The sequence below is a fragment of the Streptomyces sp. NPDC050263 genome (assembly GCF_040655955.1).
Classification (GTDB): Bacteria; Actinomycetota; Actinomycetes; order Streptomycetales; family Streptomycetaceae; genus Streptomyces.
In genome coordinates, this window is the sequence record NZ_JBFAKW010000032.1 from 1 (window position 1) to 56,095 (window position 56,095).

Genomic DNA, 56,095 nt, shown 5'->3' on the forward strand with positions numbered 1-56,095 from the left:
CCGGCCTCGTTTCCGACCGCACCGCCGAGCGGTGATCGCCCACCAGCCAACCCGCCAGGCCGGCACACCCCGACCTCAGTCGCGCACCACGTCGTAACATCGGTGGCATGACCTGGCGACATTGATCCACCACCGGCTCCGACGTCCGTCGACTGACCGCGACGCTGTACGCGTACGCGTTCCTCGACGAGTTCGTGCTGCTCTACCCGGTGTACGCGCTGCTGTTCGCGGACACCGGGCTGTCCGTCGGACAGATCTCCTCCCTCTTCGTCCTGTGGTCGCTGACCGGCGTCCTCCTCGAGGTCCCCTCCGGGGCCTGGGCCGACGCGGTCTCCCGGCGGCTGCTGCTGTGGCTGGGCCCGCTGCTGGGCGGGGCCGGCTTCGCGCTGTGGGTGCTCTTCCCGTCGTACTGGGCCTTCGCGGCCGGCTTCGTCCTGTGGGGCGTCCGCGGGGCGCTCGGTTCCGGCGCGTTGGAGGCCCTCGTCTACGAGGAGCTGGAGCTGCTCGGCGCCGCCGACCGGTACGCCCGCGTCATGGGCCGCTCGCACGCGGTCGGCCAGCTGGCCGCGATGACGGCGATGGGGCTGGCCGGACCGGTCTTCGCGGCCGGCGGCTACCCAGCGGTCGGCGCGGCCAGCGTGCTGGCCTGCGTGCTCTGCGCCGCGACCGCGACCCGCTTCCCGGAACACCGGCCGCCCACGGGCGACGGCGACGGCTGGGCCACGACCCTGCGGACCGGACTGGCCGACGCCCACCGGGACCGCTCGGTGCGCGGCGCCCTGCTGCTCGTCCCGGCCGTGACGGCGGTGTGGGGCGCCCTCGACGAGTACACGCCCCTGCTGGTGCGGGACACGGGCGTGCCCGAGCGGGCCGTCCCGTACTGGCTGATGCTGATCTGGGCCGGCGTCACGGCCGGCAGTCTGCTCTCCGGGCCCGCCGAACGGCTGGGCCGCACCGGATTCGCCGCCGTGCTCACCGGCTCCGCGCTCGCTCTGGCCCTCGGCGCGCTGACCGGCGCCCCCGTCGGCATCGCCCTGGTCGCCCTCGCGTTCGGCGGCTTCCAGCTGGCGACCGTGCTGGCCGACGTCCGGCTCCAGCACCGCATCGAGGGCACCGGCCGGGCCACCCTCACCTCGGTCGCGAGCCTGGGCACCGAGGTGCTGACCATCGCCGTGTACGGCGCGTACGGCGTCCTCGGCTCGGCCTTCCCGCACGGCGCGGTCTTCGCGCTGTGCGCCCTGCCGTACCTGGTGACGGCGCTGTCGACGACCCGGGGGAGCGTCCGGGGCAGGAGCACGCAATGAATCGCCGCGAGAGGGTCGACGCACGCAACGAATCGTTCACCACTGCGCAACGGGTGCCGCTTGTCGGGCCGTCGGGAGCGCCCGTACCGTTAGGTGGCCCCCACAACCACTCTGTCACCCGACTTCCGCCCGGTGAGGATCACGCATGCGCACCGCCCTGCTCCAGAGCTCCGGCCGCCCCGGATCGGTCGTCGAGAACCTCAAGGTCCTCGACGAGGCCGCGGGCCGCGCCGCCGCCGCGGGCGCCGGGCTGCTCGTCGCGCCCGAGCTGTTCCTCACCGGTTACGCGATCGGCGACGACACCGCCCGCCTCGCCGAGCCCGCCGACGGGGACTCGGCGGACGCGGTCGCGGAACTCGCCGGACGGCACGGGCTCGCGGTCGCGTACGGCTACCCGGAGCGTTCCGGCGACACCGTCTTCAACTCCGCCCAGCTGATCTCCGCCGACGGCGCCCGCCTCGCGAACTACCGCAAGACCCACCTCTTCGGCTGCTTCGAGCGCGACCACTTCACGCCGGGCGAGCAGCCGGTCGTCCAGGCCGAACTGAACGGCCTCACCGTGGGCCTCATGATCTGCTACGACGTCGAGTTCCCGGAGAACGTCCGCGCCCACGCGCTCGCCGGCACGGACCTGCTCGTCGTGCCGACCGCGCAGATGCACCCGTTCCAGTTCGTCGCCGAGTCGATGATCCCGGTGCGCGCCTTCGAGAACCAGCTGTACGTCGCGTACGTCAACCGGGTCGGCCGGGAAGGGGAGTTCGAGTTCGTCGGGCTCTCCACGCTGGCCGGTCCCGACGGGGTCGCCCGGGCCCGCGCGGGGCGGGGTGAGGAGCTGGTGTTCGCCGACGCCGACCCGGTCGCCCTCGCCGCCTCCCGCGAGGCGAACCCGTATCTGACGGACCGCCGTCCCGGCCTCTACGGGTCCCTGGCCTGAATCCCCCTGCTCCCCTGTCTTCACCCGCAGCTTTCGCAAGGAGTCCCCACCCCATGACGTCCACCGTGCCCAACGCCGTCGAGCACGCAGACGCGCAGCAGCCGCCGATCACCATGTTCGGCCCGGACTTCCCGTACGCGTACGACGACTTCCTCGCCCACCCGGCGGGGCTCGGTCAGATCCCCGCGACCGAGCACGGCGCCGAGGTCGCCGTCATCGGCGGCGGACTGTCCGGCATCGTGGCCGCGTACGAGCTGATGAAGATGGGCCTGAAGCCGGTCGTGTACGAGGCCGACCGGATCGGCGGCCGGCTGCGGACGGTGGGTTTCGAGGGCTGCGACCCGTCGTTGACCGCCGAGATGGGCGCGATGCGCTTCCCGCCGTCCTCGACGGCGCTCCAGCACTACATCGACCTGGTCGGTCTGCGGACCGAGCCGTTCCCCAACCCCCTTGCCGAGGCGACCCCTTCGACGGTCGTCGACCTCAAGGGCGAGTCGCACTACGCCGAGACGGCCGAGGACCTTCCGCAGGTCTACCGCGACGTCGCCGACGCCTGGAACCGGTGCCTCGAAGAGGGCGCCGACTTCGCCGACATGAACCGCGCCCTGCGCGAGCGGGACGTGCCGCGCATCCGCGAGATCTGGGCCCGGCTCGTCGAGAAGCTCGACAACCAGACCTTCTACGGCTTCCTCTGCGACTCCGAGGCCTTCAGGTCCTTTCGGCACCGCGAGATCTTCGGCCAGGTCGGCTTCGGCACCGGCGGCTGGGACACGGACTTCCCGAACTCGATCCTGGAGATCCTCCGCGTCGTCTACACCGAGGCCGACGACCATCACCGCGGCATCGTCGGCGGCAGCCAGCAACTGCCGCTGCGGCTCTGGGAACGCGAGCCGGAGAAGATCGTCCACTGGGCGCAGGGGACCTCGCTCGCGAGCCTGCACGACGACCGGCAGCCCCGCCCGGCCGTGACCCGGCTGCACCGCACCGCGGGCGACCGGATCACCGTGACGGACGCGAACGGCGACATCCGCACGTACCGTGCGGCCGTTTTCACCGCCCAGTCCTGGATGCTGCTGTCGAAGATCGACTGCGACGACTCGCTCTTCCCGATCGACCACTGGACGGCGATCGAGCGCACCCACTACATGGAGTCCAGCAAGCTCTTCGTGCCCGTGGACCGGCCGTTCTGGCTGGACAAGGCCGTCGACGACCAAGGGAACCCGACGGGTCGGGACGTCATGTCGATGACGCTCACCGACCGCATGACCCGCGGCACTTACCTGCTCGACGACGGCCCTGACAGGCCCGCTGTCATCTGCCTCTCCTACACCTGGTGCGACGACAGCCTGAAGTGGCTGCCGCTGTCGGCGAACGAGCGGATGGAGGTCATGCTGAAGTCGCTCGGCGAGATCTATCCCAAGGTCGACATCAGGAAGCACGTCATCGGCAACCCGGTGACCGTCTCCTGGGAGAACGAGCCCTACTTCATGGGCGCGTTCAAGGCCAACCTGCCCGGCCACTACCGCTACCAGCGGCGCCTGTTCACGCACTTCATGCAGGACCGGCTGCCCGAGGACAAGCGGGGCGTCTTCCTCGCAGGCGACGACATCTCCTGGACGGCGGGCTGGGCCGAGGGCGCGGTGCAGACCGCGCTGAACGCGGTCTGGGGCGTCATGCACCACTTCGGCGGGACCACCGACGCGACCAACCCGGGCCCGGGCGACCTGTACGACGAGATCGCGCCGGTCGAACTCCCGGAGGACTGACCGACGGGCGTCACAGCGGCGTGAGCATCATGCGGCCCGCGAAGCCGACGGCCGTGTCGAGCCGGTCGGTGAACTCCTCGGCGACGTCGGGGAGTCGGCGCAGCGCCCACAGCGCGCGGGCCGCCGTCCACGTGGCGTCCCGGGCCCGCTCCAGGCTCCAGGAGCCCAGCAGATGGGTCAGGGGATCGGCGATCTGCAACAGATCGGGGCCCGGCATCAGCTCTTCGCGGATGCGCTCCTCCAGCGAGACGAGGAGATCGCCCACGCGGTCGAACTCGTCCTCCAGCTCGGCCGGTTCGCAGCCGAGGCTACGACAGGCGTCCACGACGGCGAGCGCGAGATCGTGCCCGATGTGCGCGTTGATGCCCGCGAGCGCGAACTGCAGCGGACGTACGCCGGGATGGCGGCGGAACTGGAGCAACGGGCGCCAGCAGGCCGGTGCGCGTCGGTCGGCCGGTGCCGGGTCGACCGCGTCCAGGTAGCGCTCCGCGAACCGTACGTCCAGCGTGATCGCGGCCTGCGGGTCCTTGAACCGGCCTCTGTCGATGCGCCGGTCGACCTCCTGGGTGACCGCGAGGTAGACGCGGTTGAAGACCGCGATCCCGTCGAGCGGAGGCAGGGCCGCGTCGAGGGCGCGCATCCGGGCGAGCACGTCGTCGACGCTCGTGGCGACGGCGCAGAACGCGTCGACGTCCGGCTCGACGGGAGTGGTGAACTGTTCCAATTGCGGCATGGGGGCAGATTCGCAGCCCTAGGCTGGCCCGCGTGCCGGCGGGCCCGACGCTTCCCCGGAACGGGGGAACGAGCCCGTCGCGCGGGAGGGGGAACAGCACGGTGCAAGGCTTACGTGTGCGGCGGGCCGGCCGACGGAGCGTCATGGTCGCCGTCGCCTCGGCGGTGGTCGCCCTGGGCGCCGCGACCGGGACGATGACCGCGCTCGGCGACGACGGTGACGTCGGCGGCGGACGCGACGCCGGGCGGGCCCGCCCGAAGGCGGGCGCGACGCTGCTGTCCCCCTCCTCACCGCCCTCCCCGCCCCAGTCCGCCTCCCCCTCGGCCGCCGCCTCCACGGCGAAGCCGACGCCCTCGGCCACCCGCACCACGAGCCGGCCCCGAGCGGCCGCCGTGCCCGCGAGCCTCTACCGCCACCCCGAGTCCCAGATCCTCGACTGGGTGCGCGCCCACCCGGCCGACCCGCGCGCCGACGTCATCGAGTCCCGGATCGCGAGCCGCCCGGCGGCCGTGTGGTTCGCCGACTACGCCCCCGACACGGTGACCGCACGGGTCCGCGCGGTCACCGCGGGAGCCGCCGCCCAGGGCCGGGTGCCCGTCCTCGTGGCGTACGCGATACCCGAGCGCGACTGCGGCGGGGCCTCCGAGGGCGGGGCGCCCGACGTCGGCGCCTACGCCGACTGGATCGACCGGTTCGCCGCCGGGCTCGGCTCCGGCGAGGCCGTCGTCGTCCTGGAACCGGACTCGATCGCCCAGGCCGGCTGCCTCGACGAGAGCGGACGGGCCGACCGCTTCGCCGCCCTGGCCCGCGCCGGGCGCGTGCTGAAGAGCGCGAACCCGATGGCGCGCGTCTACTACGACGCGGGCCACTCCGGCTGGAACGCCCCGGCCGAGCAGGCCGCGCTGCTGAAACAGGCCGGCGCCGCCTCGGCCGCGTCCTCCGACGGCGTCTTCAGCAACGTCTCCAACTTCCACGACACCGCCGCCGAGGCCGCCTACGACCGGCGCGTCCTGGACGCCCTCGGCGGCCCGCCCGGCCTGGGCGCGGTCATCGACACCAGCCGCAACGGCAACGGCGCGCCCGCCGACGGCGAGTGGTGCGACCCGGACGGCCGGAAGATCGGCCGAGCGCCCACGTTCGCCACCGGCGAGGACCGGATCGACGCCTACCTGTGGGTGAAGCTGCCGGGGGAGTCGGACGGCTGCAAGGGGGCGGCGGGCGAGTTCAGCCCGTCGTACGCCTACGAGCTGGCCTCGTCGTAGCTGCTCGTGCCCTCGTCCAACAGGGGCCGCGACGACTTGAGATGGGCGGGCGCGAAGGCGCGCAGCGCGTGGTAACCGGTGATGACGACGACCGTGCCGAGCGCGATGCCGCTCAGCGAGAAGGTGTCGGTGAACTTCATCGTCACGTTCCCGACGCCGATGATGACGCCCGCCGCGGCCGGCACCAGGTTCAACGGGTTGCGCAGGTCGACCCCGGCGTTGAGCCAGATCTGCGCACCGAGCAGACCGATCATGCCGTACAGGATGACGGTGATGCCGCCGAGGACGCCCCCGGGGATCGCGGCGACGACCGCGCCGAACTTCGGGCACAGGCCGAACAGGAGCGCGAACCCGGCGGCGGCCCAGTAGGCGGCTGTCGAGTAGACCCGGGTCGCGGCCATCACGCCGATGTTCTCGGAGTAGGTGGTGTTGGGCGGGCCGCCCAACGCCGTGGACAGCATCGAGCCGACGCCGTCGGCGGAGATCGCCGTGCCGAGCCGGTCGTCCAGGTCGTCGCCGGTCATCTCGCCGACCGCCTTGACATGCCCGGCGTTCTCCGCGACCAGCACGATCACGACCGGCAGCGCCACCAGGATCGCCGACCACTCGAAGGACGGCCCGTGGAACGTGGGCAGCCCGATCCAGTCGGCCTGCCCGACCCCGGACAGGTCGAGGCGCCAGTGATCGGTGACCTTGCCGCTCGCGTCGGCGGAGTGGATCCGGCCGAAGACCCGGTCGAACGCCCAGGAGACGACGTACCCGAACACCAGGCCGAGGAAGATCGCGATCCGGGACCAGAAGCCGCGCAGACACACCACCGCCAGACCGGTGAACAGCATGACCAGCAGGGCCGTCCACTGATCCTGCGGCCAGTAGGTGGCGGCGGTGACCGGGGCGAGGTTGAAGCCGATCAGCATCACGACCGCACCCGTCACGATCGGCGGCATCGCGGCGTGGATGATCCGCGCCCCGAACCGCTGCACCGCCAGTCCGACGACGAACAGCGCGGCCCCGACGACGAACACCGCCCCGGTGACGGTGGCGCTGGTGCCGCCCTGCGCCCGGATGATCGCGGCCACGCCCACGAAGGACAGGGAGCACCCGAGGTAGCTGGGCACCCGGCCGCGGGTCGCGAGCAGGAAGATCACGGTCGAGACGCCGGACATCATGATGGCGAGGTTCGGGTCCAGGCCCATCAGGACGGGCGCCACGAAGCTCGCCCCGAACATCGCCACCACGTGCTGGGCGCCGAGCCCGGCCGTGCGGGGCCAGGAGAGCCGCTCGTCGGGGCGGACCACCGCCCCGGGCGCCGGGGTGCGTCCGTCGCCGTGCAGTTTCCAGCGGACGCCAAGATCCATGGTGCGGGGTCGCTTTCGTGAGGATGCCGATGTCCGGATCATTCTCACGTGCAACCGGAGTCCGAACGACCGCTCAGGACCGGTCCGGCACCCTCTCGGCCTGCGGAGCGACCTTCGTGCCGACCGTCCGCTCGGCGCCCCGCAGCACACCCGCGAACGCCACCAGCCCGAACGCCAGCACCGTCACCACACCGAACGACACCACCAGGCTGGTCGCCTGCGCCACCCCGCCGATCAGGCTGGGGGCGATCAGACCGGAGGTGTAGGTGATCGTCGCGACGCCCGCGATGGCCTGGCTGGGGTTCGGCCCGCTGCGCCCCGCCGCGGCGAAGCAGAGCGGCACGACGACCGCGATGCCGAGTCCCATCAGCCCGAACCCGCCGATCGCCACCGCCGGGTCGTCCGCGACGACGATCAGCAGCCCGCCCAGCACGGCGAGGACCCCGTCCGCCCGGACCGTACGCACCGCGCCGAACCGGTTCACCGCCGCGTCGCCCGCGATCCGGGCCACCGCCATCGTCAACATGAAGCCGGTCGTACAGGCCGCCGCGAGCCCGGCCGACGAGTCGAGCCGGTCGCGCAGATACACGGCCGACCAGTCCAGACTCGCGCCCTCCGCGAACACCGCGCAGAACCCGACCGTGCCGATCAGCAGCGCGGAGCGCGGCGGCAGCGCGAACCGCTGCGGCGGCTCCTCGTCCTCGGCCGGATGCAGATCCAGCACCCAGCGGCAGGCCAGCAGACCGAGGGCGGTGAGGACGGCCGCCGCCAGCACATGGTGCAGCCGCGCGTCGGAGCCCAGGTGCGCGGCGAGCGTCCCGCCGGCCGAGCCGATCAGGGCGCCCGCGCTCCACATGCCGTGCAGCCCCGACATGATCGACCGGTCGAGCAGTCGTTCCACCTCGACGCCGAGGGCGTTCATCGCGACGTCGGCCATGCCCGCGCTGGCCCCGTACGTGAACATGGCCAGGCACAGCGTGAGCAGGTTCGGCGCGAGGGCGGGCAGGGTCAGCGCCAGCGTCCACAGCGCGAGCAGTCCGCGCAGGGCCGCCCGGCTGCCGAAACGGTGGGTGATCGAGCCCGCCAACGGCATCGCGCAGGCCGCCCCGAACGCCGTGAAGGCGAGGGCGAACCCGAGTTGGCCGGTGGAGACGCCGGCGTGGTCCTGGATCCACGGCACCCGGGTGGCGAACGAACCGGTGACCGCGCCGTGCACGGTGAACACGGCCGCCACGGCGTACCGGGCGCGCCGTACCTCCGACGGTGCGTGGACCACTTCACTCATTCTGCTGCCCCTCCTGACTCCGTGCCGCGTACCGCTGCCGTACCGCCCCGCCACCGTGCCGTCGTAAACTATCAGGAACCCTGCCTGATAAATAGAGTCCGTCCCGGACCCCGGTCGGCGGCCATGGGAGGATTCCGCGCATGCCCGCATCCCCGAGCACCGCCCGGGCCATCAACGACCGGCTCGCCCTACGGCTGCTGCAACACGAAGGCCCGTTGACGGCAGGGCAGTTGAAGCAGCTCACCGGCCTGTCCCGGCCCACCGTCGCCGACCTCGTCGAACGCCTCACCGCCTCCGGCCTCATCGAGGTCGCGGGGGAGACGGGCGAGCAGCGCCGCGGGCCGAACGCGAAGCTCTACGGCATCGTCGCCGACCGCGCCCACCTGGCCGCGCTGGACGTGCGCACCGAGGGCGTCGCGGTGCTCGTCTGCGACCTCGTCGGCCGGGTGCTCGCCGAGGCGTCCGTGCCGATCGGCGGCGACACGGGCACCGGGACGGCCGTGGAGCAGGCGGTCGCGCTCGTCGAGAGGGCGGTGAAGGAGGCAGGCGCCGACCGGCTGCACACCCTCGGCATCGGCGCGCCCGGCCTGATCGACCCCGCGACCGGCGAACTGCGCGACTCCAGCGGCCTGCCCGAGTGGCACCGCCGTCTGGTGGCCGCCCTCCAGGAGCGGTTGCCCCACGCGCACGCGCACGTCGAGAACGAGACCAACCTCGCCGCCCTGGCCGAACAGCGCGAGGGCGTCGCCCAAGACCGCGACACCTTCGTCCTGCTGTGGCTGGGGCACGGCACCGGCGCGGCGGTCGTCCTGGACGGCGCGCTGCGTCGCGGGGCCTCCGGCGGCACCGGCGAGATCGGCTTCCTGCCGGTCCCCGGCACGAGCGGCCTGCCCTCGGCGACGGACTGCGAGGGCGGCTTCCACTCCCTGGCCGGCTCGGCGGCGATCGCCGCACTGGCGGCGGAGCACGGACTCAGGGCGAGCGCACACGCCGACGAGCCGGTGGCGGCGGCGCTGGTCCGCCACGCGCTGGACGCGGTGCGCACCGGTCCGCCCCTTCTCTCCACTCCCTCCGCCCGCTTCCTCGACGCTCTCGCCGACCGTCTCGCCCTCGGGGCCGCCTCCGTCGTAGCAGTCCTCGACCCGGGCTGTGTGGTCCTCGGCGGGGAGGTCGGGCAGGCCGGCGGCGAGGTGCTCGCGGACCGGGTGGCGCAGCGGCTCCGGCAGATGGCGCCGCTGCCCACGGAGGTACGCCCCAGCGCGCTGGGCGGCGGCGCGGTGCTGCGCGGCGCACTGCTCACCGCCCGCGAGTCCGCCCAGGACGAGCTGTTCGGGGCGCCGCCCGAGAGGCTTCCCTAGGGGGCTTCTGATGGATCTCCGTGGGAGATCCATCAGAAGCCCCCTAGCGCCGGATGCGCGTCGCCAGGTACTCCTCGAACGTCCCCTTGCCCACCGCCCGCTCCGGCGCCAGGTGGCCGCCCTCGCGAAAGGCCCGGTAGGCCGCGCCCCACAGGGGTACGTTCGCCACCGCGCACCGCCTGCCGCTCGCCTTCAGGTACGCGCGGGCCAGCGACTCGAACGTGCGGACCTCGGGCCCGGCCATGTCGTCGACCCGGCCGGCCGGTGAGCCGGCCGCCAGTTCCGCGAGCCGGTCCGCGACCTCCGCGACCTCCACCGGCTGGTCGCTCACCCCGGCCGGCAGGACCAGCACCGGCACCTTGGCCAGCAGCTGGAAGAGCTGGACCAGCAGGTCGTGGAACTGGGTCGTGCGCAGCACGGTCCAGCCCAGCCCCGATTCCTCCACCAGCTGTTCCACCGCGAGCTTCGTCCTGTAGTAGGGGAGCGGCACCCGGTCCACGCCGATGATCGAGATGTAGAGCAGATGCCCCACCCCGGCCTTCTGCGCCGCGGCGATCAGGTGTGCGGCGGCCTGTTCGTCACCCCCGCGCGGGGTGGTCGCGCAGTGCACGATCGTGTCCACGCCCGCGACGGCCGCGTCCAGCCCGGCCCCGCCCTCGCGCAGGTCCACGGCGTACGGCCGGCTGTGCCGGCTCAGCGCCCGCGCCTCGTGCCCGTCCGCCGACAGCCGCGGGGCGACGAGCCGGCCGAGGGTTCCGGTTGCTCCGGTCACCAGGATCGTGGTCATGCCGTTCAGCCCCTTCGGACACCAGACATCGCACGGACGCGCTACGAGGTCCAGCCTGCCCGGGTTCGCCGCGGCCCGCACCCGAAGGAGCCCGGCGGCGGGCAAGGGCCGTCGTCACCGCCACCGGGCCGCACCCGTCGACCCTAGAAAGGACTAGACCAGCGCGTCAAGAGGTGGGGAACGGGCCCGGGTTGACACTCTGTGAGCCAACCCACACGGTTCACCTGTATGGACCACCACCGGGCGTGGCACACTGGCCCTGTACCTAAAGCAGCGCACTCCGGGGTCGGTGAAAGTCCGAACCGGCGGTTATAGTCCGCGACCCGGTCGCTTCCAGCGACCGGTTGACCAGGTGAAATTCCTGGACCGACGGTTAAAGTCCGGATGGGAGGCAGTGCGCGGCGGGCGGGCATTCGTGCGCGCCGCCGTATGTGCTCGTCCGAAGGGGCGGGTCTGTCCGGCGTCGCTCCCGGTGTCGTCGCTCGTACATTCTGTCGTCCTCGACAGGCCCCGGAGTCCGTGCCCCTATGTGGCAGGAGGACCCGGGAAGTGTTCACCGGAATCGTCGAAGAGCTGGGTGAGGTCACCGCCGTCGAGAATCTCGGCGACGCCTCCCGCTTCCGGCTGCGCGGCCCCGTCGTGACCGACGGTGCGAAGCACGGCGACTCCATCGCCGTGAACGGCGTGTGTCTCACCGTCGTCGAGCACGAGGGCGATGAATTCACCGCCGACGTCATGGCGGAGACCCTGAACCGCTCCAGCCTCGGCGCCCTCGGCGTCGGCTCCCGCGTCAACCTCGAACGCCCCACCGCCGTGGGCGCCCGCCTCGGCGGGCACATCGTGCAGGGCCATGTCGACGGCACCGGCGCGGTGTTGGAGCGCAAGCCCTCCGAGAACTGGGAGATCATCAAGATCTCGCTCCCCGCCGACCTCACCCGGTACGTCGTGGAGAAGGGCTCCATCACGGTCGACGGCATCAGCCTCACCGTCGTCGACGCGGGCCTCGACCACTTCACCGTCAGCCTCATCCCCACCACCCTCGCCCTGACCACGCTCGGCCTCAAGCAGCCCGGCGACCCGGTCAACCTCGAGGTGGACATCGTCGCCAAGTACGTCGAGCGGCTGCTGACCACGGGCCAGGGGGCAGGGCGGTGAACTCGCTGAACTCCGAGGCTTTCACCCTCCTCGATCAGCACATCCTCTGGTCGGACATGATCGGCAACATCCTCGGCCTGATCACCCTCGCGCTCGGCTGGCGCCGGTCCCTGTGGACCTGGCCGGTGCAGTTCCTCTCCGGGTTCGTCCTGTTCGGCGCCTTCTACGGCCATCTGACCGGCAGCGCCGGCAAGCAGGTCGTCGTCATGGTCGTCGCCCTGTACGGCTGGTGGCAGTGGAACCGGAGCAGGGGGCGGTCCGCGGACGGCCAGATCACGCCCCGGTTCGCCAGCTGGGTCGAGCGCGGCGCCATGGTGGGCGCCGCCGCCGTCGGCACGGTCGCCGTCGCCCTGCTCTTCAAGGCCTATCCGTCCCTGTCCTGGGACCCCTGGCCGGACGCCTACATCTTCGTCGGCACCATCGTCGCCATGTACGCCCAGGCTCGCGGGATGGTCGAGTTCTGGATCGCCTGGCTCCTCGTCGACGTCGTCGGCGTCCCCCTCAACTTCGCCAACGGCTACGCCTTCTCCGGCTTCGTCTACGTCATCTACGGCGCGCTCGTCCTGTGGGGCATGCGCGACTGGTGGCTGCGCTCCCGCAAGGCTTCGCACCCCGCTCTGGAAGGAGCGCCGGCATGAGTACCGCACCGATCCTCTACAGCACGGACGGCATCGAGGACTTCGCGCTGGACCCCGTCGAGCAGGCCATCGCCGACATCGCGGCCGGCCGCCCCATCGTGGTCGTCGACGACGAGGACCGCGAGAACGAGGGTGACCTCGTCGTCGCCGCCGAGAAGGCCACGCCCGAGATCATCGCCTTCATGATGAGCGAGTGCCGCGGCCTGATCTGCGCCCCGATGGAGGCCGAAGAGCTGGAGCGCCTGGAGCTCCCGCAGATGGTCGCGGACAACACCGAGTCGATGCAGACGGCGTTCACGGTCTCCGTCGACGCCTCCGCCGCCCACGGCGTCACCACCGGCATCTCGGCCGCCGACCGCGCCACCACGCTGCGACTGCTGGCCGGCGGCCGGGCGCAGGCCACGGACTTCGTCCGGCCCGGGCACATCTTCCCGCTGCGCGCCAAGCCCGGCGGTGTCCTGACCCGCAACGGCCACACCGAGGCCGCCGTCGACCTCGCCCGGCTCGCGGGGCTGCGCCCGGCCGGCGCGATCGTCGAGATCGCCGGCGAGGACGGCCGGATGCTCCGGCTGCCCGAACTGATCCCCTTCGCCCGCAAGCACGGCCTGACGATCATCTCCATCGAGGACCTGATCGCCTACCGCCGCGGCTCCGAGCCCACCGTCCGGCGCGAGGCCGAGACCCGACTGCCCACCGTCCACGGCACGTTCACCGCGTACGGCTACCGCTCCACCGTCGACGGCGTCGAGCACGTCGCCCTCGTCCACGGCGAGATCGGCGACGGCAAGGACGTCCTCGTCCGGGTCCACTCCGAGTGCCTCACCGGCGATGTCTTCGCCTCCCTGCGCTGCGACTGCGGCCCCCAGCTCGACGCGTCCCTGGAGCGCATCCAGAGCGAGGGCCGGGGCGTGGTGGTCTACCTGCGCGGACACGAGGGCCGCGGCATCGGACTGCTGTCGAAGCTGCGGGCGTACGAGCTCCAGGAACAGGGCCACGACACCCTGGACGCCAACCTGGAGCTGGGCCTGCCCGCCGACGCCCGTGACTACGGGGCGGGCGCGCAGATCCTCGAGGACCTCGGTGTGCACAGCGTCCGGCTGATGACGAACAACCCCGAGAAGACCGACGCGCTCGTCCGGCACGGTCTGGAGATCACCGCCCGCGAGCCGATGCCCGTACAGGCCGGCGAGCACAACATCCGCTACCTGCGCACCAAGCGGGACCGGATGGGACACGACCTGCCCTGGCTGGACACGGCTCCCGTGTCCCCCTGCGGCAACCAGTAAGAACACCAGCGAGGAGAGACGTGAGCGGCAAGGGTGCACCGGAACTGTCCGTACGCAATGTGGGTGACCTGCGGGTCGCCGTCATCGCGGCACAGTGGCACGAGAAGGTGATGGACGGTCTGGTCGACGGCGCGCTGCGCGCCCTGCACGACCTCGGCATCGACGAGCCGACCCTCCTGCGGGTCCCCGGCAGCTGGGAGCTCCCGGTCGTCGCCAAGGTGCTGGCCGGGCGGGGCTACGACGCGATCGTCGCCCTCGGAGTCGTCATCCGCGGGGGCACCCCGCACTTCGAGTACGTGTGCCAGGGCGTCACCCAGGGCCTCACCCAGGTCTCTGTGGAGACCGGCGTCCCCGTCGGCATGGGCGTCCTCACCTGCGACACCGAGGAGCAGGCCCTGGACCGGGCCGGCATCGAGGGCTCGAACGAGGACAAGGGACACGAGGCGGTGACGGCGGCCGTGGCGACCGCGGCCACCCTCCGCTCAGTATCCGAACCCTGGCGCTAGGCCGGCCGACACAACGGCTAGGGTGGGATCACCATGTCCAAGAAGACGTTCGAGGAGCTCTTCGTCGAGCTCCAGCAGAAGGCCGCCAGCGGCGACCCCGCCACTTCCCGCACCGCAGAGCTCGTCGGGAAGGGCGTCCATGCCATCGGCAAGAAGGTCGTCGAAGAGGCCGCCGAGGTGTGGATGGCGGCCGAGTACGAGGGCAAGGAGGCAGCCGCCGAGGAGATCTCGCAGCTGCTCTACCACGTCCAGGTGATGATGGTCGCCCGCGGAATCTCGCTGGACGACGTGTACGCCCACCTGTAGAACCCTTTCCAGACAAACCCATCCCCAGTTCACGTTCCATGCGAAGGAAGCCGACCTCATGCTGCGCATCGCCGTCCCCAACAAGGGTTCCCTGTCAGGCCCTGCGGCGGAGATGCTGCATGAGGCCGGCTACCAGCAGCGCCGGGAGTCCAAGGAACTGCGGATCGTCGACCCGGTCAACGAGGTCGAGTTCTTCTACCTCCGCCCCCGCGACATCGCGATCTACGTCTCCTCCGGCCGCCTCGACATCGGCGTCACCGGCCGCGATCTGCTGATCGACTCCGGCGCCAACGCCGAGGAGATCCTGCCGCTCGGCTTCGCCCGCTCCACCTTCCGCTTCGCCTCCAAGCCGGGCGCTGCGGCCGGCGTCGAGGACCTCAAGGGCAAGACGGTCGCCACCTCCTACGAGGGCATCGTTGCCAAGCACCTCGCCGACAACGGGATCGACGCCGCCGTCGTCCACCTGGACGGCGCCGTCGAGACCGCCATCGAACTCGGTGTCGCCGAGGTCATCGCGGACGTCGTCGAGACCGGCACCTCGCTGCGCAACGCGGGCCTGGAGGTGTTCGGCGATCCGATCATGAAGTCCGAGGCCGTCGTGATCCGCCGCACCGGCGCGGACGCCGAGGAGCCGAAGGTCCAGCAGTTCCTGCGCCGCCTCCAGGGCGTCCTGGTCGCCCGGACGTACGTGATGATGGACTACGACTGCCGCGTCGAGCAGCTCGAGAAGGCCGTCGCGCTGACCCCGGGCCTGGAGTCGCCGACCGTCTCCCCGCTGCACAACGAGGGCTGGGTCGCCGTCCGCGCCATGGTCCCCGCCAAGGAGGCCCAGCGGATCATGGACGACCTCTACGACATCGGCGCCCGCGCCATCCTGACCACGGCCATCCACGCCTGCCGCCTCTGAGGCCCCGAGAGACCCACGCGAAGATGTCCGATGCCCCGGGCGGCGACCTGCCCGCCCTCCCCGTCACCTTCCGGCCGGGCCGCACCCGTGTGGTGCTGCTCACGGCCGGCGTGGTGATCCTGTTCGTGATCTCCGCCGTCGCGATGCTGCTGGAGCAGCTCGGCCCGGGGGAGCGGCTCAGCTTCATCCTCACCGGCGCGCTCGTCTTCTGGGTGCTCGCCCGGCTCGCCCGGGTGCGGGTCGTCGCCGACGACTCCGGTGTCACAGTCGTGAACATCGCCTCCAACCGGCGTCTGGCCTGGGCGGAGATCCTCCGGGTGAACCTCCGGCCGGGCGACCCCTGGGTGTTCCTCGACCTCAGCGACGGCACCAGCCTGCCGGCCCTCGGCATCCAGCCGGGCATCGACAAGCAGCAGGCCATCGCCGACGCGCGGGCCCTGCGCGCACTCGCCGAAGCCAGGTCGATCCGGGACCCGGAGCCGGCCCCCGAGAAGGACCCCGAGCAAGATCAGGGCTGACTCGGGGCCGTCCACCCTGCCGCTGGAGCCCCTGTCTTGATTAATCTGGTGACGGAGGCGTTCCCCTTGCGCCTCCACCCCTGTTGTGCCCTGCCGGGCGCACGGGGGTTCCTGCTACCCGAGGAGTGACCCTCTCCGGCGATGGACGGTTCGTCCTGTAGTACCTGCGCCGCCCCCACCCGACACAGTTCGGAGGCGGCGGCAACATGACCACCCCCTTGCTGCTCCTGGCAGCCGCGTTCCTGCTCATCCTCGCCAACGGCTTCTTCGTCGCCGCCGAGTTCGGCCTCGTCACGGTCGAACGCCCGGAGGCCGAGAAGGCCGCCGCGGAGGGCGACAGACGAGCCCGTACGGTCGTCGAGTCGCTGAAGGAACTGTCCTTCCAGCTCTCCGGCACCCAGCTCGGCATCACCATCACCTCCCTCGTCGTCGGCATGCTCGCCGAACCGGCGCTCGCGGAGCTGCTGCACGGCCCGTTCACCGCGATCGGCATCCCCGAGGGCGCCGTCTCCGGTGTCGCCGTGGCCGTCGGCATGCTGCTGGCGTCCGCCGTGCAGATGGTGATCGGCGAACTCGTGCCCAAGAACTGGGCGGTGTCCAAGCCCCTTCAGGTCGCGCGGTTCGTCGCGGGCCCGCAGGCCGCCTTCTCCCGCCTGTTCCGACCGGTGATCTCGGTCCTCAACACCGTCGCCAACCGGCTGGTGCGCGCGCTCGGCGTCGAGCCCACCGAGGAGCTGGCCTCGGCCCGCACCCCGGGCGAACTGGTGTCCCTGGCCCGACACTCCGCCCAGGCCGGCGCCCTCGAACAGGACACGGCCGACCTCTTCGTGCGGACCCTCTCGTTGGCCGAGCTGACCGCGCAGCACGTCATGACCCCGCGGGTGAAGGTCAGCGCCCTGCAGTCGTCGGCCACCGCCGAGGACGTGGTCAACCTGACCAGGGCCACCGGCCTGTCCCGGTTCCCGGTCTACCGCGAGAAGATCGACGAGATCGTCGGCATGGTCCATCTCAAGGACGCCCTGGCGATTCCCGTCCACGACCGGCTGCGCACCCCGCTCGGCCGCATCGCCCGACCGGCCCTGCTGGTCCCCGAGACCCTGCCCGTCCAGCCCCTGCTGGCCCGGCTGCGCAGCGAGCAGCCCATCGCCGTCGTCGTGGACGAATACGGCGGCACGGCCGGCGTGGTCACCCTGGAGGACATCGTCGAGGAGATCGTCGGCGAGGTCCGCGACGAGCACGACGGCCAGGACACCCCCGAACTCGCCGCGGCCCCGCCCGAGGAGGGCAGGCCCGCCTGGGACGTGGACGGCAGCTGCCGCGTCGACACCCTCCAGCGCATAGGCCTGGAGGTCCCGGAGGGCCCGTACGAGACGGTCGCCGGGCTCGTCGCCGACCTGCTCGGGCGCATCCCGGCCGTCGGCGACCGGGCCGAGCTGCCCGGCTGGCGGCTCTCGGTGCGCAGGGTCGGCCACTACCGGGCCGAACGGGTCCGGCTGGTGCGGACCGGCCAGGTCGTGGAGGTCGCCCGATGAGCGCCCTCCAACTCGTCTTCGCCGCGCTGCTCGTGCTCACCAACGGCTTCTTCGTCGGCGCCGAGTTCGCACTCGTCTCGGTCCGGCGCAGCCAGATCGAGCCCCTGGGCACCGCGCGGGCCCGCCAGGTCCTGCACGGCCTGGAACGCCTGCCGCAGATGATGGCGGCGGCCCAGTTCGGTATCACCGTCTGCTCCCTCACCCTGGGCGCGGTCGCCGAACCGACGGTCGCGGGGCTGTTGGAGCCGTTCTTCGAATGGATCCACCTGCCGCACGGCATGATCCATCCGCTGGGCTATGTCATAGCCCTCGCGGCCGTGGTCTTCTTCCACCTCGTCATCGGCGAGATGGTCCCGAAGAACCTCGCCATGGCGGCCCCCGAGAAGGCCGCGCTGTGGCTCAGCCCCGGCCTGGTCGCCTTCGCCCGGCTGTGCCGGCCGATCACCGTCGCCCTCGGCGCCTGCGCCCAGGGCATCCTGCGGCTCTTCCACGTGGAGCCCCGGGACGAGGTCGAGGCCGTCGTCACGAGCGAGCAGCTGAACCGGCTGCTGGAGGACTCCGGCCAGGCCGGTCTGCTCGGCCCCGAGGAGCAGGAGCGGCTGGAGGACGCGCTGGAGCTGGGCTCCCGCCCGGTGACGGACGTGCTGTTGAAGGGCGAGTCCCTGGTCACGGTCGGCCCGGCGGTCACTCCGGGCCAGATCGTCGAGCTGACCGCCCGCACCGGCTACTCCCGCTTCCCGGTCGCCGCGGAGAACGGCGCCTACATGGGCTATCTGCATGTGAAGGACGTCCTCGACGTGGAGGACTCCGAGCGGGCGGTGCCGCAGCAGGTGTGGCGTCCGATGACGACCCTGCGCTCCGAACTGCCGCTGGACGACGCGCTGACGGTGATGCGCCGGGCGGCGACCCACCTGGCGCAGGTCGCCGACGCGTCCGGCAAGGTCCTCGGCCTGGTCACGCTGGAGGACGTACTGGAACTGCTGGTGGGCGAGGTCACCGACCCGGCCCACCGGGACATTTTGGAGGTCAGGCTGACGGAGCCGAGGGCGAGCGACGATCCGGAGGAGGCGCTGGCGAGCTGAGGCCTCGCTGGACGTCCGGCAAACCCTGTGCGTCGTCCGCGGGTCCGTTGTGGCTGGTCGTGCGGTTCCCCGCGCCCCTCGGGGCGCGGCGGAACCCGCGGGCCCTCACATCGGGGAGGAATCCCGCGGGCCCCGTCCCGAGAGGACCTCGCCGTACGCCTGCATCAGGTCCGGGAGTCGCAGTGTCGACAAGTCGTCCCGGGTCAGTGCGCCCAGGTAGGTCGACAGGCGCAGATCACGGTAGGCGCAGCTCTTCTCGTACAGGGTGCGCAGAAACCGTCCGTTGCCCAGTTCGTCGATCCACCCCTGGTCGACCACGTGCCCGGCGATCGAGCGCAGCTCGTCCAGGGCCTCCTCGTCCCACACGTCACCGTTCTCCGCGGCCAGCACCTCGCCGATGGAGGTGAGTTCGAGGGGCCGGTAGGAGGGGAAGTCGACGCGCGTCGTGAAGCGGGAGGACAGCCCGGGGTTCGCGGCCAGCAGCCGGTCCATGCCCTCCGGGTAGCCGGCCAGGATCACCACCAGGTGGTCCCGGTTGTCCTCGGCCCGTTTCAGCAGCACCTGCAACGCCTCGTCGCCGTACGCGTCGCCCTTGCCGTAGCCGGAGTTGGAGAGCGAGTACGCCTCGTCGACGAAGAGCACACCGCCCAGCGCGGAGTCGATCAGCTCGTTGGCCTTCACGGCCGTCTGGCCGAGGTACTCGCCCACCAGGTCGGCCCGCTGGGCCTCCACGAGATGGTCGCCGCCCAGCAGCCCGAGTGCGTAGAAGACGCGGCCGAGGATGCGGGCCACCGTGGTCTTGCCGGTGCCGGAGGGCCCGGAGAAGACGAAGTGTCGCTTCGGAGGCTGCACCGGAAGGCCCTGCCCGGTCCGCAGCCGGGCCATGTTGAGCTGCGCCGACAGTGCCTTGACCTGGCGTTTCACCGGCTCCAGGCCCACCATGCGCTCCAGTTCGGCGAGCGCCTCCTCGAGTAACACGGGGTCGGTGGGCCCGGCCGGCAGCGGGGAGGCGACGAGGTTCTTCTCGCGCACCGCCGGGTCGGTCACCGACGGCAGCGGGACGACCGGCGGCAGGTCGGCGGGCTCGGTGAGCCGCAGGTCCCGGCCCTCCGTGCCGAACAGCGGGTCGAAGCCGTCCGGCCCGTCCACCATGTCCTGCCCGACCCCGGTGAGCGTGATCGCCGCGAGGTCGGCCGAGTCGTCGTAGCCGTCGCCCTCGGCGATCGCGGCGAGCCGGGCCGTGGTGTCCATGAAGGCGGCGTCGACGCGGTGCACGGCCCGGTACAGCGGCAGCGCGGCCGCCGAACGGCCGGTGCCCTCGTGCGCCCGGGCCAGCCAGTACCGCAGCTCCTTGCGCTGCGGCTGCTCGCTGCGGCAGCGCATCAGGGCCGCCGAGAGCAGCGGCTCGGCCTGTCCGTACATCTCCAGCCGCACCCGGGCCATCCCGCCGAACAGCCCGGCCTCGATGCCGAGCAGCGGGTCGTCCAGCAGCGGGTCGGTGTGCCGGACCAGTTGTTCCCAGTCCTTGACGAGGTAGGCGCGGCAGGCGTGCAGGAAGCGGACCTGGTGGTCGGCGTCGACGGGCGGCAGCCCGGCGAGCGCCCGGTCCAGCTCGGGCACATGGCGGCCGTCCAGCCAGTGCGAGGCGTGCGCGAGGAGCAGATCGCGCGGGCTCTCCAGCACCGGTTGGACCCACCAGCCCAGCCAGTACCAGGAGTTGAGGGTGCGGCGGTGCCGGGTCCGCTGCTCGCCGAAGCGCTCGCGGTGCCGGAACATCCTCAGCAGCGCGGTCGTCGTGTCGACACGCAGCGCGTGCAGCCCGAGCCAGCCGTCGGCCATCCCGGGGTCGATCCGCACCGCGGTGCGGAACTCCTCCTCCGCCTGCGGATACGCGCCCATGGTGTAGGCGTCCACGCCGCGTAGCCAGGCGAGGTCGGCCGGGGCCTCCAGACCCTGCGTTCCGAAGTCCATCACGTCCCCCACGAACCGTGCCCCCGTCGGTGGACAGCCGGGCCGTCGTTCGCCGGCTGCCTTGGTCGAACCGCTGTGCCGCGGACCGGAGTTGCCAGGTGCGCGTAAGCCCTGTCCAGGTCGCACCGAGGGCATCGTACCTGCGTGGACAGGGCCCGCCGTAGGGTGCCGCACAGGCCGTTTGGCGAGGTGGGAGCAGGACGGGGCGCATACCGGGCGGTGACCCTGGGTGAGCGGAACGTGCCGTGCCGCGTCCGGAAAACGGCCGGCGAACGGGTTGAGGACAGAACGAAGCCCCCGATCACGGGGGAACAACCGGGGGCTTCGCGTCTGAGGGCGGCTTCGAATGCCGCACATTGAGAACGTAAGTCCTGTACGGGCCACCGGTCAAGCGGAGTTGGGGCACTTGGCGAACTTCGGATGTGGGAGCCTTCACAGGTTCACCACATCGCGGGTGGTCCCTCACGGTGGGTGACATCCTGGTGCGGACCAATGTCTCCCGCGGGCCCCGGCAGCACCTCGTACCCCTGCTGCAACTGCCGCACCAGCAGATCCGCATACGGTCGCGACGGATCCTCGGCGAAGTGGCGGACTTCGGCCGGAACCCATCCGTCCCAGAATTCCCGCTGCTCCTCGCCGTCCCGTGACCGGCCGCGCGCCCATGCCTCCTCGGCCGGCACGTCCATCCACAGCAGGCACGCCAGGAACGGCCGCAGGGCGCGGCGGCCCGCGCCGACTCCCTCGACCAGGACGACGGGCGCGGCGGGCAGCACCCCGGCCGGGCCGAAGCGGCGGGCGCGCCAGTCGTAGGAGGCGTAGCGCGCGCTCTCGCCGCGGCCGAAGGGCTCGATCACCTGGGCGCGCAGGCGGTCGGTCCACGCGAAGAGCTCGTCGTGGCTGGCGATGTCGTCGAGGCGCAGCACCGGCGCACCGCCCAGCGCCCCGGCCAGCCGCCCGGTGAAGGTCGACTTCCCCGAGCCGGCGTGTCCGTCGACGGCGATCAGCCGCACCGGCCCGCAGGACGGGGGCAGGCGGCGGAGCCGGGCGGCGAGCTGGTCGATGACGGGTCCTGGCGGGCTGGGGCGCGGGGCGCGGGGTGCGGGCGGGAAGACGTCGGTACGGCGGCGAAAGTCTACGGCCGCCGGTCCACACGACTGGCTCAGGCGGATGCCCTCGTGGGCGTGGCATGGGCGGAAGCGCCGGCGGGCGAGTCCATAGTGGGCGCACAGCCGTGCAGACACCTTGGGGGTCCCCGCCCATGAGCAGAGTCGAACAGCCGTCCCGCCGATCCGTCCTCGCCACCGTGGTCGCCGCCGCGCTGGCCGGGGGCTCGGCCCCGTCCGCGACGGCCGCCGACGCAGAGGCGACAAGGGGCTCCGGCCGGCGCGGGGACACCGGGGACACCGGGGACACGGAATCGGCCCCCGCCCGCTCCGTCGACTACCGCGCCTGGATCACGTACGCGGACTGGAGCGCCGGCACCGCCCGGGGCGCCCGTGCCGTCGCGGGCGACCGTCCCGGCGTCGCCGTCGCCACCCCCCTCGGCACCGTCGACTACACCGACCCGCACACCAAGGCCACCGCCGCCTGGGAGCACGCGACCTGGACCTCCCCGCCGCACGCGCTCGCCGTCCCCTCGACGGAGGTGATCGCCTCCTGGAACGCGAGCACCCCGGCCGGGACCTGGCTCCAGGTGGAGCTGAAGGGCGCCTACTCCGACGGCACGGACACGCCCTGGTACGTGATGGGCCGCTGGGCCTCCGGCGACCAGGACGTCAAACGGACCTCGGTCGACGGCCAGAGCGACGGCAGAAGCACCGTGTGGACCGACACCCTCGCGATCGACGACGCCTCGACGGGCCTGCGCGTCGCCTCGTACCGCCTCCGGCTCACCCTGTACCGCCGCCCCGGCACCCAGCTCACCCCGACCGTGTGGCGGCTCGGGGCGATGGGCTCCGACGTCCCGGACCGCTTCACCGTCCCTGCCTCCGTGCCCGGCCTCGCGCACGAGCTGAGCGTCCCGCGCTACTCGCAGGAGATCCACCAGGGCCAGTACCCCGAGTACGACAGCGGCGGCGAGGCCTGGTGCAGCCCGACCTCCTCGCAGATGATCGTCGAGTACTGGGGCGGCCGGCTCAGCGCCCAGCAGCTGGCATGGGTCGATCCCGCCTACGCCGACCCGCAGGTGTGCCACGCGGCCCGCTTCACCTACGACCACCAGTACGGCGGCTGCGGCAACTGGCCGTTCAACGCCGCCTACGCGGCCACCTTCGCCGACCTCCAGGGCGTGGTCACCCGGCTCGGCTCGCTCACCGACCTCGAGACGCTGATCGCCGCCGGGATCCCGGCCATGACGTCCCAGTCCTTCCTCAAGGAGGAGCTCACCGGAGCGGGGTACGGCACGGCCGGGCACCTGATGACCGTGATCGGCTTCACGGCGGCCGGCGATGTGATCGCCAACGATCCCTACTCGGCGAACGACTCGGCGGTGCGGCGCGTGTACCGGCGGCGGGAGTTCGAGAACGTCTGGCTCAGGAGCAAGCGCCACAACGCGAGCGGCAATGTGGTCTCCGGCACCGGAGGCGTCTGCTACCTCTACTTCCCGGCCCGTCCGACCGCGCGCCAGTGCCAGGCCCTCACGGCGGTGGGCGTCCCCGTGTGAGCAAGGTCTCTGTCGCAAATGCCTCGCGAGGTGGCAAGGTGGACGGATGACCGCACAGACTGCCACCGCCGCCCGCACCCGCACCGGCGGCCCCGGGGCCGCCGGCCCGAAGCTCCTGGAACACGTCATGGGCTGGGTCCTCGTCGCGGTCGTCGCGATGCTGATCACCCAGCTGGGACTGCTGTGACGGGCGTGACCTGACGCACGGTTGACCTGACATACTGCGGATGTCCCGCAGACTGCCCGAGACCAGGGTCGAAATTGAATATCAGTGAACAGCGCGAAGTCGCCCGTCCCCGGGCACGCGGCACCGAGCGCTCACTGGCGCGTCGCGCCGAACTCATCTCCATCGGGCGGAAGTTGTTCGCCGACACGTCCTACGACGCGCTCTCGATGGACGACATCGCCCGGCAGGCGCACGTCGCCAAGGGGCTGATCTACTACTACTTCCAGTCCAAGCGCGGCTACTACCTGGCGATCATCCAGGACTCCGTCGCGGATCTGGTCACCTTCGCGGCGAGCGGTCACGAACTTCCCCAGGTGGACCGGGTGCACCGCACCATCGACAGCTACCTGCGCTACGCCGAGCACAACCAGGCCGCCTACCGGACGATCGTCAGCGGCGGCGTCGGCTTCGACACCGAGGTGCACGCCATCCGGGACGGGGTGCGCGCGGCCATCGTCGCGACCATCGCCGAAGGCGCGTACGGCAGCGGCGACATCCCGCCGCTGCCCCGCATGGGCCTGCTCGCCTGGGTGTGCAGCGTCGAGGGCGCCACCCTGGAGTGGATCGCCCGCCCCGAACTCTCCCGCGAGGTCATGGGCGACCTGCTGGTGAAGACCCTGGGCGGCTCCATGCGCGCCATCGAGGAACTCGACCCCGCCTTCCCCACCCCGAAGCCGGCCCGGCGCGAGGACTGACGCACCGGACAACGGCACTTGGGGCGAAGGCTCGTGGTCCTCCGCCCCAAGTGCCTTGTTCGGTGGCCTACTTGATCGCCTTGATCAGCTCACCGTTCGCGGTGTCCCCGCTCAGTTCCCAGAAGAACGTGCCGCCCAGGCCCTGCTTCGACTTGTACTTCATCTTCGTGGCGATGGTCGCCGGGGTGTCGTAACTCCACCAGTCGTTCCCGCACTTGGCGTACGCGGTGCCGCCGACCGTGCCGGTCGCCGGGCACTTGGTCTTGAGCACCTTGTAGTCCTCGTTGCCCGCCTCGTACGTGCCCGCCGCCGGCCCGGTGGCCGTGCCGCCCGGCTTCGCCTGGGTGACGCCGGTCCAGCCGCGCCCGTAGAAGCCGATGCCGAGGAGCAGCTTGCGCGCCGGGATGCCCAGGCTCTTCAGCTTGGCGATCGTGGCGGCGGAGTCGTAGCCCTGCTGCGGAATGCCGGGGTATGAGGTCAGCGGCGAGTGCGGTGCCGTCGGGCCGGTGGCCGCCCAGGCGCCGAAGTAGTCGTAGGTCATCGGGTTGTACCAGTCGACGTAACGTGCCGCGCCGGCGTAGTCCGCCGCGTCGATCTTGCCGCCGCTGGTGGCGTCCGCGGTGATCGCCGCGGTGATCAGCTCCCGCTTGCCGAACTCGGCGCGCAGCGCCTTCATGACGTCCCGGAACGCCTCGCGGCCGCTGGTGTCGCAGGTGAGGCCGCAGGCGTTCGGGTACTCCCAGTCGATGTCTATGCCGTCGAAGACGTCCGCCCACCGGGAGTTCTCGACGAGGTCGTGGCAGGACTTGGCGAAGGCCGCCGGGTCCTTGGCCGCCTCGCCGAAGCCGCCCGACCAGCTCCAGCCGCCGAACGACCAGATGACCTTGAGGTTCGGGTGCAGTTTCTTCAGCTTGCGCAGCTGGTTGAAGTTGCCGCTGAGCGGCTGGTCCGCGGTGTCGGCGACGCCGTCCACGGACTCCTCGGCGGTGAACGGCTTGTCGGTGTCCGCCCAGGAGTCGCCGAGGGCGCACTTGCCGTCGGTCACGTTGCCGAAGGCGTAGTTGATGTGGGTGAGCTTCTTCGCGGAGCCGGACGTCTCGATGTTCTTGACGTAGTACTGCCGGTCGTAGATGCCCCAGTCGGTGAAGTAGCCGACGACCTTGGAGCCTGCTGCGCCGGTCGTGCCGACGGCCTGGCCCGCGGCGGGGCCGGGCTCTTCGGCGGTGGCGGTGCCGGTGCCCGCGCCGGCGAGCAGGGCGGCGCCGAGAGCGGCGCAACAGGCGGCTGTCAGGAGCGTCCGGAACCGGGCGCGGGGGTGGAGCGGGGTGTGCATCGGGTGTCTCCTCGCAGGGACAGGCAGGGGGACGGGGGGTGGCGACAGAGAGGGGATCGCATGCCGATTGGCATGAACGCGGGGAAGCGTTGGACCGAAACGGTAGGTGGACTAGACCAGTCAGGTCAATGGTTTGGACCAATCAGTCGTGCGGCGACGGCTCCCCGCGCGCATACTCACAGCGCGAAGCAGCGAGTCCAGGGAGGAGGAAGCCGTCATGCCCGACCGCCCGCCGACGCCGGTGGACCGCGTCCTGCCCACGGCCGAGGCCAGGCACCTCATGACGCTGGTTCGCGACATCGCCCGCCGCGAGATCGCGCCGGCCGCCGCGGAGGAGGAGGACGCCGGCCGCTTCCCGCGCGAGCTGTTCACCCTCCTGTCCGAATCGGGGCTGCTCGGCCTCCCCTACGACTCCGCGTACGGCGGCGGCGACCAGCCCTACGAGGTCTATCTCCAGGTCCTCGAAGAGCTCGCCGCGGCCCGGCTCACCGTCGGACTCGGCGTCGGCGTGCACACCCTGGCCGCCTACGCGCTCGCCGCCCACGGCACGCGGGAGCAGCGGGCCGCGCACCTGCCCGCCGTGCTCGGCGGCGGACTGCTCGGCGCGTACTGCCTGTCCGAGCCGTCCTCCGGATCGGACGCGGCCTCGCTGCGGACCCGGGCCGTGCGGGAGGGCGGGGGAGACTGGGTGATCACCGGCGCCAAGGCCTGGATCACCCACGGCGGGATCGCCGACTTCTACACCGTCATGGCCCGCACCGGCGGCGCGGGCCCGCGGGGGATCACGGCGTTCCTCGTGCCCGCCGACGCCGCGGGCCTGAGCGCCGCGGCCCCCGAGCGGAAGATGGGGCTGAAGGGATCGCCCACCGCCCAGGTCCACTTCGACGGCGTGCGCGTCCCGGACGCCCGGCGCCTCGGCGACGAGGGTCAAGGCTTCGCGATAGCCCTGGCCGCGCTGGACTCGGGGCGGCTCGGCATCGCCGCCTGCGCGGTCGGCCTCGCCCAGGCCGCCCTCGACGAGGCCGTCGCCTACGCGGGGCAGCGGCGGCAGTTCGGGCGGCCGATCGCCGACTTCCAGGGGCTGCGCTTCCTGCTCGCCGACATGGCGACCCGGATCGAGGCGGGCCGGGCGCTGTATCTGGCCGCGGCGCGGCTGCGGGACGCCGGGCGGCCGTTCGCCCGGCAGGCGGCCATGGCCAAACTCCACTGCACGGACGCCGCCATGCAGATCACCGTCGACGCCGTCCAGGTGCTGGGCGGGTACGGCTACACCGCCGACTTCCCCGTCGAGCGCTACCTGCGCGAGGCCAAGGTCCTGCAGATCGTCGAGGGGACGAACCAGATCCAGCGGATGGTCATCGCCCGTCACCTGCTGGGTCCGGAGAGCCGCTGAACTGCCCCGGCCGCACCTGCGGGGCCGCCAGCCGCACCCACTCCGGGTCGTGGCGTCCCGGCAGGGTGCGACCCCGCTCGGCCCACAGGCGCAGCAGCGCGCGGTAGATGGGCGGGTCCTGAGGGGCCGGCGGAACCAGCGGAACCGATTCTGCGCGGACGGGCTCGGCGCGGCGGGATTCCGTGCGGCCGGATTCCGTGCGGCCGGATTCCGCGCGGCCTGGTTCCGGGCGCGGCGGGACGAAGAGCTGGCGGTGACGCCCGGGCGCAGCCGAATAGGTGGGGGTCATACCAGGGCAACGCGCGCCCACGGGGCAGGTCACCGGACGGCGTGGTCGGGCGTGAGTTCGGGGAGTGCCCCGGTTCCGGGCCGACTTTCATCCGGTCGCGGGACAGTGTCTGACGTACCGTCAAATCCCTTGCCCTCAGGGAGGTGCGCTCATGGACGACGACCGCCCCGTGCCGCTCGACGAGTACCCCGTCCACCAGGTGCCCCTGTCGATGAAGCACGTCGCGACCGGGGACCGCAACGCCTACGACCGCTGCATCTTTCACGTCCTCGACCACGAGGGCCGGGCCCTGCTCGTCGTCGGCCTCGGGGTCTACCCCAACCTCGGCGTGATCGACGCCTACGCCACCCTGCGCCTAGGCGATCGCCTGTACGCCGTCCGCGCCTCCGAGGGCCACGGGATCTTCGAACACGGTTCGTTCGGCCGCCACGACCCGAGCGGCTTCACCGGCTTCGACTCCGTAGCTCCGCAGGGGAGTTGAGAGCATGCCTACGGCACCGCGGCCCCGCACCACCACCCGGGATCCGGAGGAACTGGCCCGCCGTCTGACCGCCTGGCTCGCCACCCGGCTGCCGGGCGCCAAGGCGGTCGGCGTGACCGTCCCCGCCGCCAACGGCATGTCCAGCGACACCCTGCTCTTCGACGTCGAACACCCTCGACCGCCCGTCCGCGCCTGTGCGTTGAGGCTCGCGGCGGATCCCGCGGCGTACACCGTCTTCCCCGTGTACGGCATGGCCCGTCAGTACCGCACGATGCGAGTCGTCGCCGAGTGCACGGACGTGCCCGTGCCCCGTGTGCTGTGGCTCGAGGAGGACCCCGGCCCGCTCGGCGCGCCCTTCCTCGTCATGGAACGCGTAGAGGGGCGGGTCCCGCCCGATGTGATGCCCTACACCTACGAGGGCAACTGGCTGCACGCGGCCAGCGACACGGAACGGGAGCGCCTGGAGGCCGCGACGATCGGACTGCCGGCCCGGCTGCACGACCAAGTGCCCCTGGAGAGAGCCGAGTTCCTTGCTCTCCCCGGCGAAGGCGACGCGCTGCGCCGGCATGTCGCCGCCCAACGGGCCTTCCCCCACTCTCGGCTTCGCTCGAGCGGGAGGGACCCCCATCGCCTGGGTCGTCGACGGCCTCGCCCGCTCACCGCTCATCGAGGACGCCTTCGACCGGCTGGCGCAGCTGTGGCCCCACGACCCGGGCGCACCCGTCCTGAACTGGGGCGACGCCCGCATCGGGAACGTGATCCACGACGGCTTCGAGCCCGTGGCCGTCCTCGACTGGGAGATGGCGGCGCTCGCCCCGCGCGAGGTGGACCTCGGCTGGACGCTCTGCCTGCACCGCTTCTTCCAGGACCTCACGGTCGCCTCCGGCGGGCGCGGACTGCCCGACTTCCTGCGCCGGGAACGCGTCGAGGAACGCTATGCGCGGCTGACCGGCCACACCCCGCGGGACATGGACTTCTACACGCTGTACGCCGCGCTGCGGCAGGCGATCGTGATGCTGCGGGTGGCCTGTCGGCAGGTGTACTTCGGCGAGGCAGCCGTCCCGGCCGATCCGGACACACTGATCCTGCACCACGACAGCCTGCGGGCCATGGTGCAGGGCAGCTACTGGGGTTGAGCCGGTGCGACGGGCGCGGGAGCCGAGCTCAGGCGGCCGCGCGGCGCATCGTCGGCACGCGCATCGGGCGCGAGGCCGGGCCGCCGACGTGCGAGAAGGGCTGGGTGCGCCAGTCGAGCCCCTGAGGGAGCGTCAGCAGGAGTGCGGTGTCCTGCTCCTGGAGTTCCACGGACTCGTCCGCGGGCCGGGCCTCGGAGGCTCCGCGCCCGGTACCGGCGCAGACCGTGAGCCCGAACGGGTTCCACGGCGAGGCGCACAGCGCGTGCTCCGGCAGCACCTCCTCGTCCGCCAGCAGCGCGATGGGCTGCGCGCAGTCCGGGCAGATCACCCGGTACATCTCGAAGGTGTCGTACGCGTCGAAGTGGTCGGCTTCGTCGACGTCGAAACCGTCGGAGTCGAAGGGTTCGACGCCCTCCGGCTCGGGCTCGACGACCGACTGGAGCCGCTTGGGCGCGGTGCGACCAGGGCGCTTAAGACTCTGCATGGGATTCTCCCCCTAGGGCTGGGCCGTGACGGCACTGCGGCCTCGACCACAGCAAGCACTTCCCACCCCGTCTCGGCGGTAATCACGAGGGCATCACGAAGCCTTGACGAGTGCTGTGGCATTCGTCACATGCCACTTGCAGGTGCCCTGGGCGCGGCCCGAGTGCGTCAGGCGGCCCACAAGTGACCCACGGCGCGCTCGTGGCCGGTCTTCGGGCGCATCACAAACCGGCTATGACCTGGGCTGTATAGGTATACGTGGAGATCGCGCGCACGGTAAGTTCTTGCGTCATGGAGGAGCTGGACCGACAAATCGTGCAGCTGCTCGTCAAGGACGGGCGGATGAGTTACACCGATCTGGGCAAGGCCACGGGCCTGTCCACCTCGGCCGTGCACCAGCGCGTGCGCCGGCTGGAACAGCGCGGGGTCATCCGCGGGTATGCGGCCGTCGTCGACTCGGACGCCGTCGGGCTGCCCCTGACCGCCTTCATCTCGGTGAAACCGTTCGACCCCAGTGCCCCCGACGACATCGCCGAGCGGCTGGCCGGCGTGCCGGAGATCGAGGCCTGCCACAGCGTGGCCGGCGACGAGAACTACATCCTCAAGGTCCGCGTGGCCACCCCGCACGAGCTGGAGGAGCTGCTGGGACGGCTCCGGGCGCTCGCCGGAGTGTCGACGCGCACGACGGTCGTGCTGTCCACCCCCTACGAGGCCCGGCCGCCGCGGATCTGAGGGTCCCCGTGCCGGGGCGGCCCCGGCGAGGCGCGAGACTGTTCCCCATGAGCGAGCGCACCCCCGAGCCGAACACCGTCCTGCTCCGCCGAGGAGAGGTCCACAGCCCCGCCGACCCGTTCGCGACCGCGATGGTCGTCGAGCGCGGCCAGGTCGCCTGGGTCGGCTCCGAAGGCGCCGCCGACGCCTTCGCGGACGACGTCGACGACGTGGTCGACCTGGATGGCGCGCTCGTCACCCCGGCGTTCACCGACGCCCATGTGCACACCACCTCCACCGGCCTCGCGCTGACCGGACTCGATCTGTCCGCCGCCCCCTCCCTGGCGGCCGCTCTCACCCTCGTCCGGGACTTCGCGTCGGCCCGTCCGTACGACAAGGTGCTGCTCGGACACGGCTGGGACGCCTCCCGCTGGCCGGAGGGCCGCCCGCCCCGACGCGCCGAACTGGACGCGGCCACCGGCGGCCGCGCGCTCTACCTCAGCCGGATCGACGTCCACTCGGCCGTGGTCGGCAGCGCTCTGCTCGACCTGGCGCCCGGGGCCCGCACGGCGGCCGGCCGGGCCGAGGACGGGCCGCTCACCCGCGACGCCCACCACGCCGTCCGCGCCGCCGCGTTCGCAGCTGTGACGCCCGCCCATCGTGCCGAGGCCCAGCGGACCGCCCTCGCGCACGCCGTCTCGCTCGGCATCGGCTCCGTCCACGAGTGCGCCGGCCCGGAGATCTCCTCCGAGGACGACTTCACCGATCTGCTCCGGCTCGCCGCCGAGGAACCCGGCCCGCGGGTCGTCGGCTACTGGGCCGAGCAGGATGTCGACAAGACCCGGCGGCTCGGCGCGCTGGGCGCCGCCGGAGACCTGTTCGTCGACGGCGCCCTCGGTTCCCACACCGCCTGTCTGCACGCCCCGTACACCGACGCCGGCCACACCGGCACCGCCTACCTGGGCGCCGCCGAGGTCGCCGCGCATGTGACGGCCTGCACCGAGGCCGGCCTCCAGGCGGGCTTCCACGCCATCGGCGACGCCGCCGTGACCGCCGTCGTCGAGGGCGTGCGCGCCGCCGCGGAGAAGGTCGGCCTCACCCGGATCCGCGCCGCCCGCCACCGGGTGGAACACGCGGAGATGCTCACGCCCGAGACGATCGCCGCCTTCGCCGAACTCGGCCTCACCGCCTCGGTCCAGCCCGCCTTCGACGCCCTGTGGGGCGGCGCGGAGGGCATGTACGCCCAGCGCCTGGGCGCCGAGCGGGCCCGCACCCTGAACCCCTTCGCGGCCCTGCTGCGGGCCGGTGTCCCGCTCGCCTTCGGCTCCGACAGCCCGGTCACCCCCCTCGACCCGTGGGGCACGATCCGCGCCGCCGCCTTCCATCGCACCACCGAGCACCGCGTCTCCGTACGCGCCGCGTTCACGGCCCACACCCGCGGCGGCTGGCGGGCGATCGGCCGCGACGACGCGGGCGTCCTGGTCCCGGGCGCCCCCGCGGACTACGCGGTCTGGCGGACGGACGAACTCGTCGTCCAGGCCCCCGACGACCGGGTCGCGCGCTGGTCCACCGACCCCCGTTCGGGCACCCCCGGGCTGCCCGACCTGACCCCCGGCGCCGACCTTCCGGTGTGCCTGCGCACGGTGGTGGGCGGACGTACGGTGTTCGTGCGGCCGAGCGAGTGATCTCCCGGGGCCGCGCGGCGAAGATCACCCGTCCGCCCGCTGCAGTGCGACCTGCGTCTCCTCCCCGCTGACCAGGGCATTGGTCGAAGACCCGCAGGTCAAACAGCTGTTGACAGCCTCCTGCGGAGGGCCGGTAGGTTCGGCGGAGTCCACCACCGGACGCCCCGCCGGGGAACATCCGCGCGCTCGCCGCGGCGCCGCTGGGTCAGGGACGGTGTGCCGCACCGGCGCACCGCCACTGGCAGCCAGGCTCAGCGCCCGTGCCGCAGCGAGGGAACGTTCCGGCCGGTCGGGGAGGTGTGACCCGGGTGGGGCCCGGGCGCTCAGTAGACAACGGCATTCGGTCGACCCGCAGCCAGCGGGGCCCGGGCCGGCCCGAAGGGCGCCGGGCCCCCATCCGCAGCGGGCTATCCCGCACCCGTGCGGGGTAGGTGTGTACATACGAGCGCAAAAGCAGATTCTTACCCCGCTCTTGGGGATGCGACACCACCATTCGAACGTCCAGTCACGTCCGCGTCAGCGGCGGCCACTATGGTGGTCCCCTGCGTACGGACATGAAGGGGCAGTAGTGAACGACGGCGACGGGACCCTCGCGGCACAGGACCGAGTGAGGCAGTTCGGCCCGCTCGGCACGGCTTTGGTGATCATCCCGACCTACAACGAGGCGGAGAACATCAAGAGCATCGTCGGCCGGGTGCGCGAGGCCGTCCCCGAGGCCCACGTCCTGGTGGCCGACGACAACAGCCCCGACGGCACCGGCAAGCTCGCCGACGAACTGGCCGTCGGGGACGACCAGGTCCAGGTCCTGCACCGCAAGGGCAAGGAAGGCCTCGGCGCCGCCTATCTCGCGGGCTTCCGCTGGGGCCTGGAGAACGGCTACGGCGTACTGATCGAGATGGACGCCGACGGCTCCCACCAGCCCGAGGAACTCCCGCGCCTGCTCACCGCGCTCAAGGGCGCCGACCTGGTCCTGGGGTCGCGCTGGGTGCCGGGCGGCCGCGTGGTGAACTGGCCCAAGTCCCGCGAGGTCATCTCCCGCGGCGGCAGCCTCTACTCCCGCCTCGCCCTCGACCTCCCGCTGCGCGACATCACCGGCGGCTACCGCGCCTTCCGCCGCGAGACGCTGGAGGGCCTCGGCCTCGACGAGGTCGCCTCCCAGGGCTACTGCTTCCAGGTCGACCTCGCCCGCCGCGCGGTCAGAGCCGGGTTCCACGTCGTCGAGGTGCCCATCACCTTCGTCGAGCGCGAGCACGGCGACTCCAAGATGAGCCGCGACATCCTCGTCGAGGCGCTGTGGCGGGTCACGGCCTGGGGCGTGGGGGAGCGGGTCGGCAAGATCACCGGCCGCGCCGCCGACCAGCCGGAGCGCTCGGAGCCCTCGAAGCCCTCCGCAAAGTCTCACAGCGACGGCTGACGGTCCCCTTATCCCGCTCTGAGCCGGGTCCGGGCACACTGGAAGCATGACGACAGGCGCCCCGACCCCCGCATACCGGACTTCGACGTCCCAGCAGCCCCGCCGCTCCCGTCTGCGGACGCTCCTGCCGCTGGGCCTCGCCGCGTGGCTGGTGCTGGAGATCTGGCTGCTGACCGTGGTCGCGGGCGCGGCCGGCGGCTTCACGGTCTTCCTGCTGCTGCTCGCCGGGTTCCTGCTCGGCGCGATGGTCATCAAGCGGGCGGGCCGCCGGGCCTTCAAGAACCTGAACGAGGCGCTTCAGCGCGGCACGGCCCCCGGTCAGGGCGGCGGCAACGGCCTCATGATGCTCGGCGGCCTCCTGCTGATGATCCCGGGCCTGGCCTCCGACGCCCTGGGCCTGCTCCTGCTGCTCCCGCCGGTCCAGAAGGCCGTCGGCGCCTACGCCGAACGCAGACTCCGCCAGGCCACCCCCGGCACCCTGGGCGACGCCTTCCAGCAGGCCCGCATCCACCGCCCGGACGGCAAGGTCGTCCCGGGCGAGGTCATCAGGGACGAGCAGTGAAAGTCAGCCCGTCCGGGCGTGCCCCCTCTGGGGGAGTTTGAGGACGAGGCCCGTTCAGGGCCGAAGGGGGTCTGGGGGCACAGCCCCCAGGGTCGGTCGCCCGACTCGCCGCACGCCGATGACCGCGGGCGCCGTACGTAACCTCACGTACGGCGCCCGCGGTCATCGGTCGTGCGCTGTATCGCCGCCCCAGCCCCGCAGGGCTACGCGGACTTGCGGCTGTCCCGGGGATGTACCGCAAGGTTCATCGCCCCGGACCGCAGAACGGCCAGCCGCTCCTCGAGGACCTCTTCGAGTTCCTCGCGGGTCCGCCGCTCCATCAGCATGTCCCAATGCGTACGCGCGGGCTTGGCCTTCTTTTCCTCAGGGCCGTCGCCGTCGACGAGGAGTGCAGGGGCTCCGCAGACCTTGCACTCCCACTCCGGCGGAATCTCCGCCTCGACCGAGAAGGGCATCTCAAAGCGATGTCCCTTCTCGCATGCGTACTCCACGGCCTGGCGCGGGGCCAGGTCGATACCGCGGTCCGTCTCGTAGCTGGTCACCACGAGGCGCGTGCCGCGAAGAGCTCGCTCACTCATGAATCGTGCCTCCCGGGCTTGTCGCCCACAGGACAGGTGTCGCTGTCGTCGTCATCCGGTCAACGTCCGGTCGGCGGTAAAGATTCCCGTTCCGAGTCCCGTTCCGGGTCGTGCGTCGCCGTCGTAGCCGCAGCCTTGTCAACCAGTGCAGTACCCACCGGCGCCCGGTTTGTCACATCTGAAAGGAGATGTCACCCAGCGTTTCGGCATCTTTGACGCGCAGTAACGGTACGCCTGGCAGGCCAAACGCGTACACTACCGCCCTTTCGCCTTGAGTGCTAAATCCTCTCGGGTACCGGATTCCCCACGTCCTCGATCGCCCGCCGCACGGGTACCCGCGCGAGCAGCAGGAACCCGATGACGAAGAAGACCACCAGCGAGATGATCGCGTCCCGGTAGCTTCCGGTGAGCTGGTAGGTGATCCCGAACAGAAGCGGGCCGAGCCAGCTCATGCCCCGGTCGCTCATCTCGTACGCGGAGAAGTACTCGGCCTCCTTGCCGGGCGGGACGAGATGGGAGAAGAGGGAGCGCGAGAGGGCCTGGCTGCCGCCGAGGACCAGCCCGATCGCGGCCGCCAGCAGGAAGAAGCCGACCGGCGCCCCGGCCGGCAGGAAGTACCCGGCGCCCAGCGTCAGCGTCCAGGCCACCAGGGAGCCGAGGATCGTCCGCTTCGCGCCGTACGTCCTGGCCAGGCGTCCCATGCCCAGCGCGCCCGCGACGGCGAGTATCTGGACCAGCAGGACGGCGCCGATCAGCGTGGACTGGCTGAGGCCGAGCTCCTCGGAGCCGTAGACCGAGGCCTGGGAGATCACGGTCTGGATGCCGTCGTTGTAGACGAGGTACGCGAGGAGGAAGGCGAGGGTCAGCGGGTGGCGGCGCATGTCGCGGACCGTCGCCGCGAGCTGGCGCAGCCCCGGAGCCGTCGCCTCCTTGCGGTCCGCCCGGGCGGCGGTCGGCCGGTCGCGCAGCCGCAGCAGCGGGACGAGCGTGAAGCCGCCCCACCACAGCCCGGCGGAGGCCAGACAGATGCGGACGGCCGTCGACTCGGAGACGCCGAAGGAGTCGTGGGCGAGGTACAGCACCAGATTGACGACCAGGACGAGCGAGCCCGCCGCATAGCCGAAGGCCCAGCCGCGGGAGGAGACCGCGTCGCGTTCCTCGGGCGGGGCGATCTGCGGCAGATAGGAGTTGTAGAGCATCATCGACACGGACTGGGCCGCGTTCGCCACGATCAGCAGCACGCCGCCGAGCAGATAGCGGTCGCCGCCCAGGAAGAACATGCAGGCGGTGGCCGTGGCGCCCACATAGGCGGCGGCGCCCAGCAGAGGCTTCTTGCGGCCGGTCCGGTCGGCGGCCGCGCCCACCAGGGGCATGACCAGGACGGCCACGATCACCGACAGGGACACCGAGTACGCGAAGAACGAGCCCGCGCGGACCGGGATGCCCAAGGGGTGCACATATCCGTCGGCGTCCGCCGCGTGCTTGGCGACCGACGTCAGGTACGGGCCGAGGAACACGGTCAGCACGCTCGTCGAGTAGACGGAGCACGCCCAGTCGTAGAAGTACCAGCCGCGCTGCTCGCGCCGCCGCCCGGCGGCCTCGTCGGACGCCGTCGTCCGCACGGTGTCGATGCCCACCCGCGCCCTCGCTTCCCGCTCCCGCAACCGCGCGCGGGGGCGGGCCCGAGGTCAGACCCAGACGCCCCGGTCCTCCATGACCTTGCGCAACGTGTCGATGTGATCGGTCATGATGCCATCGACTCCCAGGTCCAGGAGCCGGTGCATCCGATCCGCGTCGTTGATCGTCCACACGTGCACCTGCAGCCCGCGCGCGTGGGCGGCGCGGACGAAGCGCCGGTCCACGACCTGGATGCCCGACTGGGCCTCGGGCACCTGCGCGGCGACCGCCGAGCCGCGCAGCGCCGCGGGCACGCCCCAGGACCGCAGCCGCAGGTTGAGCACGCCCCGGGTGCCGTACGACGTCGCCAGGCGTGGCCCGGCCAGCCGCTGGGCACGCACCACCCGGGCCTCCGAGAACGAGCCGACGCAGACGCGGTCCCACGCGTCCTTGGCCGCGATCAGCTTGAGCAGAGGGTGCAGGGCGGGCTCCGCCTTGAGGTCGACGTTCCACCGCGCCTCGGGGAACGTCTCCAGCAGCTCCTCGAAGAGCGGCACCGGCTCGTTCCCCGCCACGCGCGCGTGGCGCACGTCCGACCACGGGAGGTCGGCGATGCGGCCGGCGCCGTCGGTCAGCCGGTCCAGCGTCGCGTCGTGGAAGGCGACGAGCCTGCCGTCCAGCGTGGCGTGCACATCGGTCTCCAGGTAGCGGTAGCCCGCCTCGACCGCGCGCCGGAACTGCGCCACGGTGTTCTCCAGACCGTCCGCGGCCCCGCCGCGATGCGCGAACGGAATGGGTCCGGGATGGTCGAGGTACGGGTGGCGTATCACGGTGGTCACGGACGAAGTATTGCTCCCTGGGGTGTCCCGGTGGCAACGACCGTGCTGCGGGCGGGTGCCGCGGGAACGGCGAACACCCGAAGGAAGAGCTGGGCGAGCGGACCGATCCCCACCGCGTAGAGCAGCGTGCCGGCTCCGATGGTGCCGCCGAGGGCGAACCCGGTCACCACGACCGCCACCTCCACCGCCGTCCGCATCAGCCGGATCGAACGTCCGGTGCGCCGGTGCAGCCCCGTCATCAGCCCGTCGCGCGGGCCCGGGCCGAACCGGGCCGCGATGTAGAGGCCGGTGGCCACCCCGTTGAGGACGATCCCGGCCAGCAGCACAGGCACCTGAACGGCCAGGGCGTGGGCCTCCGGGACGAACGCGAGCGTGCCGTCCATCGCGAGGCCGACGACGAAGACGTTGGAGACCGTGCCGAGTCCGGGGCGCTGGCGCAACGGGATCCACAGGAGCAGGACCGCCGCGCCGACGACGATCGACACCACGCCGATGGTCAGTCCGGTCAGCTCGGCGAGCCCCTGGTGCAGCACGCCCCACGGCTCCAGGCCCAGGCCCGCCTGTACGAGGAGGGCGGAGCTGGCGCCGTACAGCACGAGGCCGACGTAGAGCTGGATCAGCCGGCGGGTGAGGCGGCCGTCTTGGGTTGGCGAATCGGACAACGGGTTCCCCTGGTGGTGGTAGTGGCCTGACTCGTGACACTCTGTGGCTTGCAAGCGAACGTCATCCATGGCCAATTAGGGGAAGGTGGACTGATCAGCATGGCGCAGTGGACCTCAGCGGTGGGGGCCGCACAGCTCGCGCGACTGCTCAAGTCCCAGCAGGACCGCCCGGCGGTCCCGGGAGCGCGCCGTCCGCCCGCCTACCGCGCGCTCTCCGACGGCGTCCGGCTGCTGGTGCTGGAAGGCCGCGTTCCGGTCGCCGCCCGGCTGCCCGCCGAACGCGAACTGGCCCTCGCCCTGTCCGTGAGCCGTACGACCGTCGCCGCCGCCTACGAGGCGCTGCGCGCGGAGGGCTTCCTGGAGTCCCGGCGCGGCGCGGGCAGCTGGACGGCCGTTCCGGCGGGCAACCCGGTTCCGGCGCGCGGCCTGGAGCCGCTGCCGCCCGAGGCCCTCGGCTCGATGATCGACCTGGGCTGCGCGGCCCTGCCCGCGCCCGAGCCCTGGCTCACCCGTGCCGTGCAGGGCGCGCTGGAGGAGCTCCCGCCGTACGCCCACACGCACGGCGACTATCCGGCCGGGCTGCCCGCGCTGCGGTCGATGATCGCTGAGCGGTACACCGCGCGCGGGATCGCGACGATGCCCGAGCAGATCATGGTCACGACCGGGGCGATGGGGGCCATCGACGCCATCTGCCACCTGTTCGGCGGGCGCGGCGAGCGCATCGCCGTCGAGTCGCCCTCCTACGCCAACATCCTTCAGCTGATGCGTGAGGCGGGCGCCCGCCTGGTGCCCGTCGCGATGGCCGACGGGCTCGCCGGCTGGGACATGGACCGCTGGCGCCAGGTCCTGCGCGACGCCGCTCCGCGCATCGCCTACGTCGTCGCCGACTTCCACAACCCGACCGGCGCGCTCGCCGACGAGGACCAGCGGCGCCGACTCGTGGAGGCGGCCCGCTCCGCGGGGACCGTACTGGTCGCCGACGAGACCATGAGCGAACTGTGGCTCGACGACGACGTCGAGATGCCGCGGCCCGTGTGCGGCTTCGATCCCGCGGGGTCGACGGTGATCACGGTCGGGTCGGCGAGCAAGGCCTTCTGGGCCGGGATGCGCATCGGCTGGGTGCGGGCGGCCCCGGACGTTATCCGCAGCCTGGTCGCGGCGCGGGCCTACGCCGACATGGGCACGCCCGTGCTGGAGCAGCTGGCGGTGAACTGGTTGTTCAGCACCCGGGGCTGGGAACAGGCCGTCGAACTGCGGCGCAGCCAGGCCCGCGGGAACCGGGACGACCTCGTCGCGGCGGTGCGCCGGGAGCTGCCGGAGTGGGAGTACGCGGTGCCCAAGGGGGGGCTGACCCTGTGGGTCCGGGCCGGCGGCCTCTCCGGGTCGCGGCTCGCCGAGGCGGGGGAGCGGGTGGGCCTGCGCGTGCCGTCCGGACCCCGGTTCGGGGTCGACGGCGCCTTCGAGGGGTATGTGCGGCTGCCGTTCACCGTGGGAGGCGCGGTCGCGGAGGAGGCGGCCGCACGGCTGGCCGCCGCCGCCCGGATCGTCGAGAGCGGCGGCACGGCGGGCGGCGAGGGCCCACGCACGTTCGTCGCGTAGAAGGTGGAGGAGGGTGCGCGTGCCTGTGCCGACGGGTTCGGTCAGCCGCTCGCGTTCGACAGCGGTTCCGTGGCTGTGGCCGTGGCCTTGGTGAGCGTGCTCTGCGCCGGGGTCGGCAGCGCCGCTGCGTCGGCCGGGGCGGAGCGTGGGGGCAGGAGGTCCAGCACCGCCTGGCGGTGGACGGCGCTCGTCGCGTCGTCGTAGGGGTCCGGGGTCGCCGGTACCTGGAGCCGGTGCACCGGGCCCGATCCCAGCCGGGCGTACCCGCGTCCCGGCGGGACCTGGTCGACGGGAGTGGTGTGCGGGGGTGCGCCGAGGACCGTCTCCACCTGGTCGGTCGTCGCCGGGCCCAGCACCACACGCGCGCGTGTGTGCTGCCGTACCGCCTCGCTCAGGGAGTCCAGGGTGTCGAACTGCTCGGCCACGACCACCGTGACCGCGGCGGCGCGGCCGTGCCGGAGCGGGACCTGGAGGAGGGACTGCGGGTCCTTGTTGCCGTCCGCCTCGGCCAGATGGGTGAACGTGGTGGGGCGGTCCAGGACGATCCACAGCGGTCGCTTGGTGTCCTCCGGCGGCGGGTCGCCCGCCTGGCGGGCGTGGTTGGCGGCGATGAGCCGGCGCTCCGTCTCGCCGGCCGCCCACTCCAGGGCGGTCAGTGCCCCGGCCAGTGCGACCTCGACGCCCAGGACGCCGTCCCGGCCGGTCAGACAGGCGTACTCGCCGGTGCCGCCGCCCTCGATGATGAGGACGTCGCCCTGGTGCAGCGCCTGGAGGGCGATGGAGCGCAGCAGGGTCGACGTGCCGCTGCCGGGCCGGCCGACCGCCAGCAGGTGCGGCTCGGTGGAGCGGATGCCGGTGCGCCAGACGACCGGCGGGACGTCGCGTCGGTCCTCGCCGTAGGCCAGCGGGAGCGTCCGCTGGACCTGCGACGGGTCGGTGAAGCCCAGGACCGTCTCACCGGGGGCGGTGACGAAGGGCTGGGCGCAGATGTCGGTGGGGAGGGCGGAGAGGACGCTGACCGTGAGTTCGTTGCCCTCCTCGTCCCAGGCGAAGTGGTACTCGCGGCCGCGGCCGGACTTGGCGGCGAGCAACTGCTCGATCCGCGCGCGGGGGCCGGCCTCGCCGTCCGGGAAGTAGGCCGGGTAGCGGATCACGAGGTGGGCGACTCGGCCCGAGTCGTCGAACTCCTGCGCGGGGAAGGCATTCTCCCAGTCGCCGCCGTGGGCGTACAGGGGAGCGGGGTCGTCCGCCGTGGAGAAGTACGGGACCAGGGCCTCGTACAGCACCTGGAGTCGCTGGATCTGCGATTCGTCAGGGCCTTCGGGAACCGGTGGGGTGCGGTCCCTGCCCTGCCAGGCCGCCGCCGCCATCAGGGTGATGACGGCGAGCAGCGGACCGTACGGCACCAGTACCACGACCAGGATCACCGAGGCCGCCAGGAACAGCAGCGGCCCGCGTTTGTCCTTGGGCGTCTCGGCCCATCTGCGCCGCCCGGCCGAGGCCAGCCGGCGCAGTCCGCGGGTGATCGTGATCAGCGGATGGAGGACATCGGTGGCGCTGTCGGCCGCCGTCCGGGCCAGCTCCCGGCTCCGGGCGATCTGTGCGCTGCCTGTGCTCAGGATGCTGGGGAGGGGGCGCCGAGCCACTGCTGTCTCCTGGAGGTGCGTACGGGCGGGACGTGCGGCGTCAGAACTTGATGCCGCCGAGAAGGCTGGCCAGGCTCTCGCCGCCGGCCTTGATGCTCGGGGCGATGGCCGTACTGGCCATGTAGAACCCGAACAGGGCCGAGACCACGGCGTGGGACGCCTTGAGCCCGTCCTTGCGGAAGAAGAGGAAGACGATGATGCCGAGCAGGACTACGCCTGACATGGACAGGATCATTGGGTTCTCCTGGTTCGCGGGGACAGTCACCATGAGTACTTCCAGGCTCACAGGATGTATCCATACGATAAAAGGTGCAACTGGGTGAAATACGGCCGATTTCCCCCGAGTGGCGGAGGGTCTGAAGGGTGCCTGAGCAGGAGAACTGCGTCGAACGGGGCTGCCCGTGATCTTTGCCGTCGACCGCACCGGCCATGTGTCCGACGAGCCAGTACGCTGGCGATTCACCTGAACGGTTGTAGCGAGAGGCGGTCCGGCCGATGACTGAAGCCCCCGACCCCGAGGTCGTGGAGCTGGCGACCAAGATCTTCGATCTGGCCCGGCAGGGGCAGACCGAGGAGCTCGTGGCGTACGTCGACGCGGGCGTTCCGGCCAACCTCACCAACGACCGTGGCGACTCGCTCGTGATGCTCGCCGCGTACCACGGCCACGCCGACGCGGTCCGGGCCCTGCTGGCCCGCGGCGCCGAGGCCGACCGGATCAACGACCGAGGCCAGACCCCGCTCGCCGGGGCCGTCTTCAAGGGTGAGACGGATGTCGTCAAGGTCCTGCTCGAGGCCGGCGTCGACCCTTCCCAGGGCACGCCGTCGGCCGTCGACACGGCCCGGATGTTCGGCAGGGCAGAGCTGCTGGAGCTGTTCGGCGCACGCTGAGCCGACATGTCCTGAGCAGGTCAAGAGAGATTCCTGACCAGGTAAAACAACGACCACGGGGGAGGCGGTACAAGGCCGCCGGAAATTTCGGTCGCGGCAGGTAGAACAGCCGGGTCATCATGACGTCGTGATTCACGGACGCGATGGCTGGGCAGGTGTTGCCGCACCGCGCGGGCCGTGACGCGGTCCGCATGGGCCACCTACGAGAGGCAGAGGAAAATGGTCTACAGCAAGCAGGAAACGGCGGGCGCCCCGACGTGTTGTCACGCGGCCAGGTAATGCACGTCCCCGGTTGCGTCGACGCTTGATGTGAGGCTGTTTCCCATGTTCGATCCGGTCATAGCGCCCAGCGGTACGCTGCTCGGCCTGCTCCAGAGGGGCCGCGGCGACGGCACGCTGCACGCGCTCACCGCCCCGCGCGCCGAGGCGCTCGCGGCGCTGAACCACTGTGTGCTGCGGGACCCCCGCCACGACTGGCAGGTGGAGAACCGCTCCCTCTACTACGCCCGCCTCTACCTCGACCTCAGCGGCGAGCTGGACGAGATCGAGGCCCACCTCTTCGACGTCGAGGACGTCTTCGACACCGAGGAGTCACGCACGGGCCTCGCCCTGGCCGTCCTCGGCCACCTCGCCTCCTACGGCCGGCGGGACGCCCTCGACCTGCTGCGCAGATACGCCGCCTCGGGCTCCAACTGGGCCTGGGCACTGGACGAGCTCGCCCTGCGGGACGACGACGCCGGCCTGCGCGCCCTGGCCGCGCCGGTGCTCGCCCGGTTCGCCACCGACCCCGAGGGCGAGGCCGAACTGGCAGCCGTCGTCCGGGACGCCTTCGAGCCACGGCCCTGGCGACTGTGGGCCGACGATCCACGCGAACACGTCTCCACGCGCGTGCGTGCCGCTCAGGAGGCCGGCTGTTTCGACCGCTGGCAACGGCAGATGAGTCCCGGCGGACCCCGTCCGGGCTGGAGCGTGCAGGCCGTGTTCGAGTGGGCCCAACAGGGCATCGAACGCGGAGCCGCGCTCCACGTCCCCGCCGCCCGTTGCCTCTCCGCCGTGGCCGGACCGGAGGACCGACCCGAGATCGTGCAGGCGGCCAAGGACGGCTCCGAGGGAGCCCGTTGTACCGCCCTGCGCTATCTCGCCGACTGCAATGATCCCGACGCCCTGGTCCTGATCGAACAGGCCGCCGCGACAGGCTCGACGCCGGTCGTGGAGGCCGCCGTCGACGCCTTCGAACGCATGCGCAGCGTCGCCGCCGTCGACCGGGCCCGCGGCTGGGCCCACCGGCCCGACGCCCTGGGCGCCGCCGCCGGCCGCATGCTCGCCTGCCGGGGCGGCACCCGCGACAGCGACCTGGTCCTCGGCGCCCTGCGCGAGGCCGTACGCGGCGAGGGCTGCGACGCGCCGACCCTGTGGACCCTCGTCGACGGCGCCGGCCGGCTCGGCATCGTCTGCGCGGCACCCGTGCTGCGCCATATCTACCGCGAGACGGCCTCGTCCCATCTGCGCGGGCGCTGCGCCCGCGCACTCGCCGCCACCGACCCCTCCTACGCCGCGGGCTTCGCCGTCGAATGCCTGTGGGACTGCGAGGAGGGCACCCGCGAGATCGCCGCCCGGCACGCCGAGACAGGTGACGCCCGGGTCGTGGAGCGGCTGCGCCGGCTCGCCGCCGACCCGGCCGAGGAGGCCGAGGTCCAGACGGCAGTACGGAGCCGGATCGGACCGGACGCGGCATCCGCCATGTGAACACGGGGCAGGCCGCCGCCGGAGGGGAGCCTGGCGGGGGCCTGCGCCTGTTCATGAACACGGAATGGCCGCTGGGGCGGACCGGCATGGACGGCGGCTGACCTGCGCGGTGCGGATCGGCACCGCACCGCTTGCGCAGCGCAACGCTCATGGGACGTTTGTCATTCGGAAAGATCCACTTTGACGCGGCCACGTCCAGGGCGGCGACAACACGGGTATGCGTGTCGTCATCGTGACCGAATCCTTTCCCCCCGACGTGAACGGCGTGGCCCATTGCGCCTTCCAGACCGCCCGACACCTCGTCGATCGCGGTCACGCCCCCGTCGTCGTCGCCCCGGCCACCGCCGCCGGGACCGGGCCGGACGCCGAAGCGCCCTGCCCCGTCGTCCGAATCCCCTCCCTCCCGCTCCCCGGCTACCCTCAGGTCCGCGTCGCCCTCCCCAGCCGACGCGTCGCCGCCGCCATCGCCGAGCACCGTGCCGAGGTGGTCCATCTGGCCAGCCCCTTCATCCTCGGCGTCCGAGGCATGGCGGCAGCCGCCCGGCTCGGCATCCCCGCCGTCGCCGTCTACCAGACCGACCTGGGCGGCTACGCCCGCACCTACATGGGCGCCGGAGAGGCCGCGGCCTGGCGTCGGATACGGTCCGTCCACGCCGCCGCCGACCTCACCCTCGCCCCCTCCGGCGCGGCCCTGCACGACCTGGACACGCACGGCGTGCCCCGGGTGAAGCTGTGGCCGCGAGGCGTGGACACCGCGCGTTTTTGCCCCGAACACCGTGACGACGCACTGCGCCGCACACTCGCACCGAACGGCGAGCTGATCGTCGGCTACGTCGGCCGGCTCGCCCCCGAGAAGCAGGTCGAGCTCCTCGCCGGAGCCTGCGGGCTGGACGGCGTCCGGGTCGTGGTCGTGGGCGACGGGCCGAGCCGGCCCGGCCTTCAGGACGCCCTGCCGGGCGCGGTCTTCCTGGGCAAGCGGACCGGCCACGAACTCGCCCGGATCTTCGCCTCGCTCGACGTGTTCGTGCACACGGGCCCCTTCGAGACGTTCTGCCAGACCGTGCAGGAGGCCATGGCCAGCGGCGTGGCGGTCATCGCGCCCGCCGCGGGCGGCCCCCTGGACCTGGTCGACCACGGGCGCACGGGGCTGCTCTTCCCGCCGCGCGACGCCGCCGCCGTGCGCGACGCGGTGGCGTCCCTGGCCGCCGACCCCGCGCGGCGGGCCGCCTACGCCGCCGCCGGGCGGGCCACTGTCCAGGGACGCACCTGGGCCGCCGTCGGCGACCGGCTCATCGGCCACTACGAGGACGTGCTCGCCGCACGCCGGCTGGTGGTGGCGGCATGAGCGTCACGAACGGCGTGAGCAAGGCGAGCGACGTGACCGACGCGGGCGACGTGCGCGAGGCGAACGGCAGGAGCGAGGTGACCGTCAGGAGCGTTTCGGGCACGTGCTCCGGGCCGCTGCGGATCGTGCGCCTCGCCAACTTCGTCGCCCCCGCCTCGGGCGGCCTGCGCACCGCCCTGCGCGAACTCGGCAAGGGCTACCACGCGGCCGGCCACGACCCGGTCCTGATCGTGCCCGGCGAGCGGACGAGCGACCGGGAGACCGAGCAGGGCCGCGTCATCACCCTGCCGGGACCGCTGCTGCCCGGCACCGGCGGCTACCGCGTGCTCGCCGACAAACGGCGGGTCGCCCGCCTGCTGGAGGAGCTCGCCCCCGACCGGCTGGAGGTCTCCGACCGGACGACGCTGCGCTGGACCGGCAAGTGGGCGCGACGGGCCCGGGTGCCCGCCGTCATGGTCTCCCACGAGACCGCCGACGGCGTTCTGCGCACCTGGGGCGTGCCCGAGCAAGCGGCCCGGCGCGCCGCCGACTCGCTCAACCTCCGTACCGCTCACACCTACGCGCGCGTGGTGTGCACCACGGAGTTCGCCGAGCGGGAGTTCGTGCGGATCGGGGCGCGCAACCTGGTGCGGGCGCCGCTCGGCGTCGACCTCGTCGAACGGCACCCCGCCCTGCGCGACGAAGGGCTGCGGGCCCGCCACGCGCGCGTGGACGAGACCTTGCTGGTGATGTGCACCCGCCTCTCCGTGGAGAAGCGGCCCGGCACGGCGCTGGACGCCTTGGAGGCGTTGCTGCGGCGCGGTGCGCGGGCGGTGCTGGTCGTCGCCGGGGACGGGCCGCTGCGGCCGCGGCTGGAGCAGCGGGCACGGGAGCGCGGGCTGCCCGTGACGTTCCTGGGGCACGTGGCCGATCGAGGTGCGCTGGGCGCCCTTCAGGCCTCCGCCGACGTGTGCCTGGCGCCGGGGCCCGCGGAGACGTTCGGGCTCGCCGCCCTGGAGGCGATGGCCTGCGGGACCCCGGTCGTCGCCAGCTCCTCGTCGGCGCTCCCCGAGGTGATCGGGGCCGCGGGGGCCACCGCGGCCGACCGGGGCGAGGCGTTCGCGGACGCCGTGGAGCACCTCCTGGAGCGTCCCCCGGTCGCACGCCGGGAGGCGGCACGCGCGCGTGCGGAGTGCTTCGGCTGGGGCACGGCGGTCGACGCGTTCCTCGCGGCGCACGACGCGACGCTGTCGGCACCGGTGGCGCCCTTCGCGCCCGGAGGCCTCGGATGAGACCCGTCCGCTTCGTCGCCCTCGGCGATTCGCTCACCGAGGGCGTGGGGGACCCCGTGGGCGAGGGCCGACGCGGCTGGGCCGCCCTGCTCGCCGACGGCCTCGCCGCGCAGCCCATGGCCATGCCCATGGACGAGGTGGAAGCCGTGGAGGCCGTGAAGCCCGTGGAGCCCGTGGAGCCCGTGGAGTTCACCAACCTCGCGGTCAGCGGGGCGCAGACACGGGACGTGCTGGAACGGCAGCTCCCGGCCGGCCTGGAGCTGCGGCCCGACATCGTCTCCGTCGTCGTCGGCGTCAACGACACCCTGCGCTGCACCTTCGACATCCACGCCGTGGCCGCCCGGCTCGACACGGTGTACGCCGCCTTCGCCGAGCAGGGTGCCGTCCTGCTCACCGCGTGCCTGCCCGACCCGGGCGGGACACTGGGGCTGCCCGGGGCCCTCGCCCGCCCTCTGGCCCGTCGGCAGCGCGCGGTCAACGCCGTCGTCCACGCGCTCTCCGAGCGTTACGGCGCCGTCCACCTGCACGCCTCCGAGGGCGCCTGGCTGACGGACCGGGCCATGTGGAGCGCGGACCGGCTCCACCCCGGCGAACGGGGGCACCGGCAACTGGCCGTGCGCTTCCACGCGCTGCTCGCGGAGGCGGGCCTCGCCACCGGGCGCGCGCCCTCGCCCGAGCCCGAGTTCCCGGCGCCCACGGCGTCGGCGAGCCTGTGGTGGCTGGCGACTGCGGGCACCGGCTGGGTGGCCCGGCGGTGCACCGACCTGCTTCCGCAACTGCTCACGCTGGCCGCCGACGAGATGCGTCACCGCGCGCGTGGGACGAGCGCCCGGCTCGACGTGCGGGCGTCCGCGGCCGCGTCCGCCGCGCTCGCCGCACTCTCGGTGGCGGAGCGGCAGCCGGACGCGGCGTGAGCGATCACCGACGTCACCGGCTTCACCGACGTCACCGGCTTCACCGGTACGACCGGCTTCACCGTCGGCGTACGGCCACGAAGCGGACCGGTGTTCCCGGTGTCGCCTGGGCGGCGGCCGGGAGGTCGTTCGCGCGCACGACCCCGATCACCGGGTAGCCCCCGGTGGTCGGGTGGTCGGCGAGGAAGACCACCGGCCGGCCGGCCGGCGGGACCTGTACGGCGCCCAGGACCATGCCTTCGCTCGCGAGCTCCCCGCCCACCGCTCGTTCCAGGGCGGGCCCGTCGGTGCGCAGCCCGATGCGATTGCTCGCCGAGGACACGAGGAACGTCCGCGAGGTGAAGGCGCGCACCGCGTCCGGGGTGAACCAGTCGTCGCGCGGGCCGAGCGTCACCCGCAGGACGAGTTCGGCCGGGGGCGCGGGTTGCGGGGCGACGTCCACGCGCGTGTGAACCCCGGCGGGCTCACCCCCCAGGGGGAGGACCATGCCGACCGTGAGCGGCGCGGGGCCGAGGCCGGAGAGCAGGTCCGTGGACCGGCTGCCGAGGACCGGCTCGACGGTGACGCCCCCGGCCACGGCCACATAGGCGCGCACCCCGGCGACGGCCGGTCCGACGTCCAGCACCGCCCCGGTCGGCACGCGCACGGGAGCGCCCCAGGCGGCGGGGCGGCCGTTCACCGTGACCCGGCAGGGCGCGCCCCCGACCGCCACGATCACGTCGGAACGCGGTCTGAGGGCGCAGCCGTCGAGCGTGGTCTCCAGGAGGGCCGCGTCGGGCGGGTTGCCCACCAGCCGGTTGACCAGGGCCGCAGCGGGCGTGTCGAGCGCACCGGAACGCGGCACGCCGAGATGCGCGTGCCCGGCACGACCCCGGTCCTGCACGGTGGTGAGCGCTCCGGCGCGGACGACGGAGAGCGCGCGGTCGCTCATGCGGGCGCCGCCGTCCCCACCGGCGTCGCCGTCGCCGGTTCCGTCGGAACGAAGCGCACGCGCGTGCCCGGCGAGAGCAGCGCGGCCGGCACCCGCGCGTGGTCCCACAGCACGGCGTCCGTCGTGCCGATGAGCTGCCAGCCGCCCGGCGACGAGCGCGGGTACACGCCCGTGTACGGCCCCGCCAGCGCCACCGAGCCGGCCGGCACGGCGGTGCGCGGGGTGGCCCGGCGCGGGACGTCGTAGCGCTCGGGCAGGCCGGTCAGATAGCCGAAGCCGGGCGCGAACCCGCAGAAGGCGACCCGGAACTCGGCGGCCGCGTGGATACGGGCCACCTCCTGTTCCGGGACGCCCCAGTGCGCGGCGACCTCGGCCAGGTCCGGGCCGTCGTAACGCGTCGGGATCTCCACCACGTCCTGCTCGCGCGGGGGAGCGGGCGGTACGACGGAGGCGGCGAGCTCGGCCGCCAGCCGGTCGGGGTCCGTGAGCCCGTCCAGGAGGACCGTGCGCGCCGCCGGGACGATCTCGCGCGCGCGGAGCAGGCCCGCCGCGCGGCGCTGCAGCAGCTCCGCGTGCAGGGCCTCGGCCTCAGCGCCCGACGCCACCTCGACGAGCAGGGCGTCGTCGCCGACGGGCAGCACCCGGATGCTCATACGAAGGCCTCCACCCGCACGCCCGACTCCTCCAGCCCGCGCCGGACCCTGCGGGCCAGCTCCACCGCGCCGGGCGTGTCGCCGTGCAGGCACAGGGAACGCGCGCGTACCTCGACGGAGGACCCCGTGTGGGACGTGACCCGGCCGAGGCGGGCCAGCCGCACCGACCGTTCCACGACGGCGTCCGGGTCGGTGACCACGGCCCCGGCCACGGCGCGCGGCACGAGCGTGCCCTCGTCGGTGTACGCGCGGTCCGCGAAGGCCTCCGGGACGGCCCGCAGCCCCGCCCTCCCGGCCAGCTCCAGCAGGCGAGAGCCGGGCAGCCCGAGCACCGGCAGCGCGCCGTCGGCCAAGAGCACCCCTTCGACCACCGCGGCGGCCTGCTCCGGGTCGTGCACGACCCGGTTGTAGAGCGCGCCGTGCGGCTTCACGTACGCCACGCGCGCGCCCGCCGCCCGGGCGAACACCTCCAGGGCGCCGATCTGGTACGCCACCTCGGCGGCCAGTTCGGCGGAGGGCACGTCCATGGCGCGCCGCCCGAATCCGGCCAGGTCCCGGTAGGAGACCTGGGCGCCGATCGTCACGCCGCGCCCGGCCGCCAGCTCGCACACCCGCCGCATGGTGGCCGCGTCCCCGGCGTGGAAGCCACAGGCCACGTTGGCGCTGGTGACGACGGACAGCAGTCCCTCGTCGTCGGTCAGCTGCCAGCGCCCGAAGCCCTCGCCGAGGTCGGCGTTCAGATCGATCGCGGTCGTCGCGGTCATGGTTCCTTCGTATCTCCTTTTCAGGCCACGCGGTACTGCTCGTCGCGGGCGTCGGTGAGGAACATCTGTCCCGGGGCGTGAGTGAGGGCGAACGGCGGGCGCGAGGCCATCACTGCGGCCTGCGGGGTCACTCCGCAGGCCCAGAACACCGGGATGTCGTCCGGCGCGGCGTCCACGGCGTCGCCGAAGTCGGGCCGGCCGAGGTCGTCGATGCCCAGTCCCGACGGATCGCCGCAGTGTACGGGGCTGCCGTGGACCGCAGGGAGCAGACTGCTCTCCCGGATCGCCGCCGAGAGGTGCTGCGGCGGCACCGGACGCATGGACACCACCATGGGCCCGTGCAGCCGGCCCGCGGGTCGGCACTGACGGCTCGTCACGTACATCGGGACGTTGCGCCCCTGCTCCAGGTGCCGGATCGGGACGCCGGCCCCGGACAGCGCCCACTCGAAGGTGAAGCTGCAGCCGATCAGGAACGACACCAGGTCGTCACGCCAGTAGGCGCGCGCGTCCGTCGGCTCGGCCACCAGCTCGCCGTTCTCCCACACCCGGTAGCGCGGCAGATCGGTGCGCAGATCGGCGCCCTCGGCCAGGACGGTCGTCCAGGAGCCGGCGTCGGTGACGTCGAGGACGGGACAGGGCTTCGGGTTGCGCTGGCAGAACAGGAGCATGTCGTACGCCCAGTCCGCGGGCACCGAGACCAGGTTGACCTGGGTGTGGCCCGCCGCGATCCCGGCGGTGGGGCCCGCCAGGCCCGCCCGGAAGCGGGACCGGGCGATGGCGGGGCTCCACGCGTGCGCGTGTTCGTCGACGACGGCGACGGGACGGTCCTCGGTGCGCGACGGGCGGCGGTCCTGCGTGGGGAGGAGAGGGGGACGGTGGTCCCGGGTGAGGGTCGGACGGTTCACACCAGCTCCTTCCCGCGCGTCTCGGGCAGCCCGAGCAGTGCCAGTGCGGCGATCGCGTACCCGATCGCACCGAAGACCAGAGCGCCGCCCACGCCCCAGCTGTCGGCCAGGAATCCGACCGTGGTGGGGAAGACGGCGCCCACGGCGCGGCCGGTGTTGTACGTGAAGCCCTGTCCTGTGCCGCGCAGGGCCGTCGGATACAGCTCGCTCAGGTAGGAGCCGAAGCCGCTGAAGATCGCCGACATGCAGAACCCGAGCGGGAAGCCGAGCACGAGCAGCAGGGTGTCCGCGCCGCTCGGGATGTTCGCGTACGCCAGGATGCACACCGCCGACAACAGGGCGAACAGCCAGATGTTGCGGCGCCGGCCCAGCCGGTCGGTGAGGTAGCCGCCGGTCAGGTAGCCGAGGAAGGCGCCCGAGATAAGGAAGGTCAGATAGCCGCCGGTGCCGACCACCGACAGACCGCGCTCCGACTTCAGGTACGTCGGCACCCAGGTCGCCAGGGTGTAGTAGCCGCCCTGCACACCGGTGGAGAGCAGGCCCGCGAAGAGCGTCGTGCGCAGCAGCGGACCCTTGAAGATCGCCGGGAACGAGCCCTTCTCGGCGCTCTGCCGCCGTGCGGCGGTGGCCTCCGGCGCGTCCTGCACCCGGCGCCGCATCCAGACGACGAGCAGTGCGGGCAGGGCGCCCGTCCAGAACATCACGCGCCACGCCGTGTCGTCGCCGAAGAACGAGAAGACCAGGGTGTACACGAGCGCCGCGAGGCCCCAGCCGACGGCCCACGAGCTCTGGATCGCGCCGAGCGTGCGCCCCCGGTGCTTCGCGCTCGAGTACTCGGCGACCAGGATCGCGCCGACCGCCCACTCGCCGCCGAACCCGAGGCCCTGGAGGGAGCGGAAGACCAGCAGCGTCTCGTAGGTGGGCGCGAAGCCGCAGGCGACGGTGAAGACGGCGTACGTGATCACCGTGATCATCAGGGCCTTGACCCGGCCGATCCGGTCGGCCAGGACGCCCGCGACGGCCCCTCCGACCGCGGACGCGACCAGGGTGACGGTGGTGAACAGGCCGGTCTGGCCGCTGTCCAGACCGAAGTACGCCGCCAGCGCGACCATGCTCAGCGGCAGCGTGAAGTAGTCGTACGAGTCGAGGGCGTAGCCGCCGAACGCGCCGGCGAAGGCGCGTCGGCCACGCGGACCGAGGGCGCGCAGCCAGGCCAGCGCGCCGTCGTCGGGGGTGTGTTCGGCCGTCCCTGGGCGGACGTCGGTGGTGGGGGCCTTCGGTGGACGGGTTGTGCTCATGGGGCACCTCGCTGAGGGATGACGGAGGGTGCTGGGAGTGAGCCGTGCCGTGCGGGAGGCGGGTCGCCGCAGTGGGGACGGGGCGGCGCCATGGAAAGGAAGGTAGAGGATCGTTGAACGATCCTTCAATACCCGTGTTGTTTCGTTCTCGTGTCTGCGGTTGAATTCCGGGCATGGCAGAGCAGCTGGCGGGACTGGCCGACGACCGCGCCCTCCTGGGCCGTACGAGCACGGCGGAACGGGTTTCGGACATCCTCAGAAGCCGCATCGCCGAGGGCTATTTCCCGCCGGGGACACGGCTGTCGGAGGACAGCATCGGCGGGGCGCTCGGCGTCTCCCGCAACACGCTGCGCGAGGCGTTCCGGCTGCTCACCCACGAACGCCTGCTCGTCCACGAGTTGAACCGCGGGGTGTTCGTCCGGGTCCTGACCGTGGAGGACGTCGAGGACATCTACCGCACGCGCACCCTCGTCGAGTGCGCGGTCGTGCGGGGCCTGGGCGAGCCGCCGTACGCGCTGGAGGGCCTCCAGGCGGCCGTCGCGGAGGGACAGACGGCGGCCGTCGAGAATGACTGGAAAGGACTGGGTACCGCCAACATCCACTTCCACCGGGAACTGGTGGCCCTGGCCGGAAGCGTCCGTACCACCGAGCTGATGACCAGCGTCTTCGCCGAGCTGCGCCTCGCCTTCCACTTCGTCGACGATCCGCGTCGGCTGCACGAGCCGTACCTCCAGCGCAACCGCCAGATCCTCCAGGCCCTGGAGGCGCGGGACGCGGAGGAGGCCGAGCGACTGCTGGCCGTCTACCTCGCCGACTCGCTGGAACGCGTGGTCGAGGCCTACCGGCGAAGGGTCGAGGGCGACGGCGCCCCATAGGGGCGCGGGGCTGTATCGATGTGCGGCTCCGCCGCGTGGGCGCGGCAGACCCCCAGCGGCCCGCACCCGGAGAACCCCCGGTAGTCGCCGGGCCGACCGCCGGAGGCGATAGGCGTCGTTTGGGTCGATGTCAGACCGAGGACCTAGTCTGTGCACCGTGACTTCGCCTGCTTCGACGGACCGTGTTCCGCCCCAGTTCAGCGCGGGGCCGCGACCCGCCCAGGGCCCGGCCGCCGACGAGGGCCTGGCGCGGCGGCTGCGCGCGCTCGCCTGCACCGCGCCGATCCACGACCTCGACGTGCGCAAAGCCAATCTCGCCGGTGAGTACTCGGTCTACGGCATGGCGGAGATCGCCCTCGCCGCCATCGACCTCGTCACGCTCAACATGGACTTCGACACCGGTGCCGACCACGACCAGATAGTGGCCCGTCTCCTGCCGCGCATCGCCGCACAGGCCCCGCAGCGGCCCGTCGCCGAGCACGAGCGGGTGGCCCGCTGGGTCCTGGAGAACCTGATCAACGTCGGCAGCGTCGACCGCGGCTTCCGCGCCGCGTACGGCACCTTCGCGCCGGACGGCACCTACGTGCGCCGCGACTACGACTTCAAGCTGATCGAGGAGGTCCCGGGCTACGGCGGCGTGGTCTACCTCCGAACGACCGACGAGGCGGTCAACGTCCTAGTCGGCGCCCTCGACACCGATGTGACCAGCGCGCAGATCGCCGCCGAGGTCAAGCTCGAGGTGCTGATCCGCCGCGGCCGTCTCGCCGACGCCCAGCTGGCCGCCGAGCAGGCCCGCTACCGGACCGTGCAGTACTCGGAGACGCTGCGCCGCGCCCTGGAGGCGACCCGGCGCAACGTGCGCGCGGTGGACTGGCTCAACGCGGTGCCCGACATGATCGCCGAGGCCCTCGACCACGTCGCCGACCGCTACCGCCACGAGAACGCGATCCTCACCAACATCCGCAAGGCCCGGGACGAGATCGAGGACCCGGAGAACAAGCGGCGGGCCGCCGAGCTCGTCGACATCGTCAAGGACTGCATCCGCCGGCATACGCAGTTGCAGTCCCGGCTGCTGGAGGCCGGCCCGCTGTTCCGCGCCGAGCAGGACCGGCAGGCCTTCGCCACGCCCATGACCTCCTCGGGCGTAGACCTCTACGGCCACCTCGTCGCGCCCGTGCTGCCGTTGCCGCTGGAGCAGGCCGTCCGGGTCACCGACGCGTTCTTCGCGCGCGGGACCGGGCTGCGCACACCGGTGTCCGTGCGGGTGGGCGACCTCGTCGACCTGCTGCTGACCCCGCCCGTGGAGCGCGAGCACCTGGGCGCGGAGATGCCGGAGCCGGACCTCATCGCGACGCCGGACGACAGCCGGTTCAGCGAAGAGCAGCTGGCCGCGGCGACGGAGCTGCTGGACCTGCCGGCCGACGCGCCGCGCCGGCTGTCCGGGCTCCTCGCCGAGGCACGCAGACGGGACGCCGATCTGCCGTACCTGGTGGCCCTGCTGGCGGTGCACGCCGCCAGCCCCGCGGTCGGCACCGCCTATCGGCAGGGCGAGCAGAAACTGGTGTTCGCCGTGGACGACGGGACGGAGCTGGACGACCCCGAGTTCGGCGGAGCCGACCTCATCGTCGGCACCGCCCTGCTGGACGCCGCGGGGATGGCGGCCGACCGCACGGAGGCGGCATGAGCGGCACCGGAAACCGAACGAACGAACACGTGAGCAGCAACGAGCACGTGAGCAGCAACGAGCGCGAGAGCAGCAAGGAGCCGAAGCCGTGACCGAGCACGTCGAGTGGAGCGACACGGAGGCCCCTGCCCCTGCGGCGCACGCCCCCGTCACCCCCGCCGACGCCGCCGACGCGGCGCGGCTCGTCGCCTTCGGGCTCCAGCCCAAACTCCAGCCCGCGCGGGACCAGGAATACGCGGAACTGCTGCGCCGGTACCGGGAGGATCCGGCGTTCGCACGGCTCGCCGACGCCGTCGCCGCCGGGCTCGGGCTGATCGTGCTGGAGGTGTCCCCGCGCGCGGGGATGGCGGTGACCGCCGCCGAGGACTCGGTGTTCGCCGTACGGATGGGGGACTACGCGCGTCGCACGTCCGCCGACGGCGGCGACCGGTTCCTGCACGGGCTCGCCCATCTCGCCGTCGCCGCGATGGCCTTCCCCCGGCCCGAGGACCTGGCCGACGACGGGTACGTCGGGCGGGTCAGCGTCAACGGAGTCGACGCCTTCGTGCGCCAGGCCTGCCGTCGGCTGGAGGAGCGGGCGCAGGAGCAGGGCGAGAACACCGACCCCGCCACCGACGCGCCCGGCCTGGAGGCCGCCTGGCGGATCTGGACCAGACGCAGCGCCACCGGCGCCACCAAGGACGCGCGCAGACTCGCCGGTTCGACGACCGGCATCGTCGGCAAGGCCGTCGCGTTTCTCACCGACTCCGGATTCCTCCAGCGGACCGGTGACGACAGCGGCGGCACCTACCGGACGACGGCCCGCTACCAGCTCCAGGTGCGCGACATGGCGGGCGCCGCCGCCATGGCCGAGCTGCTGGAGCTGGGCGTCGTCCCGGTCACCGACGGCTCGCCGACCCTGCTGCCCGCCGAGGAGACCGACGACCTGGAGCTGGTGTCCGACGCGGGGCTGCCGTTCCACTCCTAGAGCCGCGAACCGTAGAGCCTCAAGGCTCCCTCAACCCCCCTGATCTGCCGAAGACTTACGAGAGTCCGCCATGTACGAGCTGTCCCGGGTCCGCCTCTACTCCATCGGGCCTGCCGGTGCGCGCTACGCCGACACCGTGCTTGACCTGCGGGGCGTGGGCGACATCGTGCCCGACCCCGCCCCCACGCAGGCGGAGTTCTTCGAGGAGGAGCCCGTCGGCCCGCCGCGCCGGCCCGCGCCCGCGGGCGTGCTCTTCCTGGAGAACGGCGGCGGCAAGTCCGTCCTGCTCAAGCTGATCTTCTCCGTGATGCTGCCGGGACACCGCAACACCCTCGGCGGGGCCAGCTCCGGCGTGCTGCGCAAGTTCCTGCTCGCCGACGACTGCGGGCACGTGGCGCTGGAGTGGCAGCACGTGCTCACCGGCGAGTGCGTCGTCGTCGGCAAGGCGAGCGAGTGGCGCGGACGGCAGGTGTCCAACGACCCACGGAAGTTCGCGGAGGCCTGGTACTCGTTCCGGCCCGGGCCCGGGCTGAGCCTGGACAACCTGCCCGTCGCCGAGTCCACCGCCGTGCGCCCACCCGTCGAGGGCGCCTCCGGGGCGCGGGGGCGGCGGCGCACAATGAAGGGGTTCCGGGACGCCATCACCGAGGCGGGGAAGGCGTATCCGCACCTGGAGGTGCACTGGGAGGAGATCCACGACCGCTGGGTCGAGCACCTCACCGAACTCGGCCTCGACCCCGAACTCTTTCGCTACCAGCGGGAGATGAACGCCGACGAGGGCGAGGCCGCCGGCCTCTTCGCGGTCAAGAAGGACTCCGACTTCACCGACCTGCTGCTGCGAGCGGTCACCGACACCCGCGACACCGACGGGCTCGCCGACCTGGTCAGCGGCTTCGGCAACAAACTGGGCCGACGTGCCGAGCTGATCGCCGAACGGGACTTCACCGCCGGGTCGGTGGACCTCCTCGGACGGATCGTCGAGGCCGCCGAAGCCCGCTCACGCGCGCGCGACGTGCACGCCGGCGCCGAGCGGCGCACCCGCGCGCTGGCTCGACGGCTCTCCGCGCGAGGCCTGCGGGAGAAGGCGCGGGCCGGTGATCTCGCCCAGCGCGTCACGGCCGCCGCCTACGCCGTCACCCATTCCGAGGGCGCACG

51 protein-coding genes, 2 pseudogenes and 1 riboswitch (1 of these 54 cut by a window edge) are annotated in these 56,095 nt (G+C 72.5%); of the genes and pseudogenes, 34 read left to right on the top strand and 19 right to left on the bottom strand.

The annotated features are described in order from the left end of the window. The first annotated feature begins 152 nt into the window (after nt 1–152). The 3 genes from AB0J04_RS17025 to AB0J04_RS17035 all read left to right on the top strand — a co-directional run bounded on the left by AB0J04_RS17025 (nt 153) and on the right by AB0J04_RS17035 (nt 4,004). Entirely contained in the window at nt 153–1,304 is a 1,152-nt protein-coding gene (locus AB0J04_RS17025) for an MFS transporter (RefSeq protein ID WP_363169296.1), read from the top strand. 145 nt (nt 1,305–1,449) lie between these two features. Next, entirely contained in the window at nt 1,450–2,238 is a 789-nt protein-coding gene (locus tag AB0J04_RS17030) for a carbon-nitrogen hydrolase family protein (protein ID WP_363169235.1), read from the top strand. A gap of 53 nt (nt 2,239–2,291) precedes the next feature. Then, on the top strand, nt 2,292–4,004 hold the full coding sequence (locus AB0J04_RS17035) for an NAD(P)/FAD-dependent oxidoreductase (RefSeq protein WP_363169236.1): 1,713 nt from the start codon (nt 2,292–2,294) through the stop codon (nt 4,002–4,004). Nucleotides 4,005–4,014: 10 nt separating this feature from the next. Here AB0J04_RS17035 and AB0J04_RS17040 read toward each other — a convergent pair whose 3' ends face one another. Further along, nucleotides 4,015–4,737: a DUF5995 family protein gene (locus AB0J04_RS17040; protein WP_363169237.1), complete on the bottom strand. Its 723-nt coding sequence runs from the start codon at nt 4,735–4,737 to the stop codon at nt 4,015–4,017. 143 nt (nt 4,738–4,880) lie between these two features. On the opposite strand from AB0J04_RS17040, the gene AB0J04_RS17045 reads away from it, so the two are divergent. Continuing rightward, on the top strand, nt 4,881–5,999 hold the full coding sequence (locus tag AB0J04_RS17045; RefSeq protein WP_363169238.1) for a glycoside hydrolase family 6 protein: 1,119 nt from the start codon (nt 4,881–4,883) through the stop codon (nt 5,997–5,999). Here AB0J04_RS17045 and AB0J04_RS17050 read toward each other — a convergent pair. Beyond that, nucleotides 5,978–7,357 carry a solute carrier family 23 protein gene (locus tag AB0J04_RS17050; protein WP_363169239.1) on the bottom strand — a complete coding sequence of 460 codons (1,380 nt, stop codon included), beginning with the start codon at nt 7,355–7,357 and terminating at the stop codon, nt 5,978–5,980. The genes AB0J04_RS17045 and AB0J04_RS17050 overlap by 22 nt on opposite strands. 73 nt (nt 7,358–7,430) lie before the next feature. Next, nucleotides 7,431–8,642, bottom strand: a complete 1,212-nt coding sequence (locus tag AB0J04_RS17055) for an MFS transporter (protein WP_363169241.1) — start codon at nt 8,640–8,642, stop codon at nt 7,431–7,433. 140 nt (nt 8,643–8,782) lie between these two features. Between AB0J04_RS17055 and AB0J04_RS17060 the strand changes: the two genes are divergently transcribed. Continuing rightward, on the top strand, nt 8,783–10,000 hold the full coding sequence (locus tag AB0J04_RS17060; protein ID WP_363169242.1) for an ROK family transcriptional regulator: 1,218 nt from the start codon (nt 8,783–8,785) through the stop codon (nt 9,998–10,000). Between the two features lie 43 nt (nt 10,001–10,043). On the opposite strand, the gene AB0J04_RS17065 is transcribed toward AB0J04_RS17060, so the two are convergent. Continuing rightward, nucleotides 10,044–10,787 (bottom strand): SDR family oxidoreductase, encoded by a 744-nt coding sequence (locus AB0J04_RS17065; RefSeq protein ID WP_363169243.1) that lies wholly within the window; start codon nt 10,785–10,787, stop codon nt 10,044–10,046. A 271-nt stretch (nt 10,788–11,058) separates the two neighbouring features. After that, nucleotides 11,059–11,189: riboswitch (FMN riboswitch) on the top strand. A 147-nt stretch (nt 11,190–11,336) separates the two neighbouring features. On the opposite strand from AB0J04_RS17065, the gene AB0J04_RS17070 reads away from it, so the two are divergent. From AB0J04_RS17070 to AB0J04_RS17110, 9 genes are all read left to right on the top strand, one after another. Further along, nucleotides 11,337–11,942, top strand: a complete 606-nt coding sequence (locus AB0J04_RS17070; RefSeq protein WP_363169245.1) for a riboflavin synthase — start codon at nt 11,337–11,339, stop codon at nt 11,940–11,942. Next, nucleotides 11,939–12,580 (top strand): nicotinamide mononucleotide transporter family protein, encoded by a 642-nt coding sequence (locus tag AB0J04_RS17075; RefSeq protein WP_363169246.1) that lies wholly within the window; start codon nt 11,939–11,941, stop codon nt 12,578–12,580. Before AB0J04_RS17070 ends, AB0J04_RS17075 begins: the two co-directional genes overlap by 4 nt. Continuing rightward, nucleotides 12,577–13,866: a bifunctional 3,4-dihydroxy-2-butanone-4-phosphate synthase/GTP cyclohydrolase II gene (locus tag AB0J04_RS17080; RefSeq protein ID WP_363169248.1), complete on the top strand. Its 1,290-nt coding sequence runs from the start codon at nt 12,577–12,579 to the stop codon at nt 13,864–13,866. The genes AB0J04_RS17075 and AB0J04_RS17080 overlap by 4 nt, the downstream gene beginning before the upstream one ends. Nucleotides 13,867–13,886: 20 nt before the next feature. Then, nucleotides 13,887–14,372: a 6,7-dimethyl-8-ribityllumazine synthase gene (ribH, locus tag AB0J04_RS17085; protein WP_030613284.1), complete on the top strand. Its 486-nt coding sequence runs from the start codon at nt 13,887–13,889 to the stop codon at nt 14,370–14,372. 33 nt (nt 14,373–14,405) lie between these two features. Further along, nucleotides 14,406–14,678, top strand: a complete 273-nt coding sequence (locus AB0J04_RS17090; protein WP_358807489.1) for a phosphoribosyl-ATP diphosphatase — start codon at nt 14,406–14,408, stop codon at nt 14,676–14,678. Nucleotides 14,679–14,736: 58 nt separating this feature from the next. Next, entirely contained in the window at nt 14,737–15,585 is an 849-nt protein-coding gene (gene hisG / locus AB0J04_RS17095) for an ATP phosphoribosyltransferase (protein ID WP_363169249.1), read from the top strand. Between the two features lie 23 nt (nt 15,586–15,608). Continuing rightward, the gene (locus AB0J04_RS17100; RefSeq protein WP_363169250.1) at nt 15,609–16,103 is read left to right on the top strand and encodes a PH domain-containing protein; all 495 of its coding nucleotides are present in this window, start codon (nt 15,609–15,611) and stop codon (nt 16,101–16,103) included. Nucleotides 16,104–16,309: 206 nt separating this feature from the next. Beyond that, nucleotides 16,310–17,635, top strand: coding sequence for a hemolysin family protein (locus tag AB0J04_RS17105; protein ID WP_363169251.1), 1,326 nt, complete (start codon nt 16,310–16,312; stop codon nt 17,633–17,635). Further along, on the top strand, nt 17,632–18,717 hold the full coding sequence (locus AB0J04_RS17110) for a hemolysin family protein (RefSeq protein WP_363169253.1): 1,086 nt from the start codon (nt 17,632–17,634) through the stop codon (nt 18,715–18,717). Before AB0J04_RS17105 ends, AB0J04_RS17110 begins: the two co-directional genes overlap by 4 nt. A 105-nt stretch (nt 18,718–18,822) precedes the next feature. Here the strand turns inward: AB0J04_RS17110 and AB0J04_RS17115 are convergent, their stop codons facing one another. Beyond that, on the bottom strand, nt 18,823–20,688 hold the full coding sequence (locus tag AB0J04_RS17115; protein ID WP_363169254.1) for an AAA family ATPase: 1,866 nt from the start codon (nt 20,686–20,688) through the stop codon (nt 18,823–18,825). Between the two features lie 440 nt (nt 20,689–21,128). Further along, on the bottom strand, nt 21,129–21,749 hold the full coding sequence (locus AB0J04_RS17120; protein ID WP_363169297.1) for a hypothetical protein: 621 nt from the start codon (nt 21,747–21,749) through the stop codon (nt 21,129–21,131). 197 nt (nt 21,750–21,946) lie between these two features. Here AB0J04_RS17120 and AB0J04_RS17125 point away from each other — a divergent pair, with 197 nt between their 5' ends. The 3 genes from AB0J04_RS17125 (at nt 21,947) to AB0J04_RS17135 (ending at nt 24,271) form a co-directional block, all read left to right on the top strand. Next, nucleotides 21,947–23,350 (top strand): peptidase C39 family protein, encoded by a 1,404-nt coding sequence (locus AB0J04_RS17125; protein ID WP_363169255.1) that lies wholly within the window; start codon nt 21,947–21,949, stop codon nt 23,348–23,350. A gap of 46 nt (nt 23,351–23,396) precedes the next feature. Further along, nucleotides 23,397–23,537: an SCO1431 family membrane protein gene (locus AB0J04_RS17130; protein WP_363169256.1), complete on the top strand. Its 141-nt coding sequence runs from the start codon at nt 23,397–23,399 to the stop codon at nt 23,535–23,537. Nucleotides 23,538–23,611: 74 nt separating this feature from the next. Next, nucleotides 23,612–24,271, top strand: a complete 660-nt coding sequence (locus AB0J04_RS17135) for a TetR/AcrR family transcriptional regulator (RefSeq protein WP_363169257.1) — start codon at nt 23,612–23,614, stop codon at nt 24,269–24,271. Nucleotides 24,272–24,338: 67 nt separating this feature from the next. Here AB0J04_RS17135 and AB0J04_RS17140 read toward each other — a convergent pair whose 3' ends face one another. Next, complete coding sequence (locus tag AB0J04_RS17140; RefSeq protein ID WP_363169258.1) at nt 24,339–25,604, bottom strand: glycoside hydrolase family 18 protein; 1,266 nt, start codon at nt 25,602–25,604, stop codon at nt 24,339–24,341. 217 nt (nt 25,605–25,821) lie between these two features. On the opposite strand from AB0J04_RS17140, the gene AB0J04_RS17145 reads away from it, so the two are divergent. From AB0J04_RS17145 to AB0J04_RS17155, 3 genes and pseudogenes are all read left to right on the top strand, one after another. Continuing rightward, nucleotides 25,822–26,997: an acyl-CoA dehydrogenase family protein gene (locus AB0J04_RS17145; protein WP_363169259.1), complete on the top strand. Its 1,176-nt coding sequence runs from the start codon at nt 25,822–25,824 to the stop codon at nt 26,995–26,997. Between the two features lie 440 nt (nt 26,998–27,437). Next, a pseudogene (locus AB0J04_RS17150) lies at nt 27,438–27,677 on the top strand (hypothetical protein); the annotation flags it as partial. Between the two features lie 94 nt (nt 27,678–27,771). Continuing rightward, nucleotides 27,772–28,903: pseudogene (locus AB0J04_RS17155) on the top strand (phosphotransferase family protein). Between the two features lie 28 nt (nt 28,904–28,931). Here AB0J04_RS17155 and AB0J04_RS17160 read toward each other — a convergent pair. Further along, nucleotides 28,932–29,387, bottom strand: coding sequence for a hypothetical protein (locus tag AB0J04_RS17160; protein WP_363169261.1), 456 nt, complete (start codon nt 29,385–29,387; stop codon nt 28,932–28,934). 290 nt (nt 29,388–29,677) lie between these two features. Here AB0J04_RS17160 and AB0J04_RS17165 point away from each other — a divergent pair, with 290 nt between their 5' ends. The 4 genes from AB0J04_RS17165 to fxsA all read left to right on the top strand — a co-directional run bounded on the left by AB0J04_RS17165 (nt 29,678) and on the right by fxsA (nt 33,758). After that, nucleotides 29,678–30,118 (top strand): Lrp/AsnC family transcriptional regulator, encoded by a 441-nt coding sequence (locus tag AB0J04_RS17165; RefSeq protein ID WP_310433982.1) that lies wholly within the window; start codon nt 29,678–29,680, stop codon nt 30,116–30,118. A 47-nt stretch (nt 30,119–30,165) separates the two neighbouring features. Beyond that, nucleotides 30,166–31,782, top strand: coding sequence for an amidohydrolase (locus AB0J04_RS17170; protein WP_363169262.1), 1,617 nt, complete (start codon nt 30,166–30,168; stop codon nt 31,780–31,782). 568 nt (nt 31,783–32,350) lie between these two features. Beyond that, the gene (locus tag AB0J04_RS17175) at nt 32,351–33,196 is read left to right on the top strand and encodes a polyprenol monophosphomannose synthase (RefSeq protein ID WP_363169263.1); all 846 of its coding nucleotides are present in this window, start codon (nt 32,351–32,353) and stop codon (nt 33,194–33,196) included. Between the two features lie 46 nt (nt 33,197–33,242). Then, nucleotides 33,243–33,758: an FxsA family membrane protein gene (fxsA, locus tag AB0J04_RS17180; protein ID WP_363169264.1), complete on the top strand. Its 516-nt coding sequence runs from the start codon at nt 33,243–33,245 to the stop codon at nt 33,756–33,758. A 203-nt stretch (nt 33,759–33,961) separates the two neighbouring features. Here the strand turns inward: fxsA and AB0J04_RS17185 are convergent, their stop codons facing one another. From AB0J04_RS17185 to AB0J04_RS17200, 4 genes are all read right to left on the bottom strand, one after another. Next, a complete protein-coding gene (locus AB0J04_RS17185; protein WP_020128921.1) occupies nt 33,962–34,336 on the bottom strand; it encodes an RNA polymerase-binding protein RbpA in 375 nt (124 codons plus the stop codon). 278 nt (nt 34,337–34,614) lie between these two features. Continuing rightward, the gene (locus tag AB0J04_RS17190) at nt 34,615–35,973 is read right to left on the bottom strand and encodes an MFS transporter (RefSeq protein ID WP_363169266.1); all 1,359 of its coding nucleotides are present in this window, start codon (nt 35,971–35,973) and stop codon (nt 34,615–34,617) included. Nucleotides 35,974–36,024: 51 nt separating this feature from the next. After that, complete coding sequence (locus AB0J04_RS17195; RefSeq protein WP_363169268.1) at nt 36,025–36,792, bottom strand: glycerophosphodiester phosphodiesterase; 768 nt, start codon at nt 36,790–36,792, stop codon at nt 36,025–36,027. Next, nucleotides 36,789–37,454, bottom strand: coding sequence for a hypothetical protein (locus AB0J04_RS17200; RefSeq protein WP_363169269.1), 666 nt, complete (start codon nt 37,452–37,454; stop codon nt 36,789–36,791). Before AB0J04_RS17200 ends, AB0J04_RS17195 begins: the two co-directional genes overlap by 4 nt. A gap of 99 nt (nt 37,455–37,553) precedes the next feature. On the opposite strand from AB0J04_RS17200, the gene AB0J04_RS17205 reads away from it, so the two are divergent. Beyond that, on the top strand, nt 37,554–39,053 hold the full coding sequence (locus AB0J04_RS17205) for a PLP-dependent aminotransferase family protein (protein ID WP_363169270.1): 1,500 nt from the start codon (nt 37,554–37,556) through the stop codon (nt 39,051–39,053). 41 nt (nt 39,054–39,094) lie between these two features. On the opposite strand, the gene AB0J04_RS17210 is transcribed toward AB0J04_RS17205, so the two are convergent. After that, complete coding sequence (locus AB0J04_RS17210; RefSeq protein WP_363169271.1) at nt 39,095–40,699, bottom strand: hypothetical protein; 1,605 nt, start codon at nt 40,697–40,699, stop codon at nt 39,095–39,097. A gap of 40 nt (nt 40,700–40,739) precedes the next feature. Next, the gene (locus AB0J04_RS17215) at nt 40,740–40,934 is read right to left on the bottom strand and encodes a hypothetical protein (protein ID WP_020128927.1); all 195 of its coding nucleotides are present in this window, start codon (nt 40,932–40,934) and stop codon (nt 40,740–40,742) included. Nucleotides 40,935–41,194: 260 nt separating this feature from the next. Between AB0J04_RS17215 and AB0J04_RS17220 the strand changes: the two genes are divergently transcribed. The 5 genes from AB0J04_RS17220 (at nt 41,195) to AB0J04_RS17240 (ending at nt 46,863) form a co-directional block, all read left to right on the top strand. Then, entirely contained in the window at nt 41,195–41,587 is a 393-nt protein-coding gene (locus AB0J04_RS17220; protein ID WP_363169272.1) for an ankyrin repeat domain-containing protein, read from the top strand. 324 nt (nt 41,588–41,911) lie between these two features. Beyond that, nucleotides 41,912–43,333, top strand: a complete 1,422-nt coding sequence (locus AB0J04_RS17225; RefSeq protein ID WP_363169273.1) for a HEAT repeat domain-containing protein — start codon at nt 41,912–41,914, stop codon at nt 43,331–43,333. A 217-nt stretch (nt 43,334–43,550) separates the two neighbouring features. After that, complete coding sequence (locus AB0J04_RS17230; RefSeq protein ID WP_363169274.1) at nt 43,551–44,678, top strand: glycosyltransferase family 1 protein; 1,128 nt, start codon at nt 43,551–43,553, stop codon at nt 44,676–44,678. Next, nucleotides 44,675–45,949 carry a glycosyltransferase gene (locus AB0J04_RS17235; protein WP_363169275.1) on the top strand — a complete coding sequence of 425 codons (1,275 nt, stop codon included), beginning with the start codon at nt 44,675–44,677 and terminating at the stop codon, nt 45,947–45,949. Before AB0J04_RS17230 ends, AB0J04_RS17235 begins: the two co-directional genes overlap by 4 nt. After that, nucleotides 45,946–46,863, top strand: a complete 918-nt coding sequence (locus AB0J04_RS17240; protein WP_363169276.1) for an SGNH/GDSL hydrolase family protein — start codon at nt 45,946–45,948, stop codon at nt 46,861–46,863. Before AB0J04_RS17235 ends, AB0J04_RS17240 begins: the two co-directional genes overlap by 4 nt. Nucleotides 46,864–46,921: 58 nt before the next feature. On the opposite strand, the gene AB0J04_RS17245 is transcribed toward AB0J04_RS17240, so the two are convergent. Genes AB0J04_RS17245 through AB0J04_RS17265 form a run of 5 tightly spaced genes read right to left on the bottom strand, consistent with a single transcriptional unit; the run spans nt 46,922 to nt 51,414 of the window. Continuing rightward, entirely contained in the window at nt 46,922–47,794 is an 873-nt protein-coding gene (locus AB0J04_RS17245; protein ID WP_363169277.1) for a biotin-dependent carboxyltransferase family protein, read from the bottom strand. Next, a complete protein-coding gene (locus AB0J04_RS17250) occupies nt 47,791–48,441 on the bottom strand; it encodes an allophanate hydrolase subunit 1 (protein WP_363169298.1) in 651 nt (216 codons plus the stop codon). Before AB0J04_RS17250 ends, AB0J04_RS17245 begins: the two co-directional genes overlap by 4 nt. Before the next feature lie 2 nt (nt 48,442–48,443). Next, complete coding sequence (locus AB0J04_RS17255) at nt 48,444–49,211, bottom strand: 5-oxoprolinase subunit PxpA (RefSeq protein WP_363169278.1); 768 nt, start codon at nt 49,209–49,211, stop codon at nt 48,444–48,446. A 20-nt stretch (nt 49,212–49,231) separates the two neighbouring features. Further along, nucleotides 49,232–50,116: a putative hydro-lyase gene (locus AB0J04_RS17260; RefSeq protein WP_363169279.1), complete on the bottom strand. Its 885-nt coding sequence runs from the start codon at nt 50,114–50,116 to the stop codon at nt 49,232–49,234. Next, on the bottom strand, nt 50,113–51,414 hold the full coding sequence (locus AB0J04_RS17265; RefSeq protein WP_363169280.1) for an MFS transporter: 1,302 nt from the start codon (nt 51,412–51,414) through the stop codon (nt 50,113–50,115). The genes AB0J04_RS17260 and AB0J04_RS17265 overlap by 4 nt, the downstream gene beginning before the upstream one ends. 173 nt (nt 51,415–51,587) lie before the next feature. Between AB0J04_RS17265 and AB0J04_RS17270 the strand changes: the two genes are divergently transcribed. From AB0J04_RS17270 to AB0J04_RS17285, 4 genes are all read left to right on the top strand, one after another. Further along, the gene (locus tag AB0J04_RS17270) at nt 51,588–52,289 is read left to right on the top strand and encodes a GntR family transcriptional regulator (RefSeq protein ID WP_363169281.1); all 702 of its coding nucleotides are present in this window, start codon (nt 51,588–51,590) and stop codon (nt 52,287–52,289) included. Nucleotides 52,290–52,446: 157 nt separating this feature from the next. Then, nucleotides 52,447–53,973, top strand: coding sequence for a hypothetical protein (locus tag AB0J04_RS17275; protein WP_363169282.1), 1,527 nt, complete (start codon nt 52,447–52,449; stop codon nt 53,971–53,973). A gap of 88 nt (nt 53,974–54,061) precedes the next feature. Next, the gene (locus AB0J04_RS17280; RefSeq protein WP_363169283.1) at nt 54,062–54,940 is read left to right on the top strand and encodes a hypothetical protein; all 879 of its coding nucleotides are present in this window, start codon (nt 54,062–54,064) and stop codon (nt 54,938–54,940) included. Between the two features lie 70 nt (nt 54,941–55,010). Next, a protein-coding gene (locus tag AB0J04_RS17285) for a hypothetical protein (protein WP_363169284.1) crosses the window boundary here: on the top strand, nt 55,011–56,095 show its beginning. 3,532 nt of this gene lie beyond the right edge of the window; 1,085 of the gene's 4,617 nt are visible here — the first part of the coding sequence; its start codon is at nt 55,011–55,013; its stop codon lies off the right edge, out of view.

What these genes read in the sequence shown, in the direction of transcription:
- AB0J04_RS17030 (WP_363169235.1), top strand. Translation starts at nt 1,450, where the DNA reads ATGCGCACCGCCCTGCTCCAGAGCTCCGGCCGCCCCGGATCGGTCGTC.
- AB0J04_RS17035 (WP_363169236.1), top strand. Translation starts at nt 2,292, where the DNA reads ATGACGTCCACCGTGCCCAACGCCGTCGAGCACGCAGACGCGCAGCAG.
- AB0J04_RS17040 (WP_363169237.1), bottom strand. Translation starts at nt 4,737, where the DNA reads ATGCCGCAATTGGAACAGTTCACCACTCCCGTCGAGCCGGACGTCGAC.
- AB0J04_RS17045 (WP_363169238.1), top strand. Translation starts at nt 4,881, where the DNA reads ATGGTCGCCGTCGCCTCGGCGGTGGTCGCCCTGGGCGCCGCGACCGGG.
- AB0J04_RS17050 (WP_363169239.1), bottom strand. Translation starts at nt 7,357, where the DNA reads ATGGATCTTGGCGTCCGCTGGAAACTGCACGGCGACGGACGCACCCCG.
- AB0J04_RS17055 (WP_363169241.1), bottom strand. Translation starts at nt 8,642, where the DNA reads ATGAGTGAAGTGGTCCACGCACCGTCGGAGGTACGGCGCGCCCGGTAC.
- AB0J04_RS17060 (WP_363169242.1), top strand. Translation starts at nt 8,783, where the DNA reads ATGCCCGCATCCCCGAGCACCGCCCGGGCCATCAACGACCGGCTCGCC.
- AB0J04_RS17065 (WP_363169243.1), bottom strand. Translation starts at nt 10,787, where the DNA reads ATGACCACGATCCTGGTGACCGGAGCAACCGGAACCCTCGGCCGGCTC.
- AB0J04_RS17080 (WP_363169248.1), top strand. Translation starts at nt 12,577, where the DNA reads ATGAGTACCGCACCGATCCTCTACAGCACGGACGGCATCGAGGACTTC.
- AB0J04_RS17090 (WP_358807489.1), top strand. Translation starts at nt 14,406, where the DNA reads ATGTCCAAGAAGACGTTCGAGGAGCTCTTCGTCGAGCTCCAGCAGAAG.
- hisG (WP_363169249.1), top strand. Translation starts at nt 14,737, where the DNA reads ATGCTGCGCATCGCCGTCCCCAACAAGGGTTCCCTGTCAGGCCCTGCG.
- AB0J04_RS17100 (WP_363169250.1), top strand. Translation starts at nt 15,609, where the DNA reads ATGTCCGATGCCCCGGGCGGCGACCTGCCCGCCCTCCCCGTCACCTTC.
- AB0J04_RS17105 (WP_363169251.1), top strand. Translation starts at nt 16,310, where the DNA reads ATGACCACCCCCTTGCTGCTCCTGGCAGCCGCGTTCCTGCTCATCCTC.
- AB0J04_RS17110 (WP_363169253.1), top strand. Translation starts at nt 17,632, where the DNA reads ATGAGCGCCCTCCAACTCGTCTTCGCCGCGCTGCTCGTGCTCACCAAC.
- AB0J04_RS17115 (WP_363169254.1), bottom strand. Translation starts at nt 20,688, where the DNA reads ATGGACTTCGGAACGCAGGGTCTGGAGGCCCCGGCCGACCTCGCCTGG.
- AB0J04_RS17125 (WP_363169255.1), top strand. Translation starts at nt 21,947, where the DNA reads ATGAGCAGAGTCGAACAGCCGTCCCGCCGATCCGTCCTCGCCACCGTG.
- AB0J04_RS17130 (WP_363169256.1), top strand. Translation starts at nt 23,397, where the DNA reads ATGACCGCACAGACTGCCACCGCCGCCCGCACCCGCACCGGCGGCCCC.
- AB0J04_RS17140 (WP_363169258.1), bottom strand. Translation starts at nt 25,604, where the DNA reads ATGCACACCCCGCTCCACCCCCGCGCCCGGTTCCGGACGCTCCTGACA.
- AB0J04_RS17145 (WP_363169259.1), top strand. Translation starts at nt 25,822, where the DNA reads ATGCCCGACCGCCCGCCGACGCCGGTGGACCGCGTCCTGCCCACGGCC.
- AB0J04_RS17160 (WP_363169261.1), bottom strand. Translation starts at nt 29,387, where the DNA reads ATGCAGAGTCTTAAGCGCCCTGGTCGCACCGCGCCCAAGCGGCTCCAG.
- AB0J04_RS17165 (WP_310433982.1), top strand. Translation starts at nt 29,678, where the DNA reads ATGGAGGAGCTGGACCGACAAATCGTGCAGCTGCTCGTCAAGGACGGG.
- AB0J04_RS17170 (WP_363169262.1), top strand. Translation starts at nt 30,166, where the DNA reads ATGAGCGAGCGCACCCCCGAGCCGAACACCGTCCTGCTCCGCCGAGGA.
- fxsA (WP_363169264.1), top strand. Translation starts at nt 33,243, where the DNA reads ATGACGACAGGCGCCCCGACCCCCGCATACCGGACTTCGACGTCCCAG.
- AB0J04_RS17185 (WP_020128921.1), bottom strand. Translation starts at nt 34,336, where the DNA reads ATGAGTGAGCGAGCTCTTCGCGGCACGCGCCTCGTGGTGACCAGCTAC.
- AB0J04_RS17205 (WP_363169270.1), top strand. Translation starts at nt 37,554, where the DNA reads ATGGCGCAGTGGACCTCAGCGGTGGGGGCCGCACAGCTCGCGCGACTG.
- AB0J04_RS17215 (WP_020128927.1), bottom strand. Translation starts at nt 40,934, where the DNA reads ATGATCCTGTCCATGTCAGGCGTAGTCCTGCTCGGCATCATCGTCTTC.
- AB0J04_RS17220 (WP_363169272.1), top strand. Translation starts at nt 41,195, where the DNA reads ATGACTGAAGCCCCCGACCCCGAGGTCGTGGAGCTGGCGACCAAGATC.
- AB0J04_RS17225 (WP_363169273.1), top strand. Translation starts at nt 41,912, where the DNA reads ATGTTCGATCCGGTCATAGCGCCCAGCGGTACGCTGCTCGGCCTGCTC.
- AB0J04_RS17230 (WP_363169274.1), top strand. Translation starts at nt 43,551, where the DNA reads ATGCGTGTCGTCATCGTGACCGAATCCTTTCCCCCCGACGTGAACGGC.
- AB0J04_RS17235 (WP_363169275.1), top strand. Translation starts at nt 44,675, where the DNA reads ATGAGCGTCACGAACGGCGTGAGCAAGGCGAGCGACGTGACCGACGCG.
- AB0J04_RS17240 (WP_363169276.1), top strand. Translation starts at nt 45,946, where the DNA reads ATGAGACCCGTCCGCTTCGTCGCCCTCGGCGATTCGCTCACCGAGGGC.
- AB0J04_RS17245 (WP_363169277.1), bottom strand. Translation starts at nt 47,794, where the DNA reads ATGAGCGACCGCGCGCTCTCCGTCGTCCGCGCCGGAGCGCTCACCACC.
- AB0J04_RS17255 (WP_363169278.1), bottom strand. Translation starts at nt 49,211, where the DNA reads ATGACCGCGACGACCGCGATCGATCTGAACGCCGACCTCGGCGAGGGC.
- AB0J04_RS17265 (WP_363169280.1), bottom strand. Translation starts at nt 51,414, where the DNA reads ATGAGCACAACCCGTCCACCGAAGGCCCCCACCACCGACGTCCGCCCA.
- AB0J04_RS17270 (WP_363169281.1), top strand. Translation starts at nt 51,588, where the DNA reads ATGGCAGAGCAGCTGGCGGGACTGGCCGACGACCGCGCCCTCCTGGGC.